The sequence below is a fragment of the Devosia sp. MDV22-iso42 genome (assembly GCF_058629155.1).
The window spans coordinates 1-46,901 of the sequence record NZ_JBZVWR010000005.1 but is presented as its reverse complement, the minus strand read 5'-3'; the positions used below and the strand labels follow the sequence as shown (position 1 = coordinate 46,901).

The window sequence follows — 46,901 nt, the reverse complement described above, 5'->3', positions numbered from 1 at the left end:
GCTGCAGCTTCCTGATCTCAGGTCGCGCCGCAGCCGCCGCGATACACCATCTTTCAGGCACCACCAAGGAAGCCGGTGAACCACCGCAATGCGGTCGGGCCAGTCGCTGGGCGTCAATAGCGGCCCTCAGGCCAGACCGCCAACTGCAAACTACTGCAGAATCCGGTCCAGATTATACTCACCCGAGCGGATGCGGTCGGGGAGCATGGCGACCAGATCGGCGGCGGCTTCGTCGCCGTGCAGCTTGACCAGGGTGGCCAGCGCCGCAAACAGCGAGGCATGCGCCAGCGAACCGGTCTGTACGCCGTCTTCTTCGGCGTCGTTCCAGGCCTCGGCCAGGTATTCGAGCGCGATCTGGCGTTCGCCCTGTTCGCGGTCGAACACGCCGATGCCGGATGCGGGTGTGAAGCTGGTTTTGCTCGTGGTCATGACATCTCAACTAGCATAGGCGGGGGCGGCGGGCGCGCCGGAAGTAAGCCGAAGGTTAACAAAACCTGCGCATTTATAGCGATGTCCACAGCTCAGACCAGCCTATTCGGCAAACCGGGCGTGAATGTCGCGGGCGATGCGCTCGGCCTCTTGCAGCAGGCGGGCCAGAGCCTCCTGCGCTGCCGGTGTACAGGCATGGTGGAAGCGCGCATAGGCGGTATAGCCGGCATTGAAGGCGCCCGCCAGCCTCTGCCTTCGGTCTTCGTCAGGTTGGTCCAAAGCAATCAGCTCGGCCATCTGGGCGCGCCAGTCTTCGCCACGGCTGCTGCACAGCGGCTGCAGGAAATAGAGACTCCCCATGATCTCGGACAGCCGCTCCATCTGCCGCTGATAGGGCGGGTCGATGGCCAGCGCGGGCATGGGCGCCAGCACCAGCAGCAGGGCAAGGACGAAAATGCGCAGCTGGTTGGTCATGGCAGTCCGCAGGTTGGCGCTTCCCTCTATCAGCTTTGCGCCAATATGGTGAAGGCCCTCGCCAACACGTCATCCAGCCGGCTGGTGGTGCGCAGGGCGATCAGCGCGGTCGGATCGACCCAGAGGTGGTCGGCGACTTCGTCGGAGGCCACCACCTTGCCGGTGAAGTCGCCGGTGACAAAGACCTGCAGCCGGAACGCCAGGTCCCGTCCCAGCGCCTGCAGCATGACCGGGCGCGGATTGCGGATGGTAACGCCGATTTCCTCGGCGATCTCGCGGATGGCGCATTGCTCGATGCTCTCGCCCGGCTCCAGGCGCCCGCCCGGCAGGGTCCACAGCCCCTTATAGGGGTCATAGGCGCGCTTGATCAGCAGCACCTTGCCATCGCGCACCAGGGCGACGCTGGCAGCATTGGGGAGATCGGTGGGTTGGTCGTGGGTCACGGTGCGTCCGATTGCGATTCGCTGATGCACAGACTACCTGTTGTTGGCCAATTGGGAGATACCGAACATGTGCGGCCGCTACGCGTCCACCCTGCCGCCCGAGATGATGGAAGAGCTGTTCAAGCTGCTCAACCATGTCGAGCTGGTGCCGCGCTACAATATCGCGCCCACCCAGCCCGTGGTGGCCATCTGGGAGGAGGGCGGCCGGCGCGAGGGCCATTTCGCCCGCTGGGGCCTGGTGCCGCGCTGGGTCAAGGATCCGCGCGACTTCCCGCTGCTGGTCAATGCAAGGGTGGAGACCATGGGCGAGAAACCCGCCTTCCGCGACGCGCTCAAGCATGGCCGCTGCATCATCCCGGCCAGCGGCTATTACGAGTGGCACACCAATCCCGACAAGTCCAAGCAGCCCTATTACATCACCATGGCAGACGATCGCCCCATGGCGCTGGCCGGGCTCTATGCCACCTGGGTCGGCCCGGAAGGCGAGGAGATCGACAGCCTCGCCACCATTACCGTGCCCACCAATGCCCAGCTCGAACCCATTCATCACCGCATGCCGGCGATCCTTGAGGGTCAGGCGATCGACGACTGGCTCAATGTGCGCGAGGTGCGGGCCGATGCCGCCAGCCAACTGGTGCTGCCGCTGGCCGACGGTGCGCTCAAATTCCACCCGGTCTCGACACGGGTCAATTCCGCCCGCGACGACGATCCCGGGCTGATCGTGCCGGTGACGGTGGAAAAACCCGAGCCGGTTCGGCTGAAGAAGGCGGCCGGCGGCGGGCAGCTGGACCTGTTCTAGACCCCGATCTCGAAATAGCCCAGCGCATCGCCCATGGCGTCTTCTTCATAGCCCAGATGGGACAGCAGCACGCGTTCGAGCGCCTGGTAGACTTGCTTGGCATCGTCGAAATGACTGGGGCTGGGATCGCCCGCCAGGGCATTGAGCGCGTCGACCAGCGCCAGCAATAGCTCGTGCACCACCACATGCTCGGCAGCCAGCCGCTCGGCTATGGCCTTGAACACGCCGCCCTGCTGGGCCAGGGCCGGGAAGATGGCATAGTCCTCGATCGAATGGTGCGTATGCACCACCTGGCAATATTGGCCGCACAGATTGCCGAAGCGGCGATAGTTCGAGACCATGGCCAGGCTGTCGGTTTCCGCGGCGATCTCGGCCGGCGTGACGCTGCCGGCCGCGGCGCGCTCGATCAGCTTGCCCAGCGTCTGCATATTGTCGCGCAGGTGATCGTGGATCATCCGCAGATGTTCGCCCGGCCGGCGCTGGGCCGGGGTCAGCCCCTCCAGCTTGGGCGCGGGGGGACGGGTGGCGTCGTCGAGAAAGGCGATATTGAGCAACATGGCCGATAGATGGAGCGGTTTTCCGGCAAGGGCAAGACGGCACCAAAATGTGACCGGGATTGCCATTCGAGCCTAGCTCTCATGGCCTTCTCTCCCAAATCCGCTCCACCGGAGCGGATCTAGCCTAGGGGTCGGTTCGAAGCATCTTCCCCGGATTGAGAATCCCCTTGGGATCGAGCGCCGTCTTGATCGCCCGCATCATGTCGAGCGCCACCGGGTCTTTTACCTGCCGGAGCAGATCCACCTTGAGCTGGCCGATGCCGTGTTCGGCCGAGACCGAGCCGCCCAGCCGGAGCACGATGGCGTAGATCGCCGCGTGCAGCTTCTCGTCATTCTCGGCCATGAAGGCCTTGGCGTCGGCGCCGACCGGCTGGCTGAAATTGAAGTGGATATTGCCGTCGCCCATATGGCCGAACGGCACCGGGCGAATGCCGGGCACCAGGCGTTCCGCCGCCGCAATGCCCTCGGCGATCAGCTGCGGCACCGCGGCAATCGGCACCGAGACGTCATGCTTGATCGAGGCGCCTTCCTTCGACTGAACCTCGCTCATCTGCTCCCGGAAGGCCCACATCCGCGTGCGGTCGGAAAGCGATTCGGCAAATACCGCATTGTCGATCAGGTCCCGCTCGAAGGCGGCCTCGACGGCTGCCTGCAGCGCCCCCGGCGTCGTGCCGGCCATGCGCGAGACTTCGATCAAGGCGTACCAGGGCGAGGGCGAAGCGGTGGGGTCGGCATCGAGCATGCCGTGCCGCAGCTGCATGTCGAGCCCCAGCAGGGGCATGATCTCGAAGGCATTGAGGCGCCCGCCGACCCGGGCGCGCAGCAATTCGAACAGCGGCAGCGCGGCTTCGGGCCCGGCAATGTTGACCAGGGTGGTCTCGTAGTCTTCCGGCTTGGGAAAGATCTTGAGCGTCGCCGCCGTGATGATGCCCAGCGTGCCCTCGGCGCCGACCAGCAGGTCGCGCAGGTCATAGCCGGTATTGTCCTTCTTGAGGGAATTGAGCCCCTGATAGAGCCGCCCGTCGGCCAGCACGGCCTCGACGCCCATGGTCAGCTCGCGCGCATTGCCATAGGCCAGCACATTGACGCCGCCGGCATTGGACGACAGCACCCCGCCAATGCGGGCCGAGCCCTGCGAGGCCAGCCAGAGCGGGAAGATGGTATTTTCCGCTTCGGCCGCCTTGTGCGCATTTTCGAGGATCACCCCGGCCTCGGCCGTCATGGTGCCGGCGGCTTTGTCGATGGCGCGGATGCGGTCGAGCCTGCCCAGGCTGACAATGACCTCGTCGCCGCGCAGCGGCACCTGCGCACCGACCAGGCCCGTATTGCCGCCCTGCGGGATGATGCCGACGGCGTGCTCACTGGCCCAGCGCAGGATGGCCTGCACCTGTTCGACCGAGCCGGGCAGGGCCACGGCGGCCGCGCCGGTATGGAAGCGCTTGCGCGGCTCCTTGAGATAATTGCCCATCTGCTTGGGCGCGCCAATCACGGCAGGCTCGCCCAGCAGGGCAGTGAGCTGGTCGACGATGCTGGCGGCAGAAAGGGACATGGGAAAACCGGAAGTTGGGCTGCGGCGCGGCGGTCGCAGCGGTGGGATATCGACAATGAACCATGCTCCCGCCGGCAGGCAAGCACCGCCTGCGCGGACACATGGCTGCCCCGCGCCAGCACCGGTAGCATGGCCGACGAATTCGGCTACGTTAATATGGGCTTTAGCGGTACCGGCTTAAAGCTTGCGCACCATGGGGCGGGCGACAGCCCCGACCACGACCGAGACGGCGGGCCGAATGGCTTGCCCCAGAGCCGGCTTCCATGTCGGCAAGAGCAGGCAGGATCATGACGAGCTATCAGTGGCCGGACTTCTATTTTGCCCGGCATGGTGAAACCGACTGGAACCGTGAACAGCGCTATCAGGGCAGCCGTGACATTCCGCTCAACAAGACCGGACAGTTGCAGGCCGACGCCAATGGCCTGCTGCTGCGCGAACTGCTCGAGCGCGACAGCGTCGATCCGGCCTCGCTGCGCTGGTTTGCCTCCCCGCTCAGCCGCGCTTCCGAGACCATGGACCGCATGCGCGCTGCCTTCGACGTGGCGCTGCCGCCGGTCATCCATGACAAGCGGCTGATCGAGATTTCCTTCGGTACGCTGGAAGGCCGGCTGCATTCCGAAATCAACCGCGAACTGGCGCTGGCGCCGGGCGAACGCGATGCCAGCTACTGGCATTTCCGGCCCGAGGGTGGCGAGAACTACGAGGACGTGGCCACCCGCCTGCTCGATTTTGCCCAGGAACTGACCCAGCATACTGTGGTGGTCGCCCATGGCGGTGTGCTGCGGGTGCTGCGCCACTTGGTGGAAGGCACCGAACGCGGTGAAGTGCTCAACTGGCCGCCGCCGCAGGGCGTCATCGCCCATTTCGTCGGCCATCGCATGACGCTGCATTCGGCCACCAAAACCTGGGACGCCGACTGAGCGCGCCGAGCTTGATTGACCACTCGCCCGTAGGACCCTAGAACGTCGGCAACATCCGGGGTCTGCCATGTCATTCAATACCTTTGGCCATCTGTTCCGCTTCACCACCTGGGGCGAAAGCCATGGGCCGGCGCTCGGCGTGGTCGTGGACGGCTGCCCGCCGGGCCTGACCCTGACGCCGGAAATTATCCAGCGCGACCTCGACCGCCGCAAGCCGGGCCAGTCCAAATATACCACGCAGCGCCGCGAGGCCGACGAGGTCAAGATTCTCTCCGGCGTGTTCGAGGATGAGCGCACTGACGGGCCGCGCACCACCGGCACACCCATCTCGCTGCTGATCGACAATACCGACCAGCGCTCCAAGGACTATTCGGAGATCCGCGACAAGTACCGTCCCGGCCACGCCGACTACACCTATGACCAGAAATACGGCATCCGCGACTATCGCGGCGGCGGTCGCACCTCGGCGCGCGAAACCGCGGCCCGCGTCGCGGCCGGCGCCATTGCCCGCCAGGTGCTGACGGGGATCACCATCCGCGCCAGCCTGGTTCAGGTCGGGCCGCACAAGATCGACTACGCCAATTTCGACTGGGACCAGGTCGACCAGAACCCCTTCTTCTGCGCCGATGCCACGGCGGCCGCGCTCTGGGCCGACTATCTCGACGGCATCCGCAAGCAGGGCAATTCGGTCGGGGCAGTGATCGAGGTGGTCGCTGAAAATGTCCCCGCCGGCTGGGGCGCGCCCATCTATGGCAAGCTCAGCGCCGACCTGGCCTCGGCCATGATGAGCATCAATGCGGTCAAGGCCGTCGAGATCGGCGCCGGCTTCGAGGCCGCCAGCCTCACCGGCATCGACAATGCCGACCAGATGCGGGCCGGGGCGGACAGACCCTATTTCCTCTCCAACCAGGCCGGCGGCATTCTGGGCGGCATTTCCAATGGCGATCCCATTGTCTGCCGCTTTGCCGTCAAGCCGACCTCCTCGATCCTGACCCCGCGCCAGACCGTGACCACGGGCAACGAGGATACCGACATCATCACCAAGGGCCGCCATGACCCCTGCGTCGGCATTCGCGCCGTGCCGGTGGGCGAGGCCATGATGGCCCTGGTCCTGGCCGACCACTACCTGCGTCACCGCGGCCAGACCGGCCGCGAGGGCGCCGTGGGCTTCGAGCGCAATTAGCTTCCGGTTAAAGTTGCGGTGTACGCGGCCGCGTCCGCTTCAGGGTGCGGCCGATTTTCTCGCCGGCGCGATCTTCGATGAAGATGAAGGCGCGGTTGAGCCAGCCAAAGCGTTTGCGCAGCCGCGCCACTGTCCGGGCGGCGTGGCGATTGGTGGCGATCAGCAGAAAGACCGACAGGGCCATCAGCGGCACGCCGAGCGGGATGGGCGTCGGCGCCAGGATCAGCCCGATGACGAAGACGATCAGCAGCAGCGGTGTCAGCAGATAGCTCACGGCGCAGTCCCTCAGACGAGGTCGGCATTCTTCCTGAAAATTGCGACAGTTTCCGTATTGCCGTCGCCGCCGGTGATCGGCGAGGGGATCGACTGGCGGTGGGCAAAGCCCTGCTCGGCCATGAAGGCGATCATTTCGGTCAGCGCGGTGGCGATGGCCTCTTCGCTGCGCACGATGCCGCCCTTGCCGACATTGCGCCGGCCGACCTCGAACTGCGGCTTGAACAGGATCACCGCATCGGCGCCAGGGGCGCAGAGCGCCAGCGGACCGGCCAGCACCTTGGTGACCGAGACGAAGCTGACATCGGACACCAGCAGCTCGATCGGTTCGGCGATCATCTCTGCGGTCAGGTCCTTGGCATTGACGCCTTCCATGCTGACCACGCGATCGCTGCCCTTGAGCCGCTCGTGCAGTTGCCCATGGCCCACGTCGACGGCATAGATGCGCCGGGCGCCACGCTCCATCAGCACCTGGGTAAAGCCGCCGGTCGAGGCGCCGATATCCACGCAGGCCTTGTCCCGGGGATCGATGCCGCCGGCATCGAGCCCGGCCACCAGCTTGAGCGCGGCGCGCGAGACGTAATTGGCCGCCGGATCGCTGAGCGCCACGACATCGTCCTTGCCCACCATCTGGTTCTGCTTGACGGCGGCGACGCCATTGAGCGTTACCGTGCCGCGCAGGATGGCGTCGCGGGCGCGGGCGCGGCTGGGCACCAGGCCGCGCTGCTCCATGGCCAGGTCGAGGCGGATGCGCTCGCTCATCCCGCCACCAGCCGCTTGACCTTGGCGGCCGCGTTATCCTGGTCTTCCTCATAGGCGATCGTGCCCTGGAAGCTGCCGTCGGCATTGACCAGGAAGGTCAGCGCCGTGTGGTTGACCAGGTAATAGGGATCGCCGGGTTCGCCGGCTTTCTCCGAGAACACGCCAAAGGCGGCCTTGGCATTTTCCGTCTCTTCGAGGCTGCTGGCGACGAGGCCGATAATGCTGGGGTCAAAGCCTTCGACATAGCCCTTGACCATCTCGAGGGTGTCGCGCTCGGGATCGACCGAAACAAAGATGATGCGCAGCTGTTCAGGCGTCAGCCCGAGCTTGGCCCGGATCGCCGTGGTTTCCGCCAGCGTGGTCGGGCAGACATCGGGGCAGAAGGTATAGCCGAAAAAGATCAGGCTCGGCGTGCCCACCAGATCGTCCTGGGTAAAGGCGCCGCCCCTGGTCGAGTTCAGCGCGAAGGCCTGGCCGGTAATGCCCAGCGGCCGGGCCGGAGGCTGGAACACGAACAGCGCCGTGGCCCCCAGGGCGACAAGGCCAACCAGGGTCCACAGGATAATGCGGAACGTGCGCAGGGATTTGGGAGTCGTCATGGCTGTGCTGGCCCTTCGGGCGCTAGGCGTCGAGCGGCTCGGTGCCGGTGGCGACCCCGTCCCGCGACAGCGTGATCTTTTCGATGCGGGCCTCTGCCGCCTTGAGCAGGGCTTCGCAATGGGCCTTGAGGGCCTCGCCGCGCTCATAGATGGCGATCGACTCGGCCAGTGGCGCGCGGCCCGATTCCAGCTTGCCGACGATTTCTTCGAGCTGCGCCAGGGCAGCCTCGAAGCTGAGCGTCTTCACGTCGTCATTGTCGGCCATCAGCAGAATTCCTATTCATCGAGGCGCCCGATGGCGCCGTCCATCAGCATGGCCACGTGGTGGGAAACACCGCCGGCCAGTCCCTTGAGGTCATAGCCACCTTCGAGCAGCGAGACAATGCGATTGCCGCACATCCGGTCGGCCACGTCCATCAACTTGCCCGTGAGCCAGCCATAATCGGCCGAACTCCAGTTGAGCTGGGCCAGCGGATCGCGCGCATGCGCATCGAAGCCGGCCGACAGCAGGATCAGGTCGGGCGAGAAATCGATCAGCGCGGGAATGATGCGGGTGAGATAGGCGTCGCGCATGGCGGAGCCATCACTGTTCTCGTCCAGCGGCACGTTCAATATATTGCCGACGCCCGTCTCGCTGGGCTTGCCGGTGCCGGGAAACAGCGGCATCTGGTGGCTCGAAGCATAGAAAACGCTCGGATCAGCCTTGAAGATGTCCTGCGTGCCATTGCCGTGATGCACGTCGAAATCCACGATGGCAATGCGCTCGGCGCCATATTTGCGCTGCGCCTCGCGGGCGGTGATGGCCACCGTATTGATCAGGCAGAAGCCCATCGGCGTGGCGATCTCGGCGTGGTGGCCGGGTGGCCGGATAGCGCAGAAGGCATTGTCGACTTCGCCCAGCAGCACCGCGTCGAGCGCGTCGAGGGCGCCGCCCAGGCCCGTGGCGGCGACGGCCAGGGAATTGGCGGAAATGAAGGTGTCCGGATCGAGCTGGCCGATGCCCTCGGCGGGTCGGGCAGCGCGCAGCTTGGCCAAGTATCTGCCATCATGGACCAATTCGGCCAGCATCAGGTCGCCGGTCGGCGCCTCGCGCCGGATCAGCTTGTCAAAGCGGCTCCGCAGCAGGGCTTCCTCGACGGCGGCAATGCGGTCGGCGCGCTCGGGATGACCCTGCGGCGTTTCGTGGTCGGCAAAGTTGGGCTGGCTGAGGAGCAGCGTGGTCACGCGGGCGAGTCTCCTGTCGATTCGTCACTTCGTCTTGACGCGCCGGGGTGCGGTTGTCAAACAACGGTCGCCACACGGTCACAAGTATGAACGGATGATGAATGACAGCGGACCCGAAATCGGTCGAAGATGCGGCGGACCTGCTGCGGGCGGGCCGGCTGTGCGCCTTTCCGACCGAAACGGTCTATGGCTTGGGCGCCGACGCGACCAATGCCGACGCCGTGCTCTCCATTTATGAGACCAAGGGCCGTCCGCGCTTCAATCCGCTGATCATCCACTGCGCCGACCTGGCCATGGCCGAGACCCTGGCCGAATTTTCGCCTCTGGCCCGGCTTCTGGCCACGCTCTGGCCCGGGCCGCTGACCCTGGTGCTGCCGGCCCGGCCCGGCAATGGCCTCGTCGATGTGGCCACGGCCGGGCTCGACAGCGTCGGCATCCGCATTCCCGACCATCCGCTGGCGCTGGCTCTGCTGGCGGCGGTCGGCCGACCGCTGGCCGCCCCCTCGGCCAATCCATCCGGCCGGCTGTCGCCCACCACGGCAGAACAGGTCCGGCTCGGCTTTGCCGGCACCGTGCCCGTGCTCGATGGCGGGCCGTGCCAGGCCGGCGTCGAATCCACCATTGTGCGGGTCGAGGGCGATCGGTTGGTGCAGCTGCGGGCCGGGGCCCTGGCGCGCAGCGAGATCGAACGTCTTCTGGGTGTTTCGGTTGAAGTGGCTGAACAGGGCGGGGCGATTGCCGCGCCCGGCATGCTGGCCAGCCATTATGCCCCCAAGGCCCTGATGCGGCTCGATGCCGAGCCGCGCGCCGGCGAAGCTTTCCTTGCCTTTGGGCCTGCGCCGGCCTTTGCCGGGCCGACGCAGAACCTGTCACCCAGCGGCGACCTGCACGAGGCCGCTCGCAATCTGTTCGCCATGCTGCACGCGCTTGATACCGAGGGCAAAGCCATGATCGCGGTGGCGCCGATCCCCGATACCGGCCTGGGCGAAGCCATCAATGACCGGCTGCAGCGCGCGGCGGCGCCCAGAACGGGCGCCTAGTCACGCACCTTATACGGCTTCTGGTCGCGCATGAACCTTGCCAGGGCCTCGAGGTCGGCGTCGCCGCCGGGGGGCAGGATGACCTTGAGATTGGCGTAGAGATCGCCATCGCTATAAAGCCCCTTGCCCTTGAGGCGCAGCGCCTTGCCTGTATCGATGCCCGGCGGCAGGTTGAGCTCGACCGAACCGTCCAGCGTCGGCACCCGCACCTTGGCGCCGAGCACGGCTTCATAAAGCGTGATCGGCACATCGGTGCGCAGGTCGGCGCCATCGCGGCGGAACTGCTTGGATTTGCCGAAACGCACGGTGACCAGCGCGTCGCCCGCTTCGCCCAGACCTGCCGATCCCTGGCCCTTGAGGCGGATCTGCTGACCCTCCTCGACCTTTTCCGGCAGCTTGACCGACAGCACCTTGCCGCTGGGCATGCGCACCTGGATGGAGGCCGCCTTGTGCGCCTCTTCCAGACTCACCGTGGCATTGACCACGATATCCTCGCCCTTCATCGAGCGCCCGGCGCCAGGCCCGCCCGCGGCGGCCCCGGCAAACGGATCCCACTGCGCCCCGCCGGCACCCGCGCCGCGACCGGCCCCGGGGCCACCGCGCGGCTGGCCGCCAAAGCCGCTCATGAATTCCTTGAGGATGTCCTCGGCGGTAAAGCCGCCTGCTGCCGTCCGGCCGCCGCGCTGCCCGCCCCCCGGGCTGAAGCCGGCAAATTTCGGATTGCCGTCAGCGTCGATTTCGCCCCGGTCGAACTGGGCGCGCTTGTCGGTATCATTGAGCAGATCATAGGCATTGGTCGCCTCGGCAAACTTGCCGTGCGATGCAGGATCGTCTGGATTCTGGTCGGGGTGATACTTCTTGGCCAGCTTGCGATAGGCGGACTTGATGTCCTTTTCGCTCGCTGAACGGGACACCCCAAGCACGGTATAGGGATCGCGCATTTGGTCCATTCAAGTGATGCGGGCGTTGCTTCGCCCCGGTTTCAAGTCCTATATGGCCACCGGCCTCCGGCTTGTCCAGTTTTGAGCGACAAAGAGATGAGATTGATATGCTGCAGACCCTGACGGAACGCCTTTTCGACGATGGTGATCGCACCGCGCTCGATCCGCTGGCGCTGTTCGAGGAATGGTTCGCGCTGGCAGGCGAAGCCGAGCCCAATGACCCCCACGCCATGGCCCTGGCCAGCGTCGATGCCGACGGCATGCCCGATGTGCGCATGGTGCTGCTCAATGCCCGTGACGAGCGCGGCTTCACCTTTTTCACCAATTTCGAGAGCACCAAGGGCGCGCAATTGCTGGCCCAGCCCAAGGCGGCCATGGTGATGCACTGGAAGTCGCTGCGCCGCCAGGTGCGGATGCGCGGCCCGGTCGAGGTGGTGACCGAGGCCGAGGCCGATGCCTATTTCGCCAGCCGCCCCAAGGGCAGCCAGATCGCCTCCTCGGCCTCGCAGCAATCGCGGGTGCTCGACAGCAGGCTGACCCTGCTCGACGCCGTGTCGCTGCTGGCCACCGAGATCGACGATGGCGTGGTGCCGCGCCCGCCGCACTGGTCCGGTTTCCGCCTCGTGCCCACCAGCATCGAGTTCTGGAAGGATGGCGAATTCCGCCTGCATGACCGGGTGCGCTTCACCCGTACCGACGCTGGCCAGGCCTGGACCAGCGCGCGGCTCTACCCCTAGGGCGGGCTGCCATGGCCATGCAGCAGGGGCCCGGCCAGCCGGTGCCGGTGCGGTTCCGGGGCAGGCGGGGCGACCTGGCTCTGCTGCTGTTGCGCGGCTACCTGCTGCTGGTGCCCACCATCGGCCTTTATCGCTTCTGGCTGCTCACCTGGAAGCGGCGCTTCTACTGGGGCCATACCGATATCGACGGCGATAGCCTGGAATATACCGGCAATGCCATGCAGCTGCTGGTCGGCTTCCTGATGGCAGTGGCGGTCTTCCTGCCGCTTTACGGGCTGCTGTTCTACCTCTCCACCCTGGCGCGCGACGCCGCCGTGATCGGCTATGTCGGCATTGCCCTGGGCCTGTGGTTCCTCTCCGGCTACGCCATCTACCGCGCCCGCGATTTCCGCCTGTCGCGCACGCTCTGGCGCGGCATCCGCTTCGACCAGACCGGCAATGGCTGGGCCTATGCGCTGCGCCGCTTTGGCTGGAGCCTGCTGATGCTGGCCACCTTGGGACTGGTCTATCCGCTGATGGCCACCAGCCTCTGGCGCTATCGCTATAGCCACACCTGGTATGGCGACCGCCGCTTCAACTTTGCCGGCCGCTGGCAGCAGCTCGCCGCGCCGTTCTATCTCACCTATGCCGCCATCGCCCTGATCGGCGGCGCCGGCGCGGCTCTCGCCACCGGCATGGGCGCGGTGCGCGATGGCGGGCCGGTCGATCCGCTGGCCTATCTGCCGCTGGCGGCGGCCGCTCTGCTGATCGTGCCGCTGGCGCTGCGCTACCAGGCGCGTCAGTTCAGCCTGTTTTATTCTTCAGTCCGGCTGGGCGATGCGGTGCTGACCGTGCGGCTGCGCGGCCGCGCGCTGGCTTGGCAATATCTGCTCTGCGGCCTGGCTCTGCTCGTTGTCTTTGCCGCCCTGGCCCTGGGCGGCGTCATCGTGCTCGGCCTGGTCGCTCGCGAGGCCTTTGCCGGCGGCGGTTTTGACGCCGATATCTTCTTCCAGCAGATGCAGGGCAGCCTGCTCGTCCTGGGCGCCATCATTACCGGCTACCTGCTGCTGCTGGGTGCCTTCACATGGATTACCGAGTTGTTCATCGGCCTGGGCCTGTGGCGGCTACTGGCCAACGGCGCCAGCATTGCCGGTATCGATAGCCTCCGCACCGTGCGTGCCCGCGCCGAGGACAAGGCGCTGGCCGGCGAAGGCCTGGCCGACGCGCTCAATGTGGGGGGCTATTGATGCCCGTGCTGGCGCGCTACTACGACGGCAAGGTCGCGGCGGTGCGACTCGTGCACTTGCACTACCTGGCCGAATATGACACCGGCGCGCTGCTGATCAGTGACGCCGTCGATGGCAGCGAGGTGGCGCGATGGGCCGCCATCGACCTCTATCAGCGCCATGGCCGCGACGACCAGTTGCGCCTGGCCGCTACCGGCCAGCCCGATGGCGCCCAGGTGGTGGTCGAGGGCGCCGACACCATTGCCCGCATCCGCGCCACCCTGCCGGCGCTGCAGACCCACCGACGGCGCGAGGCCGGGCGCCAGCTGCGTCTGGCGGTTATGGCCACCCTGGCGCTGGCGGCGGTCATCCTGGCCTATCTGTTCGGCGTGCCGCTGCTGGCCAGCCGCATCGTGGCGCTGGTGCCGCCGGCCTGGGAACAGCGCCTGGGCGACAGCCTCGCCGAGCAGATGGCATCCAGCCTGGGCGGACTCGAGCTCTGCGATCCCGATCCTGCCAGTCTCGCCAACCGCGCTTTGGCCCGCTTCGGTCAGGCGGCGCTGGCTGGCACTGACACGCCCTTCACGCTGACCATCAATATCGCCCGCTCCGAAGTCCCCAATGCCTTCGCTTTGCCGGGCGGGCAGCTCTATTTCCTCTCGGCGCTGCTCGATCAGGCGCGGACCCAGGACGAGTTCGCCGGCGTGCTGGCCCATGAGATCGGCCACGTCGCCCATCGCCACGGCATGGAGCAACTGCTCTCCTCGGCCGGCACCGGCGTGCTGATCGGCTTTATCCTGGGTGACATGACCGGGATTTCCGTGGCGGCGGGCCTGGGCGCCACCATCATCGATACCCGCTTTTCCCGGCAGGCCGAACGCCAGGCCGACGCCTTTGCCGCCCAGGTCGCCCAGCGCCTCGATTTCGAGCCGGCGGGCCTCGCCGATCTGCTCGATCGCGTCGGCCGCGACGATGATTTCGCCCGCGCTCTGGCCCTGCTCAGCAGCCATCCGTTGACCGCTGATCGCAAGGCAGCGCTCGACCAGCTGAGCCAGGGACGGCCATCCGGGCTGGCGCGGCCCTTCAGCCTGGCCGAGTGGCTGGCCATCAAGACCATGTGCGGTGGCGACCTCGATCGGCGCAGCACCCCCATCGAGCGCGATAAAACACCGGGGAAATGACCGGCCACCGTCAAATCTTCAAATTCGGGCAAGAACTTGCCGCTATGTCTGGGCCCATCAAAGCAATGGCGGCACCATGCGCATACTGATCCGGACATCGCGATGGGCCATCTGGGCGCGCCGACTGGGCAGCGTCGCGGTGCCGCTGGTCGTCCTGTCGGTGCTGCTGCACCGGCTGCGCCTGATCGGCAGCGAGGCCTTCGTCAATGCCGCGCTGGTGGCCGCACTGGTGGCGGTATTGGCCGTGCTGGCTGGCATCATCGCGCTGGGACGGCTGTGGCAGACGGGGGATCGCGGCTGGGGCAGTTCGCTGCTTGGCCTGTTCCTCGGCCTGTTCTGCCTGATGCCCTATGCCTGGTATGGCAGCCTGGCGCTGACCTATCCGCCGGTCACCGACCTGGCCACCAGCGCCCGCGACGGGCTGCCGCTGGTCTTTGAGCCCGGCACCGTTTCCATGCCGCCGCCTTTGCTGCTGACCCGGCAACAGGCCGAAACCCTGTTTCCCAGCGCCGAGACCCGCGTCTACCCGCTGAGCCAGGCCCAGGTCTTTGCCCTGGTCGAACAGCTGGTTGCCGATGCCGGCTGGGACGTGCGCCGCGTCCGGGCGCCCGATGCGGCCTTCGATCCGGCGCTGCTCAATGCCCAGATCGTTACGCTGCCCGGCTGGCGCGACGAGGTGGTGCTGCGCATCAACGGCGACGAGACCAGCGCGGTGGTCGACATGCGCTCGGCCTCGTTGCATGCCCCGCACGATTTCGGCGCCAATGGCCGCCGCATCGAGCGTTTCCTGGCCGATCTGGACACCGCCGTGACCGTGCTGCTGCGCGACAATCCCAATATCAACCAGCCCGAAATCGAGCCGGATGCCGGCACGGCCGTCGAGGCTGATGCGCCGCCGGTGGAGTAGGGCGCCGGCCTTGGTCTAGGCGGTCGGTGCTGGGCCGAGCCGCACGCCGAAGATGCCGCGGCGCAGGCTGAGCCGGCCCAGACCCGCCAGATATTCCACATGCGCCATGATGGTCATGCTGGCCGCCCGCCGCACCAGCAGGTTCTGCCGCGGATAGATGGCGTCCACGATGGCCCGCACGCCGCGCGCGCCCGCCGCCACCGCGGCGACCACCTGCTCATTGCGCTGCTGCCGGTGCGCCTTGAGGGCTGCGGCAAAGACCGGTCCGTTTTCGATCGACCCGCCATGCGCCGGCACATAGAGCTGCTGGGGCAGGGCGATGACCTTGTCCAGCGAGGCCAGGTAATCGGCCATCGAGCCATCGGGCACCGAGACCAGGGTGGAGTTCCAGCCCATGACGTGATCGCCGCTCAGCAGCACGTCGCCCAGGCCGAAGGCCAGGTGATTGGCGCAATGGCCAGGCGTGGTGTGAACACTGAGGCTGACATCTCCGGCGGCGATGGTTTCGCCATCGACCAGCGTGCGGTCGGGCACCAGGTCCCAGTCGCAGGCGCGTATCAGGGCGTTGCGCTCGAATCGGTGCAGCGGCCGCGACAGCCGGTGCGGCCCGCCAAACCAGATCGGCACCCCCAATTCCCGGCCCAGCCGCGCCGCCGCCGCGCTGTGATCGCGATGGGTATGGGTCAGGATGATGGCCTCGAGCGCCCGGCCGCCGATGGCCCGGCGTAGCGCCGCCAGATGGGCAGCATCGTCCGGCCCGGGATCGAGCAAAGCCAGCCGTTCGTGGCCAATGAGAAAGCTGTTGGTGCCGGTAAAGGTATAGGCACTGGCATTGGGTGCGGTCACCCGCACCAGGCCCGGCGCCACCGGCACGGCTGTTCCTGTCTGCGGCTCGAATTGGCGATTGAAGGCTATCGGTGCGGCCATTGCGCTCTCGGGAACTGCAGATTATGAAGTGACAATACGAATTGGTGAGCGTCCCGCCACAGGGATGCCGGTTCCGGTAATGCATGGAAGGTAAGAAATGGCCGTCACTTTGACCACGCCCAACACGCTGCTTGGCCTTTATCAGCCCAAGGGTGACACTGCCAAGCTGGCGTCCAACCTGGTCACCGTCGTGCTCGGCACGCTGCTGATCACCCTCTGTGCCAAGATCAACGTGCCGGTTTGGCCGGTGCCGGTGACCCTGCAGGGCTTTGCCATTGCCGCCCTGGCCGCTGCCTTCGGCATGCGCATCGGCGTTGCCACGGTCGGCCTCTACCTGCTTGAAGGCGCTGTCGGCCTGCCCGTCTTTGCCACCGGCGGTGGCCTGGTCTATCTCGTCGGCCCCACCGGCGGCTTCTTGCTCGGCTTTATCGCTTTGGCCGCCATTGTCGGCTATGCCGCCGATCGCGGCGCCTCGGACAAGCCGCTGGCTCTGTTCGGCGCCATGCTGGTCGGCGATGCCGTGATGTTCGTGCTCGGCTTTGCCTGGCTCGCGCTGATGGCTGGTCAGGCCGGCTGGATCGACCAGGCCAATGTGCTTGGCTCCGCCTTTGCAAAGGCCGTGCAGCCCTTCATCGTCTGGGACATTCTCAAGATGGCCCTGGCTGCCCTCACCGTTACCGGTGCGTGGAAGCTGATCGCCAAGCGCTAGACGCTGGTCGATAGTTCAACGAAAGCCGGCCCCCGCGGCCGGCTTTCTGTTTTGCGAGTATGCATGGCCGTCACCCCCTGGACTCTGCTCGATACGGCCACGGTGCCCGGCGGCGAAGCCGACCTTCGCCTGATGCGGCGCGGCAGCGAATTCTGCATCATGACCGGCTCGACCGCGCTGATGAACAGCCGCATGAGCGGCTCCGAGGAAGCGCTGGCTAGTCTCAGCTGGGCCGCCATCAACACACACAAGCAAGCCCATATGCTGATCGGCGGCCTGGGCATGGGCTTTACCCTGCGCGCCGCCCTGGCCATCCTGCCGGCCGATGCCCGCATCACCGTGGCCGAACTGGTGCCGGCGGTGGTCGCCTGGGCGCGCGGGCCGATGGCCGAGGTGTTCGGCACCAGCCTTGACGATCCGCGCGTCACCATTCGCGAGGGTGATGTCGGCACGCTGCTGGCCGGCGAGAACCGCTATGATGCCATCCTGCTCGATGTCGACAATGGGCCCGAAGGTCTGACCCGCGATTCCAACCAGCAGCTCTATAGCGTCAAGAGCCTGCGCCGCACCATGACCACGCTGCGCCCCGGCGGCGTGCTGGCGGTCTGGTCCTCCCATACCAGCGCGCCCTTCACCAAGCGCCTGGCCACGGCCGGCTATGCCGTGCGCGAGGAAAAGGTCCGCGCCCGCGGCAACAAGGGCGGCGAGCGCCACCATATCTGGCTGGCGCGCAAGCCGGCGGTCAAACCGCAGACCTCGCCGCGCCCCCCTGCCGCTTGACGCTGGCGCGATTCTTCCCACTATCTGCCGGCCTGCAGGAAGTGTGACGCCATGAGCGATCTGAAGACACCCGGTTTCGTCAGTGCCCAGACGGTGGCCGAACGCGCCGGCGTGTCGCGCTCGGCGGTGTCGCGCACCTTCACCGCCGGTGCCAGCGTCTCCGAGTCCACGCGCCGCAAGGTGCTCGAGGCCGCCGAGGCCCTGGGCTATCACGTCAACCACCTGGCGCGCGGCCTGCGCGAACGCAGCAATATCGTCTGCCTCGTGGTCTCCAACATGACCACCCCGATTCGGGCCCGCATGGTCGACGTCATGACCCGCAAGCTGCAGGCCGTCGGCAAGATCACCATGGTGATCAATACCGAGACCGATACCGCCAGCGTCTCGACGGCCCTGCGCCAGACCCTCAATTATCGCGCCGACGCCACCGTCGTGCTGTCGGGCACGCCCTCGGCCTCGCTGATCGAAACCTGCCTCGCCAATGGCCAGCAGGTGGTGCTGATCAATCGCGACGAGCAGCTCAGCGGCTCGAACAATCTGGGCGTCGACAATGCTCTGGCGGGGCGCGAGGCCTTCTACCTGCTGCGCCGCGCTGGCTGCCAGCGGCTCGGGCTGATCAGCTCCACCGCCCGCACGGCCAGCCTCGTCGAGCGCGAAACCGTGTTCCTCGCCGCCGCCGCCGCGGCCGGCGTCGAAGTGGCCGTCACCCGAGCCGGCCCCACCGTCTACGATTCGGGGGCTGAGGCGGCGCGGCTGGTCTTCGGCCGCTCCAATAGTCCGGACGGGGTGTTCTGCGTCACCGACCTGCTGGCACTCGGCTTCATGGATGTGGCGCGCGACGAATTCGGCCTGCGCATCCCCCAGGACCTGTGCATTATCGGCTTTGACGATATTGAACAGGCCGGCTGGTCGGCCTATCGGCTGACCACCTTTGCCCAGCCGCTTGAGGCCATGGCCGACCAGGTGGTGCAACTGCTGCTGCACCCGGAATCCGGCAGTTCCCGGCGCATTGTCTTCGAACCGGTCCCCGTCTGGCGCCAGTCGGTTCGCCCCTCTGCGCAGTGATGTGCAAATCTTGCACAGCTGAGCAACGCCACAATTGTCATCAAAGCGTTATGCACGCCCCCTAAGGAAGCTCCCACATTTCTTGGCCAATGCACTTGTGTGCAGTCGCCATCCGGTGTTTTCTGGTCTGCATTGCGACGCAGGCCGGCGAACCCCGACAAAGATTGGGATGCCTGCCGATTGCTGCCGCAATCTGGGGAGGAGCCCCATGAGGTGGACGCGTCGGGACCGGTCCCGGCACGTCATGTGATCGTCCGATCCCGCATCGCCTCCGCGACCGGTGAGACAGCGCCGTGGTCCCGCCCGGGATCGCCTAGATGGGAGAATATGATGAAACGTCGTGCTTTTATGATCTCGGCTGCCGGTACCGCCGCCGGCATGCTGATCCTGCCCCGCATGTCCTTTGCTGCCGAGGGCGTCATCGACGTCTATTTCAGCTCGGACCAGAACGTCATCGACTTCTTGACCAATGTGGTAAAGCCCAAATTCGAAGCCGCCAATGCTGGCATCACGCTCAATCTGGTTGACGGTGGCGACGGCGCCGGTGTTGCCGCCATTGGTGACCGCGCCCTGGCCGCCCTGGCCTCGGGCACCGATCCGCAGGCTGACCTCTTCGAAGGCTTCGACACCCGCGTCACGGTCGATGGCATTGCCAAGGGCCTCTATGTCGACTTCGAGGCAGCCGGGCTCTCCAACTATTCCAAGATCAACCCGCTGGCCTTCGACATCCCCACCAACCTGCCTTACCGCGGGTCGCAGGTGCTGCTGGCCTATGACACCACCAAGCTCGACCCGGCCAATGTGCCCAAGACCTGGGCGGACCTCGTCACCTGGATCAAGGCCAATCCCGGCCAGTTCATCTACAACCGTCCCAACAAGGGCGGTTCGGGCGGCAATTTCGTCCGTCGCGCCATCTATGAAGTGAACGGCAAGGATCCGAGCCAGTTCACCGTCGACAATTACAGCGCCGACAAGAACGACACCATGCTCAAGCCCGCCTTCGACATGCTGCTCGATCTGGCCCCGTCGCTGTTCGACGGCGGCGCCTATACATCGGGCAATACCCAGTCGCTGCAGCTGCTCGGCCAGTCGGCCGTGACCATGATCCCGGCCTGGTCCGATCAGGCCCTCTCGGCCATCGCCCAGGGCGTGCTGCCCGAGACCACCGGTCTCGTGCAGCTGCAGGACCTCGGGCTGCCCGGCGGCTTCACCAAGCTGGGCGTGCTCAGCAATGGCGCCAACAAGGATGCCGCGCTCAAGCTGGCCGACTTCCTGCTCACCGAAGAAATCCAGTCGGCCGTGCTGACCGAACTGGGCGGCTTCCCCGGCGTCAGCTGGGACCATGTCGCGCCTGAACTGCGCGAGAAGTTCGCCGACCTGATCCCGCAGACCATTCCCAATTTCCCGAGCGGGGAATGGGAAGCGGCCATCAATGACGGCTGGTATCGCGCCGTGGCGCCAAACGTGGATCCCGCTTCGTGAGCATGACCGCCCCGGACCAGATCGGGTCCGTTACACCCATCCGCAGGAGGCCTTATGGCCTCCTGCTCGTCGCCACGCCGGTATTGCTGGTGCTCTGGCTGATCATCTGGCCGATCATTTCGGCGATCATCACCACGCTTTGGGTCAAGACGCCGGAGGGCAACGCCTTTTCCGTCGAAACCTACCGCTTCTTTTTTTCCGACGGCTACAGCCTGTCCAACCTGTCGATGACGCTGTGGACCACGGGCGTCTGCGCCATATTGCTGCTGCTGGTCTGCCTGCCCATCGCGCTTTACCTGCGCTTCTCCGACACCAGGGTGGCCGCCTATGTGCAGGGCCTGGCCATCTTTCCGATGTTCGTCCCCTCGATCATCCTGAGCTTTGCCTTCATCCGCGTGCTGGGCCCCAATGGCACCGTCGACCTGCTGTTCAATGCTGTCGGCCTGCCCAAGATTCGCACGCCCTATCTCACCCCCTGGGGGCCGGTGATCGGTTTGGTCTGGGACAATATCCCGCTGACCGTGCTGATCCTGCTCTCGGGCCTGGGCAATGTGTCCAACCAGGCGGTCGAGGCGGCGCGCGACGTCGGCGCCGGCCGGATCGCGCTGCTCTGGCACATCATCCTGCCGCGCCTCTCCAATTCCATCCTGGTGGCGATATCCTTCGCCGTGCTGGGCATCTTCTCGGCCTTCACCCTGCCCTACATCCTGGGCCCGGCCGCGCCCGAAATGATGGGCCCGTTCATGCAGCGCACCTTCCGCGATCTTTATGATCCGCAAACGGCCATTACCCAGGCCGTGGTCACCTTCGGCTTCTGCATCGTCTTCGGGCTCTTTTATGTGCGCTCCGTCGCCAAGAACAGGGCCGTATAAATGGCTGCAACCCTCGCCTATCGCAAGACCGACTGGACCGGTATCGCCTTTGCCGCGGTGCTGACCCTGGTCATCGTCTTCCCGCTGCTGGTTGTCGGCACCTGGGCCTTCACCAATGTCTGGCGCTATCCGTCGGTCATTCCGCAGGAATTCGGCCTGCGCTTCTGGAACCAGACCCTGGCCCGCGCCGACGTCTGGAGCTCGATCTCCATGAGCCTGACGCTGGCCTTCACCGTGACGGCTCTGTCCGCCGCCATCTGCCTGCCGGCCGCCTATGCCTTTGCCCGGCTCGATTTCCCCGGCCGCAACATCCTGTTCTTTTCCTTCCTGGCCGGCCACGCCTTTCCCAAATTTGGCCTGCTGGTCGCCATTGCCGGCATTTTCCTCCAGCTCAACCTCATCGGCACCTTCTGGGGCGTGGTACTGATCCAGCTGGTGGGCACGCTGCTGTTCATGATCTGGATTCCGGTGGCCGCCTTCCAGTCGGTCGACCGGCGCATGGAAGAGGCCGCGCGCGATGTCGGCGCTTCCCCGTTCCGGGTCTTCTGGTCGATCACCCTGCCACAGGCCGGCCCGACCATTGCCGCGGCCATCCTGCTCAGCTTTGTCGGCACCTTCTACGAAACCGAAGGCGCCTGGCTGATCGGCGCGCCGCAGGTGCGCACCCTGCCGGTGCTGATGATCTCCTTTATCAATAACCAGCCTGTCATCCAGTATGGCGCAGTGCTTTCCGTGCTGCTCTGGGTGCCCAGTTTCATCGCTTTGCTGTTCGCGCGCCGGGTCGTCAATTCCGGTTCGTTCGCCCGCGGCTTCGGCGGCTAGGAAGACCCATGTCCGTTCTCAAGATCAACGATATCTCCAAGATTTTCCCCAATGGCACCAAGGCGGTGGACAGCTTCTCGCTCGACGTCGCCGATGGTGAACTGGTCTGCCTGCTGGGGCCCTCCGGCTCGGGCAAATCGACTTTGCTGCGCATGGTCGGCGGCTTTGAAACGCCCACCAGCGGCGCGATGACCATCGATGGCGAGGACATTACCCGACTGCCGCCCGAGCGGCGCCCCACCGGCATGGTGTTCCAGAGCCATGCCCTCTGGACGCATATGAACGTCTTCAAGAACCTCGCCTTCGGCCTCAAGCTGCGCAAGGTGCCCGCCGACGAGATCAAGCGGCGCGTCGAGGGCGTGCTCGACCTGGTGGGCCTGGGCGGCTATGGCCTGCGCAGCGTCACCCAGCTGTCTGGTGGCCAGCAGCAGCGCGTGGCTCTGGCCCGCTCGCTGGTGCTCGAGCCCAAGATCCTGCTGCTCGACGAGCCCTTTGCCAGCCTCGACCAGCATCTGCGCGAACGCCTGCGCGAGGAAGTGCGCGACATCCAGCAGCGCCTCAAGATCACCACCCTGTTCGTCACGCACGGCCAGGATGAGGCGCTCTCCATGGCCGACCGCATCGTCGTCATGCGCGATGGCCGGACCGAGCAGATCGACCGGCCCGATGTGGTCTATCGCGCCCCGCTCACCCCCTTTGTCGCCGGCTTCATCGGTTCGATGAATACGCTCGAGGGCGAGGTCACCGACGGCATGTTCCGCACGGCCAACTTTGCCATTCCGCTGCCGGTCAGCAACGGCCCGACCACGCTCTGCGTCCGGCCCGAGGCGCTTGAACTCAGCGTCGCGCCACAGGGCGGCCATGGCACGGTGCACCGCGTCACCGATTTCGGCACCCATGGCCTGGTTGATCTGGCGCTGCCCGACGGCACGCGCATCAAGGCCATGGTGTCCCATCCCGACCTGTTCCAGCTGGGGCAGGGGGTGGCGCTGCACCCCAAGGCCATGGCCGCCTACCGCAATGGCGTGCTGCTGCACCGCACGGCGGTCGCCGCCGAGCTCATTCGCCAGCCCGAGCCGCTTGACGCCTGACCAGTCGACCCCGGCGCCTGCGCCCCTTCTTGCCGACAAAAAGGCCATCACCTGATGCACGACCCTGTCCATGTTGAACGCAACGGCCACCGCACCTGGCTGAAATGGCATCGCGGCCGCCGCCGCCGGGCCGACCCGGTCTTTACCGGCCAGCGCATTCTCGAAGGCATGGCGCTGGGCGCCTCGATCGAGGTCGACCTGGTGGTGACCGGCGACAAGGGCTTTGCCGTGCTGCACAATCTTGACCTCTCCCAGGAGACCACCGGCACCGGCCTGGTCGCCGACACCAGTGACGCCGCCCTGCGCCAGCTGCAGCTGCGCGACAATGACGGCGCGCCGATCCGCGACAAGGTCATGCTGCTCGATGACCTCTGCGCCCTCATGGTCTCGGGCAGGGTCCATCCCGACGCCCTGCTGCAGCTTGACTACAAAGAGGACGATACCGTTCTCGACGCCATGGCGCTGGCCAATTTCGCCCGGGCCGCTAGGCCGGTAGCCGGCAATCTCATCCTCTCCTCGGGCAATGCCAAGGCCATCGCCATGCTGGCCGCCGAGGTGCCCGGCATTCGCGTCGGCTTCGACCCCAGCGACGAAGCGCGGGTCAACGCGGCGCGTGCCAGCGGCACCCATGCGGCCTTTGTCGCAGAGACGCTGGCCGCAGCGCCCACTGCCGACCTGATCTACCTCTACTGGCAGATCCCGCTGCTGTTTGCCGAAGACGGTTTCGACATCATCGCGGCCTTCCACGCCGCCGGCAAACGCGTCGATGCCTGGACCTTTTCCCGCGTCGATGCCGATGCCCTGGTCCAGGTCGAGCGCCTGCTGGCGCTCAAGGTCGATCAAATCACCACCGACGATCCCGAGGGCCTGGCAATGGCGCTGCAATCATGACCGATAACTACGACGATATTCTCGCTCATATGGTGGAAGTGGCGCGCCGCGCCGGCGTGCTGACCCAGGGCTATTTCAAGCGCTTCCGCGAGCTGCAGATCGGGGTCAAGGGTCCGGGCGATTTCGTCTCCGATGCCGACCGGGAATCCGAGCAGCTGATCCGCGCCGAACTGCTCGGCGCCTATCCTGACTGGAGCTTTACCGGCGAGGAATTTGCCCCGGTCGAAGGCAGCGACCGCGAGCATCGCTGGCTGGTCGACCCCATCGACGGCACCACCAATTTCCTCAACGGGCTGGACTATACCATCACCATTGCCCTGCGCCGCGGCAACCAGACCATGTGCGGGCTGATCTACAATCCCGTCAATGACGAGATGTTCACCGCCATCAAGGGCAAGGGCGCCTGGCTCAATGGTGAGCCCATGCGCGTCAGCGCCAGCACCGATGTCGCCATGATGTGCGTGGGCACCGGCCTGCCCACGCCCAATCTCTCGCTCTATCCCGGCGCCTATCAGCGGCTCGACGCCATCCGCGCGCCCATTGGCGCCGTGCGCATCATCGGCAGCGCCGCCCTGTCATGCGCCTTCGTCGCCTGCGGCCGGCTCACCGGCTATTACGAGGAGACCGGCTTCGTCGATACGGCGGGCGGCATCCTGATGGTCGAGGAGGCCGGCGGCGTGGTGACGGACTGGTGGGGCCGCGGCCCCGACCATTTCGAGCCCAGCGGCGTCCTGCTGGTCGCCAACAAGGCCACCCATGCCTATCTGCGGCCCCATCTCGACCCCGTCCCGCCGAAAAACCCGGCCTGATTGCCAGGCGCAGACTGCCGCGCAGGGGGCTGTCGGACCGTCTGCTGGTCCAAAGCTGTTGGGGCGACCCATCGATATGAAAAACCCCGACGCCGCGAGACGCCGGGGTTGATTGGTCGGAGTAGAGTGATTCGAACACTCGACCCCCTGCTCCCGAAGCAGGTGCGCTACCAGGCTGCGCTATACTCCGTCAGGTGTCGCGATCTCGGGCTTGGTCTGGCTTGCAGCAGGCTGCAAAGCCCGCTGTGCCAGTCGCGACGGCGGGCATTATAGACCCGCTGACGGCGCCGTTCAAGCGCCTGCAAAAGGCTTTTTGTTAGCGCGCGGACCATGTTGCGAACCCGGGGCAAACCGTGTACGAACCGCGCCAGTTGGGGCGTCGCCAAGTGGTAAGGCACCGGTTTTTGGTATCGGCATCCCTAGGTTCGAATCCTAGCGCCCCAGCCAGCTTCTATCTAAGCCATTGATAAGGCTCGCTTTCGCCGGAACTCGGCGCCCAGCGAGTCGCAGCTGTATTACATGGGTGTGTTACGTGCTCCGGAGCATGTCGCATTGCCAGCCATTTCTCACTGTTTTCGACGCGATGCCGTCTACTATTGGCGCCGCTGGACACCCGCCCCCAGGCGCATCCTTTTGCAGGTCGGTTTGGCCGTTAAGGATCCCAGAACTGCTCGCAGGCTATCGTCTGTTCTGACCGCCAAGAGCGAGGAGCTGTTCCCGCTTTGGTCAACCGGACTCATGAATAAAAGCCAGCTTCTCCAGTATCTGCATGACTGTCTGGCCAAAGGTCGGCGACCACCTCCCGGCGACGCCTTGGTCATCCTTGCGGAGGGACTGGCCTCGCGTGTGCTGGCAACGCGAGGATTGGGCGCGGAGCTCAGTACCGGGGATCGCATTGCGCTCGATCGCCAATGGGGTCAACCGGGACTGGCAGACGACGTTGCTCGAGCAATGACGCAAGCTAAGCGGCGTCCCCCCGATCTGGAGTCCTTCGTCGACCTGTCCATCAAGGCTTCTTTGTCATTTGGCCGTCAGCCCTCGGGTGATGACGCGGAGCAGGCGGCGAGAGTGCGTTTGCTGGCAGCTGCTTCTTTGGCCTTCCAGACTGCCAAGGACCTGAGCGTCAGCGACATCGGCGTCGGCCAGTTTGTCGGTGAAATTGACGGCGGGCAAGGGCTGCCCGACAGCTCTGACAGTCGGGAACCCTTAGCTTCCTGGCTCGAACGCACGATCAAATATCTCTTGGACTACAATCCCTACGCCCATGAAGGGCGCGAGGACTTGCTGGAGCTCGATTCCGTTCTTGACGAAGTGCAGCCCACTTTGCTCGCAGATTGGATCAGGCGTGGAGGGCCTACTCCCGGCGGGTGGTGGGCTGGTCGATGAGTTCATCGATGGCCGCTCAACTGGTCACCGATGCGCTGATCATGGCCATCTGGCGTCGCGGCAAACGTCGCAACCTGCAGTCCGATATTCGGCATGACTATGCTGAAGCCGCCACCCGCGACGCCTATATCGATGTGCTGCTGCACGAAGCCGGCTGGCCGCTGACCGAGGTGCAGGATCGCGAATACCCTATTGCCGGCATGCCCACCAATGCCGGCGTCGGCTATGCCGATTATGTGCTGTGGGGCGACGACGGCAAGCCGCTGGCGGTGATCGAGGCCAAGCGCACCAAGCGCGACGCGCGCGCCGGCCAGCAGCAGGCCAAGCTCTATGCCGATGGGCTCGAGGCCCGGTTCGGCCAGCGGCCGGTGATCTTCTACACCAATGGCTACGAGCACTGGATCTGGGACGATGCCGAATACCCGGCGCGCGCCATCCAGGGCTTCCTGAAGAAGGCCGAGCTGGCGCTGTTGATCGAGCGCCGGCGAGCGCGCCGGGCCCTGGTCGAGACCGACATCAACAAGTCCATCGTTGGTCGCTACTACCAGCGCCGCGCCATCGCCAAGGTGGCGCAGTGCTTCGAGACCGACAAGCAGCGCAAGGCCCTGCTGGTCATGGCCACCGGCTCCGGCAAGACCCGCACCGTCATCGCACTGGCCGACCTGCTGATGAAGGCCAATTGGGCCAAGCGCATCCTGTTCCTGGCCGACCGGGTGGCGCTGGTCAACCAGGCCGTCGGTGCCTTCAAGGCACATCTGCCGGACTCGGCGCCGGTGAACCTCGTTACCGACAAGTCCACCCAGGGCCGGGTCTATGTCTCGACCTATCCGACCATGATGGGGCTGATCGACCAGAAGCGCGACGAAGGTCGGCAGTTCGGCGTCGGCCATTTCGATCTCATCATCATTGATGAGGCGCACCGCTCGGTCTATCAGCGCTATGGCGCGATCTTTGACTATTTCGACAGCCTGCTGGTGGGCCTCACGGCGACGCCACGCGACGAGATCGACCACAATACCTATGGACTGTTCGAGCTCGAAGACGGTGTGCCCACTGACTATTATTCGCTCGAGCAGGCCGTGGCCGACGACTATCTGGTGCCGCCCGAAGCCGTGTCGGTGCCACTGAAATTCCAGCGCGAAGGCATCAAATACGAGGACCTTAGCGACCTCGAAAAAGACCAATGGGACATGCTGGAATGGGATGAGGAAGAGATCCCCGACAGCGTCGATGCCCAGGCTGTCAACAAATGGCTGTTCAATACCGACACCGTCGACAAGGTGCTGGCCCATGTGATGACGCATGGCCTCAAGGTTGAGGGCGGCGATCGGCTGGGCAAGACCATCATCTTCGCCAAGAACCAGGCCCACGCCGAGTTCATCGAAGAGCGGTTCAACGCCAATTACCCTTCGCTGGCCGGCCACTTCGCCCGGATCATCACGCACAAGACCGATTATGCCCAAAGCCTGATCGACGACTTCTCGACCAAGGACAAGGGCCCGCACATCGCCATCTCGGTCGACATGCTCGACACCGGCATCGACGTGCCCGAAGTGGTCAACTTGGTCCTGTTCAAGCTGATCCGCTCCAAGACCAAGTTCTGGCAGATCCTGGGCCGCGGCACCCGTCTGTGCGCTGACCTGTTCGGGCCGGGCCTCGACAAGGAGTGCTTCTACGTCTTCGACTTCTGCCAGAACCTGGAATTCTTCAGCCAAAACCTGCCGGTGATCGAGGGCTCGACCGGCAAGGGTATCTCCGAGCGCCTGTTCGAAACCCGGCTCGATCTGGTTCTAGCGCTGGATGAGAAGGAGAAGACAGCAGGGCTGCTAGGAGCCGCCGACGCGGGCGTGAGTTTCGTGGGCGCCGATGGGTCTGCAGAGCCGCCAATGACCGAGGGCGGGGTGCGTGAGGCCACCGTAGACTCCCTGCGCGACTATGTGGCCGGCATGAACCTCGACAACTTCATCGTGCGCCCGCACCGGCGCGTGGTGGAGAAGTTCCAGAAGCCGGAAACCTGGCTCACCCTCGACCAAGCGGCGCGCCAGGAACTCGTCGACGAGGTCGCGGCGCTGCCAACCGACCGGAGGCTGGGCGGCGAGGCAGCCAAGCGCTTCGACCTGCTCATGCTCAATCTGCAGCTCGGCCTGCTGCGCGGCAGCAAGAGCTTTGATCGGCACCGCAAGCAGCTGTTGCTGATCGCCAGCGCGCTCGAGGAACAGTTCTCGATCCCGGTCGTGGCGGCCCAGCAGGTTCTGATCCTCGAGATCCAGGCCGAGACCTGGTGGGAAGGCATCACCGTGCCGCTGCTGGAGCTGGTGCGCCTGCGGCTGCGCAATCTTGTGCAGCACGTCGAAAAGACCAAGCGCGGCATCGTCTATTCCGATTTCATCGATGAGCTCGGCGCCGGCAGCAATGTCGACCTGCCGGAGATCGGCTCGGTCGATTTCATCCGCTTCAAGCGCAAGGCCCGCCACTTCCTGCGCGAGCATGACGACAACCTGACCCTGCAGAAGCTGCGCCGTGGCCTGCCATTGACCCAGACCGACATCGACCAGCTCTCCGAGCTGCTGCTCTCGGCCGGCATTGGTGATCAGGCCGTTATCGAAAAAGCCGCGGCACTGAGCCACGGCCTGGGTCGTTTCATCCGGTCCTTGGTAGGCCTCGAACGTGCCGCCGTTGCCGAAGCCTTCAGCACCTTCATCGCCGAAAAATCCGCCAGCGCCGATCAGATCGAATTCGTCGAGCTGGTAATCGAACACCTGACCGAAAAGGGCGTCATGGACCCGAGGCTGCTATATGAAAGCCCGTTCAAGGACATCGCGCCGTCTGGTCCGGAACAGGTGTTTTCGATGAAGCGCGCTGGTGAGTTGTTCGACGTGATCGATGGCCTCAATAGAAGCGCTTCAAACGTTGCCTGAGGGCAGGGGTTACGGGCGGCAATCGCGCCATCAACAGAGGCCTCGGCCCGGCTGCGCTTGCCCTCGGTTTCGAGCGCGTGGAGCCGTGTGGTAGTGGCGCCCAGTTCGGCCTGCAGCGTGGTGATCACCGCGTCCTTGTTCTGCCCTGCCGCAGCCATCAGCGTGGTCACCGCTTCTGCCAGTTTGGCCCCGTCGGCGCCCGCGCGAGCCCGGCCGCCTTTAGGCACTAGCATGATCAACTGTCGTCCTGCTGGGGGTTGAGCGTATCGTTCAGGCCATCGCCGAGCAGGTTGAAACCGAGCACGATGATGATAATGGCCAGGCCGGGCCAAACAGCCATCCAGGGGGCCTCGGTCAGGAATTGCCGGGCCACGTCGAGCATGCTGCCCCAGGATGGGGCGGGCGGGCGTTGGCCAAGGCCCAGAAAGGCAAGGCTGGCTTCAGCCAGAACAGCAACAGCCATGGTGATGGTGGCCTGCACGACGATGGGCGCCAAGACGTTGGGCAGGATGTGGGAGAGGATAATGTGAACATCGCGGACGCCCTGCGCCCGGACGGCGGTGACATAGTCCTCATCCTTGATGGTCAATACCTGCCCGCGGGTCAACCGGATGAAGATCGGCATCGCTGAAACGCCAATAGCGATCATCGCATTTTCCAGGCTGGACCCCAGAAAAGCGGCCAGGGCAATGGCCAGGATGAGAAAGGGAACCGCGAGAAGTGCATCGGTGAAGCGGGAAATCACCATGTCCAGCCATCCGCCGAAATAGCCTGCCAGCAGGCCCAGCGGCACGCCCAGCGCAATGGCGATGCTCACGGCGATGATGCCGGCAGCCAGAGAGGCGCGTGCGCCAAAGAACACGCGGGAGAGAATGTCGCGCCCCAGATCATCGGTGCCGAACCAGTGAAGTGCAGATGGTGCCTGCCGCACCGCCAGCCAGTCGGAGACATTGGGATCGAAAGGCGCAAGAACCGGGGCAAAAGCCGCCAGCAGGGCAAAGAAGATTACAATGGTGCCGCCGATAATAGTGCTCGGATGGCTTAGTGCGCGGACCAATACCGATTTGCGGCTGCCGCCGCGGGCGGTGGCGAGCGGTGCGGAAACGTCGCTCATGAACGGAGCCTCGGGCTCAGAATGACATAGGCAATGTCGGCGATCAGGGTGAGCAGCATGAACATCACCGCAGAACAGATGACCACCGCCTGCACGACAGCATAGTCGCGGCTGAACACGCCATCGACGATCATCTTGCCAAAACCGGGAATGCCGAACACCTGTTCGGTCAGCACAGCGCCCGACAACAGCTCGCCCAGATGCAGCGTGCTTGTCGTGACCACCGGGATCAGGCCGTTTCGCAGGGCGTGCCGCCGCACCACAATGCCTTCGCGCAGGCCCTTTGCGCGGGCGGTCCGCACATAGTCCTGCTTGAGCGTGGCGATCATCGAGCTGCGGGTATGTCGCATGACGATTGCCGCCGCCGCGGTGCCCAGTACGATGCTGGGCAACAGGGTGAAGCGCAGGTTCTCGAGCGGCGACTCGAAAAACCCGACATAGCCGCCGCTTGGCAGCCAGCCCAGAGAGACCGCGAACAGCAGGATCAGCATGATGCCGAGCCAGAAACTGGGAATGGACAGACCGCCCAGCCCGATCATGCTCACCAGATAATCGACGGGGGTGCCGCGCTTGACCGCCGCCAGCACACCGGCCGGAATGCCGATGACCAGGGCGATCATCATGGCCTGCAAGGAGAGCTGCAGGGTGACCGGCAACTTTTGCAGGATCATTTCCCCGATCGGCAGGCGGGTGCGGATGGACATGCCGAAATCGCCCTGCAGCAGGCCCGTCAGCCATTTGAAATATTGGACCGGCCAGGGCTGATCCAGCCCGTATTTGGTCCGCAGGAACTCGATGACCGCCGGATCGGGCTCCTGGCCCGCCAGCGCCACGGCCGGATCGCCCGGCAGCAGCTTGAGCAACAGGAATACCAGCACGGAAACCAACAACAGGGTGGGTATGGCGACCAGAAGACGCCGAAGGATGAAGTTGAGCATGTCGGTGCGGACCAGTCTGGGTGCCAGGAAGGTGAGAGGCACGCCCCATGCGATGCATGGGGCGTGATCTGGGCGCTAGAGGGCGCCAGGCTTGACGCCGGTGACGCGCAGCAGGCCGTCTGGATAGATCGTGATGCCCTCAATCGAGGCCTGGGCGCCGTAGAACCAGGTCGAATGGTAGAGCGGGATCGTCGGGCGATCGGTCAGGTAGATCTCGGCGACCTCTTCATACAGCGCCTTGCGGGCGTCAACGTCAAGTTCCTGCCGTGCTGCAAGCAGAACCTCTTCGAGTGCAGGCGAGACATAGCCATTCAGGTTCTGGCTGCCCTCTGCGCCGAAGAAGGTGTAGAGCGTCGGATCCGGATCGGCGCGTCCACTCCAGTTGCCGATATAGAGCTCGAAATTGCCGGCGAGATAGCGCTCGATTGCCGAGGAGGTTTCCAGAGGCAGCAGGTTCACCGTAAATCCGGCTTCCTGAGCCAGGGACTGGATGATCTGGGCCACGCGCCCGTCCGTCAGCGAGTTTTCGTAGGTGATCTCGATCGTCGGGTTATCGACGCCCGACACCTCGATCAGTCCCTTGGCCGCGTCCAGATCGCGGGCGGGGACCGGATGACTGCTGCTGTAGAACGGGCTCGATGGCGGCAGCATCTGGTTGTCGGCATTAAATTCGCCGTTGAAGGCCACCTGGTTGATGATATTGCGGTCGAGCGAGAGCTCGAGCGCTTCGCGCAGCTGCGGGCTGTCGGCCAGCACGCCGGCCGAGCCTTCCGCGACGTTGATGAACAGGTGGGAGACCGCCAGACCTGGCGAACTGTGCAGCGCCAGGCTCGTGTTGGAGCGCACGGCAGCCAGATCGGTGGGCGCAATGCGCTCGGCAATGTCGAGATCGCCGGCCTGAATGCGCGACAGGCGCACGGTCGAGTCGGGGATGATCTGATATTCGATGCTGTCGTAGCCAATCTCGTCAGCGTTCCAGTAGCCATCAAATTTGTCGAGGCGGATGAAGTCGCGGGCGCTTCGCTCGGCATACTGGTAAGGGCCCGAGCAGACAGGATTGGCCGCAAAGGCGTCAGCCGAGGTCGCGGCCGTCGGGGAGACCATCATGCCGGCCCGGTCGGTCAACACCGACAGCAGCGGGGCAAACGGGGCGTCGAGCTTGAAAATCACGGTCGAGGCATCGACCACTTCAACGGCAGTGATCGGGGCCAGTTCGCCGCGACGCTTGGATTCCTCGAGCGTCTGCATGCGTTCGATGTTGGCCTTGACCGCCTCGCCATCGAAGGGGGTGCCGTCCTGGAAGGTTACGCCTTCGCGCAGCTTGAGGGTGAGCTCGGTGCTGCTGTCGTTCCAGGACCACTCCGTCGCCAGCCTTGGCACGATTTCCAGGTCGGCATTGATGTCGAGGAGCTTGTCACACATGGCTTCAAAGACGATGCGACCAGAATAGGTGCCGCCGACGGCCGGATCGAGCGTGTCCGGATCGTCCTGCAACCCGACGCGCAGGGTCTGCGCGCTGACCGAGGACATGGTGAGAGCCATGATGCCGGCCAAGGCCAGCAGCTTTTTCGAGGCGATCATAACTATATTCCCTAATTACCCAGGATGCCCCACGCATCCCGCATTCCCTAATCCCCTCAACGAAGCACGCTCCCGCTAGTTTGTAAAGTTGGCGAACGAATTATTTCGTTCGCAGGCAGGGAACCGCATTCATGGGGCGAAAACGTGCTTATCAAACTTGACGCCAGCAGCTAAATGGCTTCATTTGTTCGTGGAACTGACTAATTGGGCCTCTGCACGCATGTTCTCCTTCTCTTCAATCGCGACTAGCCGACAGATCACCCTGCGCAGCGTGATGCGCATCCTGCTCGACCGCCGCGGCATATCGCGGGCCGAGCTGGCACGCCTCACTGGCCTGTCCAAGCAGACAATGTCTGAGGTTTTCCGTGACCTCGAAATGGAAGGCTGGGTACAGATGAGCGGCCGCACCCAGGGCGGCGTCGGCCGGAGTGCAGCGACCTATGAGGTCTGTGCCGACCGCGCCCTGGTCTTCGGCGCGGATGTCGGCGGCACCAAGATCCAGGCCGCCATCGCGGATATGCACGGCGTCGTGCTGAGCGAAATCGTCGAGCCCACGGATGCACGCGGCGGCGAACATGTCATCGCCCAACTGGCCCGGATGAACCAGGTGCTGGCCGAACGCGCTAACCTGCCGAGCGAGCGCGTGCTGGTGGGCACGATCGGCATTCCCGGCGCATATGACGAGCGCTCCGGTACGTTGTTGATGGTACCCAATATTGCCGGGCTGGAAGGCTCGCAGTTTGCCGCCTGGCTGGCCCGTTCTGTCGCCTTCGAGGTGCATGTCGGCAATGACGTCAACATGGCGGCCAAGGGCGAGCAGTGGCTGGGCGAAGGTCGGGACGTCGACAATTTCGTCTTCATCGCCCTGGGAACCGGCATCGGCATGGGGATCATCAACGAGCGTCGGGTATTGCGCGGTTCGCGCGGTGCGGCGGGAGAGATTTCGACCCTGCCCATCGGCGCCAGCGCCTATGACGGGCGTACCTTCCGGGCCGGTGCGCTGGAAACCATGATCGGCAGCGCTGCCATTCGCGGTCGCTATGAAGGTGGTGGCGGCCTGCCCGGCCTGACGGTGCGTCAGATCATCGACCGGGTCGGCGACGGCGACCGCATCGCCATCGCGACGCTGGATGAAGTTGCCCGCACCCTGGCCGAGGCGATCCTGGCCGTCTCGGCGGTGGTCGATCCGGAGCGGATCATCATGGGTGGCAGCATCGGGGCGCGGCCAGAGCTGCTTGAACGGGTGCAGCACTATGTGCCGCTCTGCATGGCCACCCCGCCCACCTGCACCATCAGCCAGCTTGGCAGCCGCGCCGGGCTCTACGGCACGCTGGCCAACAGTCTCGACATCCTACGAAAGGGCCTGTTTCAGACGCCCGAACTCGATGTGCCCATGCTCAGCGCCCGATCGCTGGAAGCCGCGCAATGACCGGCACCGCCCTCGCCCAGAGCGCGACCCTGCGCATTTTTGACACGGCCGCAGCAGCCGAACAGTTCGTCGCCGAGACCATTGCCGCGCAGATGCGGCGCCGGTCGAACAGCGTGCTGGGATTAGCGACGGGCAATTCGATGCGCGGGGTCTATCGGCAACTGGTACAACTGCGGCAGCGCGGCGCCGTGAGCTTTGCCGGCCTGACCAGTTTCAATCTCGATGAATATTGCGGACTGGAGCCGACCGACCCGTCGAGCTTTGCCGCCTATATGCAGCGCGAACTGTTCAGCGCGATCGACGCCGACCCTGCGCGCCTGCATCTGCCGGATGGGGCCGCCGATGGTGCGGCGCGCTATGAGGCAATGATTGCCGCCAGCGGCGGCATCGACCTGCAACTGCTCGGCATTGGACAGAATGGCCATATCGGCTTTAACGAACCCGGCTCTGCCGCGGGTTCACGCACCCGCATCGTCGACCTGGCGCCCCGCACCCGGGCGGTGAATGCGGCCGATTTTCCGTCGGACACACCCGTGCCCAGCCGAGCCGTCACCATGGGTATCGGCACCATTCTGGATTCCCGGCGCATTGTGCTGCTGGCGACGGGCGCGGCCAAGGCGCAGGCCTTGGCAGAAGCCCTGGAAGCGCCGATCAATGCACAATGCCCCGCATCCTTCCTGCAAACCCATCCTGACCTGACAATCGCCTGCGACCACGCCGCGGTCGCCCGATTGCAGCACAACCCGGAGGCCCGTTATGGCTGAGCGCGATTTCATGGTACCTGGCAAGTCGGTTGCCCTTTCCGGCAACGGCATGGCCGCAACCTCCCATCCCATGGCGACCCTAGCGGCTGTCGATATTCTCAGGGCCGGCGGCAATGCCGTCGATGCCGCGATTGCCGCGGTGGCGCTGCAGGGTGTGATCGACCCGCATATGACCGGCATCGGCGGCGATTGCTTTGCGCTCTATGCGCCCGCGGGCGGCGACATGGTTGCCTATAACGGCTCGGGTCCGTCGCCCAGGGCCGCCACGCTGGACACCTATCTGGCCATGGGTTGGTCCAACATGCCCGACAATTCGGTGCACGCGGTCACCGTCCCCGGTGCCGTCGATACCTGGTGCCGCCTCAGCGCCGAGCATGGCCGGATCGGGCTTGACCGCATCCTGCAGCCCGCCATCGACGCCGCCGAGCAGGGCTTCACCATTACCCCGCGCGTGGCGCTCGACTGGTCGCGCTATGGCAGCCGTGTGGCGGCGTTTCCCGATTCAGCCGAACAGTTTCTGCCCCATGGCAAGGCGCCGCAGACGGGTGACCGCCTCGGCAATCCTGCGTTGGGCGCGACATTGCGGGCCATAGCCCGGCACGGCCGCGCCGCCTTTTACGAGGGCGAAGTCGCCGACGATATCGTGGCGACGCTCAGGGCGTTGGGTGGCCTGCATGTGGGCGACGATCTCGCCGGCTTTGCCGCCGAGCTGACCGCGCCGATATCGGGCCGCTATCGCGACCACAGCTTGCACGAATGCCCGCCCAATGGGCAGGGCCTGGCGGCGCTGATCATCGCGCGCCTGCTCGACGGCTTTGATCTGGCCGACCCGAGCCTGACGGAAACCGACCGCATTCACCTGCTTGCCGAAGCCACCAAGGCTGCCTATCGGCAGCGCGACGCGCTGATCGCCGATCCCCTCGCCATGACGGCTACCCCTGACGACATACTGGCGGACGTCAATATCGATGCGCTGCGTGCCAAAATCTCGCGCCAGACCGCCTCGGCGCCCGACAGCTGGGACCTGCCGGTGCATCGCGACACCGTCTATGTCAGCGTCGTCGACCGCGACGGCAATGCCATGTCGCTGATCAATTCGGTGTTCTTTGCCTTTGGCAGCGGCATCTATGCCAAGAAATCCGGCGTGCTGCTGCAAAACCGCGGCGCGGGGTTCTCGCTCAAGCCCGGCCATCCCAACGCCATCGGCCCGGCCAAGCGGCCGTTCCACACCATCATACCAGCCATGGTCAGCAAGGCGGGCAAGGTGGTGGGCTCCTTCGGCGTTATGGGCGGGCAGTACCAGGCCGCAGGGCATGCGCATTTCCTGTCGCAGGTGCTCGATCGGGGCCTCGACGTGCAGGCGGCGTCGGACCAGCCCCGCAGCTTCTTCACCGATGGCGCCATTACGCTTGAGCCGACGATTGCCCCGGCGGTCCAGGCCGAGCTCGAAGCGCTTGGCCACGCCACACGCCGGGCAGACGAGCCGCTGGGCGGCTGCCAGGCCATCTGGATCGATCATGATCGCGGCGTGCTCTGGGGCGCATCCGATCATCGCAAGGACGGCATAGCGCTGGGATATTGATGATGGAAACACCCATTCAGCCTGCAAAGACATCCACCGTTTCCGTGCGGCATCTGGCGCTCAGGCTGCCCAAGGGCGCCGATCGCGCGCTGGCGCTGGTCGATCTCAGTTTCGAACTTCCCAAGGGCGAGGTGCTCTGCATCGTGGGCGAATCGGGTTCGGGAAAATCGCTATGCGCCCAGACCCTGATGGGCCTGCTGCCGCGGACGATCAAGGTGGAACGCGGTGAAGCGCTGTTCGATGCCGTCGACCTGATCAGCATCGATGCCGGAACGATGCGCTCCCTGCGTGGACGGCGCATCGGCATGATCTTTCAGGAGCCGATGACGGCGCTCAATCCATCAATGCGCATCGAAGACCAGATCATGGAAGTGTTCGAGGCGCATGATCTGCTCTCGCCGGCCGAGCGGCGGGCACGGGCGCTCGAGCTGGCGCGCGAAGTGCAGCTCCCCGATCCGGAGCGGACCATCAGGGCGTTTCCCCACCAGCTCTCGGGCGGACAGCGGCAACGCGCCATGATTGCCATGGCCCTGGCACTGGAGCCGGCCCTGCTGATCGCCGATGAGCCGACCACCGCCCTGGATGTGACAACGCAGGCCCAGATCCTCAAGCTGATGCGGGAGATCCAGCAGCGGCGGGGCATGTCGGTGATCTTCATTACCCATGACCTCGGCGTTGTGGCCGATATTGCCGATCATGTGCTGGTGCTGGAGAAGGGCATCGTGGTCGAACAGGGCAGGACGCAGGCCGTGCTGGGCAATCCCCAGCATCCTTATACCCGGGCCCTGATCGCTGCCGTGCCTTCGGGTACGCCGGCGCTGCGCCCTGTCGCGGCCGACCAGCCTGTCGCCCTGGCGGTGGAAAACCTCAACAAGTCATACGGCCAGAAAGCGGGCATGATCGGCGACCGGCGCGTCGTGCACGCCGTCCGCAATGTCAGCTTCGAGATCCGTCGCGGCGAGACTTTGGGTGTCGTCGGCGAGTCGGGATCCGGCAAATCCTCGGTGGCCCGGCTGGTCACCCTGATCAATGCGCCCGACAGCGGCCACATCTATCTGGGCGGGGAAGACTTCAGCGCCATGCGGGGGGAAAAGCTGCGCCAACAGCGCAGCCGCATCCAGATGGTGTTTCAGGATCCATTTGCCTCGCTCAATCCCCGGCGTATGGTCGGCTTGAGCATTGCCGACGGCCCGATTGCTCGCGGCGTCCCGAAAAGACTGGCGCTCGACAATGCACGGGCGCTGCTGGAGCTGGTGGGGCTGGACGGCAAGTCCGCCGAACGACTGCCGCATGAATTTTCCGGCGGCCAGCGGCAGCGCATCGGCATTGCCCGGGCGCTGGCGCTCGAGCCCGACGTGCTGGTAGCCGACGAGGCCGTGTCCGCGCTGGACGTCACCGTGCAGGCACAGGTCCTCAAGCTGCTCGAGGAGCTCAAGAGCCGGCTCAACCTGGCCATGCTGTTCATTACCCATGACCTGCATGTTGCGGCGCAGGTCTGTGACCGCATGGCCGTGATGCGCGCCGGCGAAATCGTTGAGATCGGCACGACGCGCGACATCTTTCTCAATCCCCAGCACGACTATACCCGCCAATTGCTTGCCGCTATTCCAGGCTCGGCTCGCCAACACTAATCGGACGCTCCCATGACCACCGAAATGCTCACCGAGTACAGCATCTGGATTGCCGCAATGGTGTTTGCCGGCCTCGCGGGCGGCTTCATCGCTGGGCTGCTTGGCGTCGGCGGCGGTATCATCATCGTGCCGATCCTCTACTTCGTGCTGGGCGGTATGGATGTCGACCCCGATATCCGCATGAAGATCGCGGTGGCCACGTCGCTGACCACCATCGTCTTCACCTCGCTGTCATCGGCCCGCAGCCATCACAAGCGGGACGCCGTCGACTTCACCCTGGTCAAGACCTGGGGCATTCCCATTTTCATCGGCGTGGTCTGCGGCACGGTCATTGCCGGGCTGGTCAACGGCCTCGTGCTCACCGTGGTGTTCGCCGTTGTCGCCCTGCTGGTGGCGATCAACATGGTCTTCCGCGCCAACAGCGCGCCGGTATCGGACGGGTTCCCCAACGGCATCGTCAAGGCGATCTGCGGCTACTTCGTGGGGGTGATCTCGACCATGATGGGCATTGGCGGCGGCACGCTCAGCGTGCCCATCCTGACCACATTCGGCTATGACATCCGTCGGGCGGTGGGCACGGCCTCGGCCATCGGCTTCATCATCGCCATCCCCGGCACCATCGGCTATGCCATTGCCGGATGGAATGTACCCAACCTGCCGGCCGGATCGCTGGGTTATGTCAATCTGCTGGCGCTGGTGGCATTGGCTCCCCTGACCATGCTGATCGCCCCCTGGGGCGCGCGGGTCGCGCACAGGCTCGACCGAAAGGTACTCGGCTACGCGTTTGCGGCGTTCCTGACGCTAACCTCGGCGCGGATGTTTTTCGATATTTGGCAGCACCTTTAGCAAGGTCGAAGCAGCGCAGAATCCTGGTTGTCAATCGGCGCGGGATAAGGACCCCCTATCGGCGTCCAATAAGGACCCCCTCAGATGCGGTTTTTGAAGCGCCAGCTGTCGTTGCCGGTTTCGACGATATCGCAGTGATGGGTGAGGCGGTCGAGTAGGGCCGTGGTCATCTTGGCGTCACCGAAGACGGACGGCCATTCCCCGAAGGTCAGGTTGGTGGTGACGATGACCGAGGTCTGCTCGTAGAGGCGGCTGATCAGGTGGAACAGCAGTTGGTCGCCGGATTGAGCAAAGGGCAGATAGCCCAGCTCATCGAGCACAACGACGTCCTTGCGGCCCATATACTCAGCCAACCGTCCCTGCCTGCCGGCGCGGGTCTCTGCCTCGAGCTGATTGACCAGATCAACGACGTTGAAGAAGCGCGCTCGCGCGCCATTGCGGATGCAGGCCCGGGCAATGGTAACGGCCAGATGGGTTTTGCCGGTCCCGGTGCCGCCAACCAGCACCACGTTACGCTGGGCGGTCAGGAAGTTGCCGGCGGCCAGATCATGGACCAGGGTCTCGTTGATGCCGGTGCCCTCGAAGGTGAAGTCCTCGATATCCTTGGCGAGCGGCAGCTTGGCGATAGTCATCTGGTACTTGATCGATCGGGCCTGCTTCTCGGCAATCTCGGAGGTGAGCAGATCCGAGACGATGCGGGCGGGCTGATGCTCGCGCTTGATGGCCGTGGCGATGATCTCGTCATAGGCGTTCTTCATGACATAGAGCTTGAGCGCGCTCATGGTGGTCAGGATCTCGGAGCGTTCCATTATATTGCCCTCCTCAGGCTGTCATAGCGAGAACAGTCGGCCGTCGGCTCGATGCGGAGCCGGAGGGCTTGTGGGGTGTTCAGGACCGTGACCGGGCTGCGTGGTTCACGCTGCCGGGCCAGGATGTAAAGCACGATATCGGCTGAGCAAACGCCTTCGCGCAGTGCCTCCGCACAGGCAGCCTCGACCGCGGGCAAACCATCGCTCAGCACCGCGGTCAGGATCGAGACCATCTGCCGACCACCATCGGTTGCCGAGCCCAGCCGAAGCCATCGAACCGTCCGGCATAGGGCACGAGGCTGGAGCGCTCGGCTTCGAAGGCCTCCCAGATGGTCTGATCGCGGAACTCGGGATGGCGATGCGCACGGGCATAGGCAATGGTCTTGTCCAGCAGCAGGGCATTGAGCTCGTCATAGCTGGTCACCCGCAGGCGGGGCGTGAAGATGCGCTCCCGCACCAGTCCGACCTGGTTCTCGACCTGACCCTTCTCCCAGCCCGAGGCTGGGGTGCAGGCGACTGGATCAACCAGATAATGGCCGCACATCTGCAGGAACCGGCGGTTGTAGGTCCGCTCTTTGCCCACCAGGATGGTATCGACCGCCGTCTTCATGTTGTCGTAGATGCCACGCGTGCAGGTGCCCTTGAAGAACGCAAAGGCCCGATCGTGGGCGTCGAACACCATCTCCTGGGTCTCGCGCGGATAAGATCGCACGAACAGCATCCGGCTGTGGCAGAGCCGAACATGGGCCACCTTGACCGTCACCGTGGTGCCGTTGATCAGCACCACGTCGTGGCTCCATTCGAACTGATAGGCCTCCCCCGGCGCAAAGCTCAGCGGCACTAACGCTGCAGCTGACGATGAGACCTGGTCCTGGCGCCAGCTACGGGCGTAACGGCGAACCGCGTCATAGCCACCGTCGTAACCCAGGCCGCGCAGCTCTTCGAACACCCGGAGCGTCAGCCGTTCACTCGCCGCCTTGGCCTCGTTGCCGGCAAGGATCCGATCCAACTCATCCTTGTAAGGCCCGATCTTGGGCATCGGCTGAACGGTTCGCTCGTAATCAAACGCCGTCTCTCCTGATCGCAGTACCTTCCGCACGACCTTGCGCGAGATCTTTAGCTCTCGGCAGATCGCCTTAATCGGCTTGCCCTGAACAAAATGCGCCCGCCGTATCCTGGCAATCGTCTCCACTATCAACATCCCAAAACCGGCTCCCCGACAACTTCGGTGAGCACTGTGAACCCCAGCGTCTAAGGGGTTCCTTTTGGAAGCCGATTACCCCGAAAACGGGGGCCTTATTCCACGCCTAATCACACCGAAAGCAATGACGCACGCACGACGCGCGCGTAGCACTGGCATGTTCTTTGCTCGAGACGCTGCTGGTCCACGATTTTCATGACACCGCGACTGTATTCGAGAATGCCGTCCTTCTGGAGCTGTGCACAAACCGAGCTCACGGTCGCCCTGCGAACGCCAAGTGTATCGGACAAGGTTTGTTGCTTGAGCAGGAATTCATCACTCATGATGCGGTCCCGCGCGTGCAGCAGCCAGCGGGAAATCCGCTGCTCAGCGGAATGCAGGCCGTTGCAGGCAACCGATTCCATTGTCTGGACAATCAAAGCTTTGGCATAGCGGAGCATGGCTTCACGGACGCACACGAACTCTGCCAAAGCCACATCAACGTCGGCGACAGATATCCAGGACGCGTACCCCGGCACCTGCACCACCGATCTGCTGATCGCGACGCCACCACCCATGATCAGGGCAAGTCCAAGGAAGCCCTCAAGTCCAAGCGATGTCTTTTCGATGGTTCTGCCGTCTTCCATTTCCGCCATCAGCGAGATGACCCCCTCATGGGGAAAAACGGCGTGAGTAAATGGCGCCCTGTCCTCATAAATGACTTCGCCAGCGAAGATCTTACGGGTCAGACTCCGACTTGAAAAGTACTCTTGCGCGACTGGCCTAAGCTGAAGGATCAAGCGGTTCCGTACTTCGGGGAAGTCGGCCTGCTGGGATGTACTGTTATCGTCCAATTAGAATTTCCTTAATCATCCATTAAGCATATATATGTACGGTAAGGGTCATAAAAATGTCCGAAATCGCATTATGTATGTTCGAAAACGGATGCCTAGGGTTCAAATTTCTTACTCTACAGCGGTGAACTTGAAGAGTCATGGCGAAGCTGGAGATTTTCCACGCCATTTCAATGGAAGTCCGCATTGCGGTGCGAGTCAAACGGGGCGGTGATGAATAGGCCAAACACTCAAGCAATACTTCAGCTAGAAAGATCTGGTACCGTCGTTGATGGCACCCGGTTGCCTGCTGATGCGTCCGTGGCAGAAACTGACGCTGATCTCGCTGCCTATCGTACTGCAGTGAACCAGCAAGCCATCGTTGCAGTTACCGACAAGGCTGGCTTGATCACCTCGGTCAACGATCTCTTTTGTCGGATCAGCCAGTATTCACGCAGCGAGTTGATCGGCCAGTCGCACAATATCCTCAACTCCCGTCACCATCCACGCAGCTTCTTCAAGGACATGTGGAGGCAGATCGGCGCTGGCACGCTTTGGCATGGGGATATCTGCAACCGCGCAAAGGACGGATCCCTGTACTGGGTAGACACAACAATCGTTCCCAAGCAGGGCCCCGATGGTCGCATGACGGGTTACATCTCTGTCCGGTACGATATTACGGCTCGCAAGGCCGCAGAGGCCGCGCTTGTCATAGAAAACCTGCGGCGGCAGGACGCCCAAGTGCTGCTGCACGACGTCATCGAGGCCGTCCCCAATGGGATTGCCGCCTGCGACGCAAACGGTCGTTTGGTTCTGTTCAACTCGGCGTTCAAGGACTGCTATCCGCTCGCAAAGCAGGCCATCTATGAAGGCGCGCTTTTTGAAGACGTGCTCCGTACGGCTGCCGAGAATGGACAGTTTGTGCTTCCGTTTGATACGGACGCCGCAAAGGCGGCGTTCGTTGCCGCGCGGCTCAAAGAGTTTCAGACGCCCGGCCGGCAATTTGTACAGCACCTGAGTGACGGGCGTTGGCTGCAGGTACAAGAGCGCCTTTCGCAATCCGGTCATATCGTCGGTGTCCGCACCGATGTCAGCGAGCTCAAGAAAGCCGAGCGGCAGATCAAGCACCAGGCCGAGCGCGATGCTCTCACAGGGCTCTACAATCGCCGCGTTGTTCTTGAGCGCCTTGCTAGAGAGTTGAGCCCCTCCCGATCCGCCAGAAAAATCGGTGCATTGATCATCGTTGATCTTGATGGCTTCAAGGCAATCAACGACAATTATGGGCATGATGCTGGTGACGAACTGCTGGTCGCTCTTGCCGCTCGGCTGAAATCGACGGTCAGAAAATCTGACATCGTAGCCCGGCTTGGGGGCGACGAGTTCGCGCTTATCATCCAAAATCTCAATGCAGAGCAGGACGTCGAGCGGGTCGCCGACAAGTTGCTCCGATCGCTCAGCCAGCAGGTCAAGCTTGGCCGGCGCCTAATCATCCCGTCAGCTAGTCTGGGCATAGCTATCTATCCCCAGGATGGCAGTACGCCCAAGGAACTGCTCAAGAACGCCGATCTTGCTCTCTACCAGGCCAAGGACAGCGGGCGCTCAACCTACGTAATTTGTACGCCCGAACTGCGTGAAGGCAAGGTGCGCCGTGCCAGTATGATCAAGGCGCTCCGGACGGCAATGGCGCGGGGCCTGATTGATATGGCTCTTCAACCGCTGGTCAAAGTCGGAACCGCTGAGCATGTTGGGTTCGAAGCTCTCGTACGTTGGAAAACGAGGCTGCGGGAAGTGCCGCCGCTGGAACTAATCAGTCTGGCCGAAGAGGCAGGGCTGATGGTGCAGCTTGGCTACTACATCATCGACAAGTCCCTTAAAGCGCTCAAGGAACTGATGGACCTCGGGCTCAATCCGGGTCGCATTGCAATCAACGCCGCTGCCGATCAACTTCGACAGCCCGACTTCTCCCAGCAGCTACTTGCTCTCATCGAACGGCACGGGCTGTTGCCGCATGACGTTGAGGTGGAAGTCACCGAAAGCGTCATACTCGCGCGATCCTCTGATCGAATCGCCACCACGCTGCAAGAACTGCATGACATTGGCGTTGGCATTGCCCTTGATGATTTCGGTACCGGCTATGCTTCGCTGTCCCATCTCAAGCAGTTCCCTATCGATAGCCTGAAGATTGACCAGTCGTTCGTCCGCGACATGACATTGGACAATGATGATTCAGTGATTGCCCGCACCGTGATCTCGCTTGCGCACAGCCTGGGCATGTCGGTGGTGGCGGAAGGCGTTGAGACCGAGGAGCAATTCCGCTTCCTGTCCAACTATGGCTGCGACTTCATCCAGGGTTACCTGATCGGCAGACCGATGTTCCTCGACGAGGCAAAAGCCTATCTCATCAAGATTTCCGATCACGGTCGCCTCTGGCCGCCTGTGGTGGCGAGCGCACTCGACGCTTCTGAGGACCGCGTCTGATGGTCGCCCCTGCCACCTACCATTTCGGAAAATCCGACCACGCGGTTGACCCGTGGCGGGCGGGAAAGCGCGGGTGCACGTTTGTCGGTCATCAACGATCATGGCGAGTTCTCAGGGCACGGATCCCGATGACTTGAAAGTAGCCGTCCCAAGCAAAGCCGACCGACCAGCCCGTGCCTCACCAATTGCCTTTTAGCCAACAGCTAGCTCACACCTACAGAAAGCGTCCCCGAAATGAACCCGTCCAATACGTCATCTTTGAACGAGCGGCTCGATTTCCTCGGCCTGGACTCCTCAGCAATGTCCAGCATGTCGACACTGAAGCCGATGATTGATCGGCACATGCCAGAGGCAATGGAGCGCTTCTACAGCAAGATCGCGACCGTTCCTGCGGTCTCGCGTCATTTCTCCGGCCAGCAACACATCGAGCACGCCAAGGCGCGGCAGACGACGCACTGGTCATCAATCGCGTCGGGTCGACTGGACGAAAACTACTTCCAAAGCGCCAATGTCGTTGGCAATGTCCATGCGCGCATCGGGCTGGAGCCAAAGTGGTACATCGGCGGCTACGGCCTGATCCTGGAAACCCTGGTCAAGGGCATCCTGCACGATTTTCTTGCTGAGAAGTTCTCCGGATCAACCCTGGGTATCGGAAAAAAATACTCGTCCAAGCAAATCCTGGCCGAAGTCGATACCGCCTCGGTCGCGCTCACGGCAATGCTCAAAGCAGTGATGATCGATATCGACATCGCTGTGACAACCTACTTTGAAAAGACCAATGCCGAGACCGTAGAACTGAACGATCAGGTGGGCCGGGTCGTCGCTGCAGCCCAAGACGGCGACTTCAAGAAACGTGTCGAGATCCAGTCGACAACGGCGGGCATCGTCGCGATGGCAGAGGGCGTCAACCGCCTGATGTCGACTGTCGATGAGGGCATTACCGAAACAGGTGCTGTGCTCGGGGCGCTGGCGCAGACCGATCTCACCAAACGTGTCGAGGGCGACTACAAGGGCGCCTTCGCCAAGCTCAAGGCCGACACCAATTCGGTTGTCGACAATCTCTCGCGCGTGGTTGGCCAACTGCGGCAGACGTCGCGTTCCCTGAAAACAGCGACAGGCGAGATCCTCAGCGGCACGAACGACCTTGCCGAACGTACCACCAAGCAGGCGGCGGCGATCGAGGAAACTTCTGCGGCAATGGAGCAGTTGTCGACCACCGTGGTGGACAACGCCAAGCGCGCCGAAACGGCCAGCGCACGGACCCAATCGGTATCACATACCGCCGAGGAAACCGGCGAGGTGATGAAGCAGTCCAACGAGGCCATGGAGCGGATCTCCACCTCCTCCCAGAAGATCTCCAACATCATCGGCATGATCGACGACATCGCCTTCCAGACCAATCTGCTGGCGCTGAACGCCTCGGTGGAAGCGGCGCGGGCTGGCGATGCCGGCAAGGGCTTTGCCGTGGTGGCAGTAGAAGTGCGGCGCCTGGCGCAATCGGCAGCCAGTGCTTCCGCCGAGGTCAAGGTGTTGATCGATCAGTCGGGCACTGAAGTGGCCGGCGGCAGCAAGCTGGTGGCCGAAGCAACTCGAAAACTGACCTCAATGCTTGAGGGCGTCCGCGAAAGTGCGGCGCTCGTGCACGACATTTCTGCGGCGAGCAAGGAGCAGTCGAACGCCATCGCCGAGGTCTCCGTCGCCATCCGGCAGATGGATGAAATGACCCAGCACAACGCAGCGCTGGTAGAACAGACCAATGCGGCCATCGAACAAACCGAAGGTCAGGCCAACGAGCTCGACCACATCGTCGACGTCTTCATCATCAACGACGGAGGTCGCCGCTCGGCTGGTCAGGGCCGGCAGTTAGCGTCAGCCCCCACCAAAGGCGACATCAAGTCCCTGCAGGCCAAGGCCAAGACGGCCGCCCGGAGCTATCTCAGCGAAGGCAACGCGGCGATCAAGCAAGACTGGAACGAGTTCTGATGGACACGTTTTTTGCCAACGCCGAACCGATGGCGCCCCCTCCGGGCGCCATCGAACTCCCTCAGGCCAATCAATTCGTGACCTTCAGCGCCGGCGACAAGGCGTATGGTGTCGATGTCATGGCCGTACGGGAAATCAGAAGCTGGTCGCCGACCACTGAACTTCCCGATGGCCCGTTCGGTGCGTGCGGCGTACTGGATATCCGTGGCAGTGTGGTCGAGGTCTACGACCTCTCGATGATGCTTGGCGGTTCAAGCACGGATGCCAAGTCTGGTCATGTCGTGCTGGTGGTGGCGATGGAGCATGCCAACGCAGGGATTTTGGTCGATTCGGTCTCCGATATCATCTTTGCCGATGAGTCCGAATTCCGTGCCGCGCCGTCCGCTGGTAGGGGCAGTGAGAACGCCAAGGTCTCCGGCCTTGTGCATCAGGACGAGCGGATGATCGCCATACTCAACCTCAAGGCTCTGTTTCACTAGGGTCTGGTAGCCCGGCATCCGGCCAGGCTCTTTGGGGGTGAGCGTCGTGACCGACGATGTTCATCGATTTGAGCGCGCGTCCAAGCGACGTGCGCTTGATTCCGTGAAGCCCATGGGCTCAAAACGGCCACTCCTTGAAGGACCGCCTTTAGGAGACAAGCCAAAATCGGACCGCACCGGCGCGGAGTCAGTGGGGTTGCGCTCAGTTCCCGCTTTGTGTCCGTAACACGATGCTGGATGCCGCCATCGAGACTGTGGCTGGCGGGGATGCACGGCCCA

General features: G+C 64.0%; 44 protein-coding genes, 2 tRNA genes and 1 pseudogene. 28 read left to right on the top strand and 19 right to left on the bottom strand.

Annotated elements, in window-relative coordinates:
* Window positions 1-150: 150 nt before the first annotated feature.
* From AC4NN3_RS01670 to AC4NN3_RS01660, 3 genes are all read right to left on the bottom strand, one after another.
* Window positions 151-429, bottom strand: a complete 279-nt coding sequence (locus AC4NN3_RS01670) for a hypothetical protein (RefSeq protein ID WP_491925407.1) — start codon at window positions 427-429, stop codon at window positions 151-153.
* 102 nt (window positions 430-531) lie between these two features.
* A complete protein-coding gene (locus tag AC4NN3_RS01665; protein ID WP_491925406.1) occupies window positions 532-903 on the bottom strand; it encodes a TIGR02301 family protein in 372 nt (123 codons plus the stop codon).
* A 29-nt stretch (window positions 904-932) separates the two neighbouring features.
* Window positions 933-1,346 carry an NUDIX hydrolase gene (locus AC4NN3_RS01660; RefSeq protein ID WP_193336695.1) on the bottom strand — a complete coding sequence of 138 codons (414 nt, stop codon included), beginning with the start codon at window positions 1,344-1,346 and terminating at the stop codon, window positions 933-935.
* 67 nt (window positions 1,347-1,413) lie between these two features.
* Here AC4NN3_RS01660 and AC4NN3_RS01655 point away from each other — a divergent pair, with 67 nt between their 5' ends.
* Window positions 1,414-2,145: an SOS response-associated peptidase gene (locus AC4NN3_RS01655; protein ID WP_491925405.1), complete on the top strand. Its 732-nt coding sequence runs from the start codon at window positions 1,414-1,416 to the stop codon at window positions 2,143-2,145.
* Here AC4NN3_RS01655 and AC4NN3_RS01650 read toward each other — a convergent pair.
* The gene (locus tag AC4NN3_RS01650; protein ID WP_491925404.1) at window positions 2,142-2,702 is read right to left on the bottom strand and encodes a hemerythrin domain-containing protein; all 561 of its coding nucleotides are present in this window, start codon (window positions 2,700-2,702) and stop codon (window positions 2,142-2,144) included. The genes AC4NN3_RS01655 and AC4NN3_RS01650 overlap by 4 nt on opposite strands.
* A gap of 124 nt (window positions 2,703-2,826) precedes the next feature.
* Complete coding sequence (locus tag AC4NN3_RS01645) at window positions 2,827-4,251, bottom strand: FAD-binding oxidoreductase (protein ID WP_491925403.1); 1,425 nt, start codon at window positions 4,249-4,251, stop codon at window positions 2,827-2,829.
* 287 nt (window positions 4,252-4,538) lie between these two features.
* Between AC4NN3_RS01645 and AC4NN3_RS01640 the strand changes: the two genes are divergently transcribed.
* A complete protein-coding gene (locus AC4NN3_RS01640) occupies window positions 4,539-5,171 on the top strand; it encodes a histidine phosphatase family protein (RefSeq protein ID WP_491925402.1) in 633 nt (210 codons plus the stop codon).
* Window positions 5,172-5,238: 67 nt separating this feature from the next.
* Window positions 5,239-6,354, top strand: coding sequence for a chorismate synthase (gene aroC / locus AC4NN3_RS01635; RefSeq protein ID WP_491925401.1), 1,116 nt, complete (start codon window positions 5,239-5,241; stop codon window positions 6,352-6,354).
* Between the two features lie 7 nt (window positions 6,355-6,361).
* Here the strand turns inward: aroC and AC4NN3_RS01630 are convergent, their stop codons facing one another.
* Genes AC4NN3_RS01630 through AC4NN3_RS01610 form a run of 5 tightly spaced genes read right to left on the bottom strand, consistent with a single transcriptional unit; the run spans window position 6,362 to window position 9,212 of the window.
* Window positions 6,362-6,628, bottom strand: coding sequence for a hypothetical protein (locus tag AC4NN3_RS01630; RefSeq protein WP_491925400.1), 267 nt, complete (start codon window positions 6,626-6,628; stop codon window positions 6,362-6,364).
* A gap of 11 nt (window positions 6,629-6,639) precedes the next feature.
* Window positions 6,640-7,389: a TlyA family RNA methyltransferase gene (locus AC4NN3_RS01625; protein WP_491925399.1), complete on the bottom strand. Its 750-nt coding sequence runs from the start codon at window positions 7,387-7,389 to the stop codon at window positions 6,640-6,642.
* Complete coding sequence (locus tag AC4NN3_RS01620; RefSeq protein ID WP_491925398.1) at window positions 7,386-7,988, bottom strand: SCO family protein; 603 nt, start codon at window positions 7,986-7,988, stop codon at window positions 7,386-7,388. Before AC4NN3_RS01620 ends, AC4NN3_RS01625 begins: the two co-directional genes overlap by 4 nt.
* Before the next feature lie 22 nt (window positions 7,989-8,010).
* Window positions 8,011-8,253, bottom strand: a complete 243-nt coding sequence (locus tag AC4NN3_RS01615) for an exodeoxyribonuclease VII small subunit (RefSeq protein WP_193336686.1) — start codon at window positions 8,251-8,253, stop codon at window positions 8,011-8,013.
* Between the two features lie 11 nt (window positions 8,254-8,264).
* Entirely contained in the window at window positions 8,265-9,212 is a 948-nt protein-coding gene (locus AC4NN3_RS01610) for a histone deacetylase family protein (protein WP_491925397.1), read from the bottom strand.
* A gap of 101 nt (window positions 9,213-9,313) precedes the next feature.
* On the opposite strand from AC4NN3_RS01610, the gene AC4NN3_RS01605 reads away from it, so the two are divergent.
* The gene (locus AC4NN3_RS01605) at window positions 9,314-10,252 is read left to right on the top strand and encodes an L-threonylcarbamoyladenylate synthase (RefSeq protein WP_491925396.1); all 939 of its coding nucleotides are present in this window, start codon (window positions 9,314-9,316) and stop codon (window positions 10,250-10,252) included.
* Here the strand turns inward: AC4NN3_RS01605 and AC4NN3_RS01600 are convergent.
* Window positions 10,249-11,193: a DnaJ C-terminal domain-containing protein gene (locus AC4NN3_RS01600; RefSeq protein ID WP_491925395.1), complete on the bottom strand. Its 945-nt coding sequence runs from the start codon at window positions 11,191-11,193 to the stop codon at window positions 10,249-10,251. The two genes, AC4NN3_RS01605 and AC4NN3_RS01600, sit on opposite strands and share 4 nt — an antisense overlap.
* A gap of 119 nt (window positions 11,194-11,312) precedes the next feature.
* Here AC4NN3_RS01600 and pdxH point away from each other — a divergent pair, with 119 nt between their 5' ends.
* The 4 genes from pdxH to AC4NN3_RS01580 all read left to right on the top strand — a co-directional run bounded on the left by pdxH (window position 11,313) and on the right by AC4NN3_RS01580 (window position 15,223).
* A complete protein-coding gene (gene pdxH, locus AC4NN3_RS01595) occupies window positions 11,313-11,930 on the top strand; it encodes a pyridoxamine 5'-phosphate oxidase (RefSeq protein WP_491925410.1) in 618 nt (205 codons plus the stop codon).
* Between the two features lie 11 nt (window positions 11,931-11,941).
* Window positions 11,942-13,156, top strand: coding sequence for a DUF898 family protein (locus AC4NN3_RS01590; RefSeq protein ID WP_491925394.1), 1,215 nt, complete (start codon window positions 11,942-11,944; stop codon window positions 13,154-13,156).
* Window positions 13,156-14,316, top strand: coding sequence for a M48 family metallopeptidase (locus AC4NN3_RS01585; protein ID WP_491925393.1), 1,161 nt, complete (start codon window positions 13,156-13,158; stop codon window positions 14,314-14,316). The genes AC4NN3_RS01590 and AC4NN3_RS01585 overlap by 1 nt, the downstream gene beginning before the upstream one ends.
* A 76-nt stretch (window positions 14,317-14,392) precedes the next feature.
* Window positions 14,393-15,223 carry a DUF1499 domain-containing protein gene (locus tag AC4NN3_RS01580; RefSeq protein WP_491925392.1) on the top strand — a complete coding sequence of 277 codons (831 nt, stop codon included), beginning with the start codon at window positions 14,393-14,395 and terminating at the stop codon, window positions 15,221-15,223.
* 15 nt (window positions 15,224-15,238) lie between these two features.
* On the opposite strand, the gene AC4NN3_RS01575 is transcribed toward AC4NN3_RS01580, so the two are convergent.
* Window positions 15,239-16,150: an MBL fold metallo-hydrolase gene (locus AC4NN3_RS01575; RefSeq protein WP_491925391.1), complete on the bottom strand. Its 912-nt coding sequence runs from the start codon at window positions 16,148-16,150 to the stop codon at window positions 15,239-15,241.
* 97 nt (window positions 16,151-16,247) lie between these two features.
* Between AC4NN3_RS01575 and AC4NN3_RS01570 the strand changes: the two genes are divergently transcribed.
* The 9 genes from AC4NN3_RS01570 (at window position 16,248) to AC4NN3_RS01530 (ending at window position 24,671) form a co-directional block, all read left to right on the top strand.
* A complete protein-coding gene (locus tag AC4NN3_RS01570) occupies window positions 16,248-16,859 on the top strand; it encodes a biotin transporter BioY (protein WP_491925390.1) in 612 nt (203 codons plus the stop codon).
* A gap of 63 nt (window positions 16,860-16,922) precedes the next feature.
* Window positions 16,923-17,639: a spermidine synthase gene (locus AC4NN3_RS01565; protein WP_491925389.1), complete on the top strand. Its 717-nt coding sequence runs from the start codon at window positions 16,923-16,925 to the stop codon at window positions 17,637-17,639.
* Between the two features lie 51 nt (window positions 17,640-17,690).
* Window positions 17,691-18,704 (top strand): LacI family DNA-binding transcriptional regulator, encoded by a 1,014-nt coding sequence (locus tag AC4NN3_RS01560; RefSeq protein WP_491925388.1) that lies wholly within the window; start codon window positions 17,691-17,693, stop codon window positions 18,702-18,704.
* A 330-nt stretch (window positions 18,705-19,034) separates the two neighbouring features.
* The gene (locus AC4NN3_RS01555) at window positions 19,035-20,186 is read left to right on the top strand and encodes an extracellular solute-binding protein (RefSeq protein WP_491925387.1); all 1,152 of its coding nucleotides are present in this window, start codon (window positions 19,035-19,037) and stop codon (window positions 20,184-20,186) included.
* Window positions 20,187-20,188: 2 nt separating this feature from the next.
* On the top strand, window positions 20,189-21,058 hold the full coding sequence (locus AC4NN3_RS01550) for an ABC transporter permease (RefSeq protein ID WP_491925409.1): 870 nt from the start codon (window positions 20,189-20,191) through the stop codon (window positions 21,056-21,058).
* Window positions 21,059-21,880, top strand: a complete 822-nt coding sequence (locus tag AC4NN3_RS01545; RefSeq protein ID WP_491925386.1) for an ABC transporter permease — start codon at window positions 21,059-21,061, stop codon at window positions 21,878-21,880. It abuts the gene before it with no gap.
* An 8-nt stretch (window positions 21,881-21,888) separates the two neighbouring features.
* On the top strand, window positions 21,889-22,971 hold the full coding sequence (locus AC4NN3_RS01540; RefSeq protein ID WP_491925385.1) for an ABC transporter ATP-binding protein: 1,083 nt from the start codon (window positions 21,889-21,891) through the stop codon (window positions 22,969-22,971).
* A gap of 54 nt (window positions 22,972-23,025) precedes the next feature.
* A complete protein-coding gene (locus AC4NN3_RS01535) occupies window positions 23,026-23,862 on the top strand; it encodes a glycerophosphodiester phosphodiesterase (RefSeq protein ID WP_491925384.1) in 837 nt (278 codons plus the stop codon).
* Complete coding sequence (locus AC4NN3_RS01530; RefSeq protein WP_491925383.1) at window positions 23,859-24,671, top strand: inositol monophosphatase family protein; 813 nt, start codon at window positions 23,859-23,861, stop codon at window positions 24,669-24,671. Before AC4NN3_RS01535 ends, AC4NN3_RS01530 begins: the two co-directional genes overlap by 4 nt.
* Before the next feature lie 113 nt (window positions 24,672-24,784).
* Here AC4NN3_RS01530 and AC4NN3_RS01525 read toward each other — a convergent pair.
* Window positions 24,785-24,861: transfer RNA gene (locus tag AC4NN3_RS01525), tRNA-Pro, on the bottom strand.
* A 182-nt stretch (window positions 24,862-25,043) separates the two neighbouring features.
* Between AC4NN3_RS01525 and AC4NN3_RS01520 the strand changes: the two genes are divergently transcribed.
* The 3 genes from AC4NN3_RS01520 to AC4NN3_RS01510 all read left to right on the top strand — a co-directional run bounded on the left by AC4NN3_RS01520 (window position 25,044) and on the right by AC4NN3_RS01510 (window position 28,975).
* Window positions 25,044-25,118: transfer RNA gene (locus AC4NN3_RS01520), tRNA-Gln, on the top strand.
* Between the two features lie 105 nt (window positions 25,119-25,223).
* The gene (locus AC4NN3_RS01515; protein ID WP_491925382.1) at window positions 25,224-26,057 is read left to right on the top strand and encodes a hypothetical protein; all 834 of its coding nucleotides are present in this window, start codon (window positions 25,224-25,226) and stop codon (window positions 26,055-26,057) included.
* A 41-nt stretch (window positions 26,058-26,098) separates the two neighbouring features.
* Window positions 26,099-28,975 (top strand): type I restriction endonuclease subunit R, encoded by a 2,877-nt coding sequence (locus AC4NN3_RS01510; RefSeq protein WP_491925408.1) that lies wholly within the window; start codon window positions 26,099-26,101, stop codon window positions 28,973-28,975.
* 235 nt (window positions 28,976-29,210) lie between these two features.
* On the opposite strand, the gene AC4NN3_RS01505 is transcribed toward AC4NN3_RS01510, so the two are convergent.
* From AC4NN3_RS01505 to AC4NN3_RS01495, 3 genes are all read right to left on the bottom strand, one after another.
* Window positions 29,211-30,089 carry an ABC transporter permease gene (locus AC4NN3_RS01505; protein ID WP_491925381.1) on the bottom strand — a complete coding sequence of 293 codons (879 nt, stop codon included), beginning with the start codon at window positions 30,087-30,089 and terminating at the stop codon, window positions 29,211-29,213.
* Entirely contained in the window at window positions 30,086-31,027 is a 942-nt protein-coding gene (locus AC4NN3_RS01500) for an ABC transporter permease (RefSeq protein ID WP_193338007.1), read from the bottom strand. The genes AC4NN3_RS01505 and AC4NN3_RS01500 overlap by 4 nt, the downstream gene beginning before the upstream one ends.
* Before the next feature lie 75 nt (window positions 31,028-31,102).
* The gene (locus AC4NN3_RS01495; protein WP_491925380.1) at window positions 31,103-32,608 is read right to left on the bottom strand and encodes an ABC transporter substrate-binding protein; all 1,506 of its coding nucleotides are present in this window, start codon (window positions 32,606-32,608) and stop codon (window positions 31,103-31,105) included.
* Between the two features lie 190 nt (window positions 32,609-32,798).
* Between AC4NN3_RS01495 and AC4NN3_RS01490 the strand changes: the two genes are divergently transcribed.
* From AC4NN3_RS01490 to AC4NN3_RS01470, 5 genes are read left to right on the top strand one after another with little or no spacing between them, the layout of a single operon-like run.
* Entirely contained in the window at window positions 32,799-34,037 is a 1,239-nt protein-coding gene (locus AC4NN3_RS01490) for an ROK family protein (protein ID WP_491925379.1), read from the top strand.
* Entirely contained in the window at window positions 34,034-34,801 is a 768-nt protein-coding gene (locus tag AC4NN3_RS01485) for a glucosamine-6-phosphate deaminase (protein WP_491925378.1), read from the top strand. The genes AC4NN3_RS01490 and AC4NN3_RS01485 overlap by 4 nt, the downstream gene beginning before the upstream one ends.
* Window positions 34,794-36,383 carry a gamma-glutamyltransferase family protein gene (locus AC4NN3_RS01480; protein ID WP_193337398.1) on the top strand — a complete coding sequence of 530 codons (1,590 nt, stop codon included), beginning with the start codon at window positions 34,794-34,796 and terminating at the stop codon, window positions 36,381-36,383. The genes AC4NN3_RS01485 and AC4NN3_RS01480 overlap by 8 nt, the downstream gene beginning before the upstream one ends.
* Before the next feature lie 2 nt (window positions 36,384-36,385).
* On the top strand, window positions 36,386-38,014 hold the full coding sequence (locus AC4NN3_RS01475; RefSeq protein ID WP_491925377.1) for an ABC transporter ATP-binding protein: 1,629 nt from the start codon (window positions 36,386-36,388) through the stop codon (window positions 38,012-38,014).
* Between the two features lie 12 nt (window positions 38,015-38,026).
* Entirely contained in the window at window positions 38,027-38,860 is an 834-nt protein-coding gene (locus tag AC4NN3_RS01470; RefSeq protein WP_491925376.1) for a sulfite exporter TauE/SafE family protein, read from the top strand.
* Window positions 38,861-38,940: 80 nt separating this feature from the next.
* Here the strand turns inward: AC4NN3_RS01470 and istB are convergent, their stop codons facing one another.
* From istB to AC4NN3_RS01455, 3 genes and pseudogenes are all read right to left on the bottom strand, one after another.
* Window positions 38,941-39,669, bottom strand: coding sequence for an IS21-like element helper ATPase IstB (gene istB, locus AC4NN3_RS01465; protein WP_491925375.1), 729 nt, complete (start codon window positions 39,667-39,669; stop codon window positions 38,941-38,943).
* Window positions 39,669-40,870 (bottom strand): annotated as a pseudogene (gene istA / locus AC4NN3_RS01460) (IS21 family transposase). Before istA ends, istB begins: the two are co-directional and overlap by 1 nt.
* 110 nt (window positions 40,871-40,980) lie before the next feature.
* Window positions 40,981-41,703: a Crp/Fnr family transcriptional regulator gene (locus AC4NN3_RS01455; protein ID WP_491925374.1), complete on the bottom strand. Its 723-nt coding sequence runs from the start codon at window positions 41,701-41,703 to the stop codon at window positions 40,981-40,983.
* A 300-nt stretch (window positions 41,704-42,003) separates the two neighbouring features.
* Between AC4NN3_RS01455 and AC4NN3_RS01450 the strand changes: the two genes are divergently transcribed.
* From AC4NN3_RS01450 to AC4NN3_RS01440, 3 genes are all read left to right on the top strand, one after another.
* Window positions 42,004-44,160, top strand: a complete 2,157-nt coding sequence (locus tag AC4NN3_RS01450) for a sensor domain-containing protein (protein ID WP_491925373.1) — start codon at window positions 42,004-42,006, stop codon at window positions 44,158-44,160.
* Window positions 44,161-44,394: 234 nt separating this feature from the next.
* The gene (locus AC4NN3_RS01445) at window positions 44,395-46,143 is read left to right on the top strand and encodes a methyl-accepting chemotaxis protein (protein ID WP_491925372.1); all 1,749 of its coding nucleotides are present in this window, start codon (window positions 44,395-44,397) and stop codon (window positions 46,141-46,143) included.
* Window positions 46,143-46,622 (top strand): chemotaxis protein CheW, encoded by a 480-nt coding sequence (locus AC4NN3_RS01440; RefSeq protein ID WP_491925371.1) that lies wholly within the window; start codon window positions 46,143-46,145, stop codon window positions 46,620-46,622. The genes AC4NN3_RS01445 and AC4NN3_RS01440 overlap by 1 nt, the downstream gene beginning before the upstream one ends.
* The last annotated feature ends 279 nt before the right edge of the window (window positions 46,623-46,901 follow it).

Coding starts and splice junctions, on each gene's coding strand:
- AC4NN3_RS01670 (WP_491925407.1), bottom strand. CDS start 429: ATGACCACGAGCAAAACCAGCTTCACACCCGCATCCGGCATCGGCGTG.
- AC4NN3_RS01665 (WP_491925406.1), bottom strand. CDS start 903: ATGACCAACCAGCTGCGCATTTTCGTCCTTGCCCTGCTGCTGGTGCTG.
- AC4NN3_RS01655 (WP_491925405.1), top strand. CDS start 1,414: ATGTGCGGCCGCTACGCGTCCACCCTGCCGCCCGAGATGATGGAAGAG.
- AC4NN3_RS01650 (WP_491925404.1), bottom strand. CDS start 2,702: ATGTTGCTCAATATCGCCTTTCTCGACGACGCCACCCGTCCCCCCGCG.
- AC4NN3_RS01645 (WP_491925403.1), bottom strand. CDS start 4,251: ATGTCCCTTTCTGCCGCCAGCATCGTCGACCAGCTCACTGCCCTGCTG.
- AC4NN3_RS01640 (WP_491925402.1), top strand. CDS start 4,539: ATGACGAGCTATCAGTGGCCGGACTTCTATTTTGCCCGGCATGGTGAA.
- aroC (WP_491925401.1), top strand. CDS start 5,239: ATGTCATTCAATACCTTTGGCCATCTGTTCCGCTTCACCACCTGGGGC.
- AC4NN3_RS01625 (WP_491925399.1), bottom strand. CDS start 7,389: ATGAGCGAGCGCATCCGCCTCGACCTGGCCATGGAGCAGCGCGGCCTG.
- AC4NN3_RS01620 (WP_491925398.1), bottom strand. CDS start 7,988: ATGACGACTCCCAAATCCCTGCGCACGTTCCGCATTATCCTGTGGACC.
- AC4NN3_RS01615 (WP_193336686.1), bottom strand. CDS start 8,253: ATGGCCGACAATGACGACGTGAAGACGCTCAGCTTCGAGGCTGCCCTG.
- AC4NN3_RS01605 (WP_491925396.1), top strand. CDS start 9,314: ATGACAGCGGACCCGAAATCGGTCGAAGATGCGGCGGACCTGCTGCGG.
- AC4NN3_RS01600 (WP_491925395.1), bottom strand. CDS start 11,193: ATGCGCGATCCCTATACCGTGCTTGGGGTGTCCCGTTCAGCGAGCGAA.
- AC4NN3_RS01590 (WP_491925394.1), top strand. CDS start 11,942: ATGGCCATGCAGCAGGGGCCCGGCCAGCCGGTGCCGGTGCGGTTCCGG.
- AC4NN3_RS01585 (WP_491925393.1), top strand. CDS start 13,156: ATGCCCGTGCTGGCGCGCTACTACGACGGCAAGGTCGCGGCGGTGCGA.
- AC4NN3_RS01580 (WP_491925392.1), top strand. CDS start 14,393: ATGCGCATACTGATCCGGACATCGCGATGGGCCATCTGGGCGCGCCGA.
- AC4NN3_RS01575 (WP_491925391.1), bottom strand. CDS start 16,150: ATGGCCGCACCGATAGCCTTCAATCGCCAATTCGAGCCGCAGACAGGA.
- AC4NN3_RS01570 (WP_491925390.1), top strand. CDS start 16,248: ATGGCCGTCACTTTGACCACGCCCAACACGCTGCTTGGCCTTTATCAG.
- AC4NN3_RS01565 (WP_491925389.1), top strand. CDS start 16,923: ATGGCCGTCACCCCCTGGACTCTGCTCGATACGGCCACGGTGCCCGGC.
- AC4NN3_RS01560 (WP_491925388.1), top strand. CDS start 17,691: ATGAGCGATCTGAAGACACCCGGTTTCGTCAGTGCCCAGACGGTGGCC.
- AC4NN3_RS01555 (WP_491925387.1), top strand. CDS start 19,035: ATGAAACGTCGTGCTTTTATGATCTCGGCTGCCGGTACCGCCGCCGGC.
- AC4NN3_RS01550 (WP_491925409.1), top strand. CDS start 20,189: ATGACCGCCCCGGACCAGATCGGGTCCGTTACACCCATCCGCAGGAGG.
- AC4NN3_RS01545 (WP_491925386.1), top strand. CDS start 21,059: ATGGCTGCAACCCTCGCCTATCGCAAGACCGACTGGACCGGTATCGCC.
- AC4NN3_RS01540 (WP_491925385.1), top strand. CDS start 21,889: ATGTCCGTTCTCAAGATCAACGATATCTCCAAGATTTTCCCCAATGGC.
- AC4NN3_RS01535 (WP_491925384.1), top strand. CDS start 23,026: ATGCACGACCCTGTCCATGTTGAACGCAACGGCCACCGCACCTGGCTG.
- AC4NN3_RS01530 (WP_491925383.1), top strand. CDS start 23,859: ATGACCGATAACTACGACGATATTCTCGCTCATATGGTGGAAGTGGCG.
- AC4NN3_RS01510 (WP_491925408.1), top strand. CDS start 26,099: ATGGCCATCTGGCGTCGCGGCAAACGTCGCAACCTGCAGTCCGATATT.
- AC4NN3_RS01505 (WP_491925381.1), bottom strand. CDS start 30,089: ATGAGCGACGTTTCCGCACCGCTCGCCACCGCCCGCGGCGGCAGCCGC.
- AC4NN3_RS01500 (WP_193338007.1), bottom strand. CDS start 31,027: ATGCTCAACTTCATCCTTCGGCGTCTTCTGGTCGCCATACCCACCCTG.
- AC4NN3_RS01495 (WP_491925380.1), bottom strand. CDS start 32,608: ATGATCGCCTCGAAAAAGCTGCTGGCCTTGGCCGGCATCATGGCTCTC.
- AC4NN3_RS01485 (WP_491925378.1), top strand. CDS start 34,034: ATGACCGGCACCGCCCTCGCCCAGAGCGCGACCCTGCGCATTTTTGAC.
- AC4NN3_RS01480 (WP_193337398.1), top strand. CDS start 34,794: ATGGCTGAGCGCGATTTCATGGTACCTGGCAAGTCGGTTGCCCTTTCC.
- AC4NN3_RS01475 (WP_491925377.1), top strand. CDS start 36,386: ATGGAAACACCCATTCAGCCTGCAAAGACATCCACCGTTTCCGTGCGG.
- AC4NN3_RS01470 (WP_491925376.1), top strand. CDS start 38,027: ATGACCACCGAAATGCTCACCGAGTACAGCATCTGGATTGCCGCAATG.
- istB (WP_491925375.1), bottom strand. CDS start 39,669: ATGGAACGCTCCGAGATCCTGACCACCATGAGCGCGCTCAAGCTCTAT.
- AC4NN3_RS01445 (WP_491925372.1), top strand. CDS start 44,395: ATGAACCCGTCCAATACGTCATCTTTGAACGAGCGGCTCGATTTCCTC.
- AC4NN3_RS01440 (WP_491925371.1), top strand. CDS start 46,143: ATGGACACGTTTTTTGCCAACGCCGAACCGATGGCGCCCCCTCCGGGC.